Genomic DNA, 57,671 nt, shown 5'->3' on the forward strand with positions numbered 1-57,671 from the left:
ATTTTAGTCACACTCAGATTAAATCCCTGCCATTGGCTGTGGACTACATGAAATTAAATTGTCAGTATTTTTCTTTTGATAAAAACAAACAAAATTCCGAAAGTATGGCAAACACCGTCAGTACATTCATCAGCGAAAGTATTGGTAGCGATTTAGGGTATGAAGCATCAAGCAAAGCCAAAGCCTCAGCTCAAACACAAATACACAGTCAGTATTCCCGACACGATATTTCGGGGACATTGGTCATGGCTATAAGCTGTACTCATAAAAACGCAAACATATTAGCTCCTTTAGTATTGGATGTAGACAAAACATTTACTGCATGGAATCAGCTGTATCCAGATGACCAAATATTGCCTGAAAGTACTTCGGAAATAAAACAGATAGCGAATCAGCATATTTTCCCCTCCGACCAAAATGTGTTGCATGTGCTGTCCGGGGCCACTTATGGCTCCTCTTTTATAGGGATGATACACATTTTAAATACCTCACAAACCAAATCGCATGAGCTGATGTTATCTATGGCAGCATCTATCCAGGAGCAAGCAAAAGTAGACGGTTGGCTGGCCAATGTTTCGGGAGGATTGGGGATTAACTCTACCTTATCAACCAATTTAAAAAACATGCTTAGCAGTCAACAAATTACGTCGCATTGTACATTATCGGTTATGGGTGTGATTCCTTCCATCAAAGCAAATGATGTGAAATTGGCTGTAAAAGGGTTTATAAATGACGACCCTGCAAAATCCATGCGGCAACTGGCACTGCTACAAAATGCTACTTCCGAAGAGTTTTCTACCATAGATTCGGCTGCTAAAAATGCGCGAACCGGAGGGCAGACGGTTGCTTTACAGCAATCCAAAATTAAAGGAGTATTAAGCGGGTTATCTGAAATTGATACCGGTAATAACAAGATTATTGATACTAATTCATTGATGACCGCTATGGAAGATTATATTTATAAGTGTAGTTCCGGCAGTATCGGAGTACCCATTAATTACTACGTAAAGCCTATAACCAAAATAGATATTGCCAAATTGTGGATGGCGGCATATTATCCTGATAGGTATATGCCTGTGTCCGATACTTCGAACAAAAACATAAAAAAATCTTCTAAAAAAAGGAATAAATGAACTCGTTTAGATTTAAGCGAAAATTAGAAGTTTTTAGTTCTGTTGAAGGTTTTTTTGAGTTGCATAGCACAGCGCTACGGAAGTAAAAAAAGACAAGAACAGAGCAGAAAACAGTAATTTTTTAGCAAATTGAAAAAGTTTAAACGAGTTCAATATTAAAATCTAAGTCTTTTGTACTTGTATTATGTCCTGTAAATTCAGAGAGTTGTATTTCAAAATTTAATCTAAAAATTGAAATATCATTTAAAAAAGGGTGCCACAATTCATTTGGTAAATTTATTGACTCACAAATAAGTTTTAATCTATCCTTTTCAGGAACTCTTAACCCTTGCTCCAAATGTGCAATATTAGATCGAGTAACAGACGGGCCGATCTTTTTGGCCAATTCATCTTGAGAAAAGCTTAAATGATCCCTATGGATTTTTACTTGATAAGCAAGATCATTCATTCCAATTAATTTTGAACTCATATCATTTTACTATTTTGTTTCTAGCGTTAAGCACAGCTTGTTTATGTATAATATTTTAAGAAAAGAGCGACAAATAAATTTTAAGTAGTCATCTCAAAATCTTTGGATTCAAAAATACTTGTATAGGTTTTGGCTTCGCAAATGATGATATGATCCAAAATTTCCATTTTTAAAACCTTTTCTCCTAACATAATCGCTTTTGTCAGTTCGTAATCAGTAATGCTAGATGCTGTGTTTCCTGAAGGATGATTATGACAAAGAATTATTTTTTTACACTTCTTAGCTACTGCAAAATTGAAAACTTCTACCGGGTCAACATTATTTTTATTCAAAGTTCCGATAGCAAGTAGTTCAATATACTCTATATCATTATTTGTATTTAAACCTATCGACCAAAAGTACTCTTTCTTTCTATGAAGCCGGGTTTGTCTTAAAAGAATCCTTCGCATTATCCTGACTATATCGCTGGAATTAGCAATTCTTATATTCTCATCTTTGGGTATACGTACGTTCATCAATTTTTCTTTAATCCAAAGATAGTATTTTCTTATCATGTTTTTGTTTGCTATCTTTAGTCTTTTAATAAGTAAAATGATAAGCTATAAAAAATCGCTTTGTCATATTTAGCATACAAATATCTGTTTTCTTAGTGATACGTTTTACGATTCATAGTACATTAGAAGTTTTGAGGCAAACCCCTCAAACATTAGGTTCGCTTTTAAAAAATTTACCGGAACAATGGGTTTTTTCCAATGAAGGAGAAAATACATGGAGCCCTTATGATATTGTCGGACATCTGCTCCACGGAGAGAAAACGGATTGGATCCCGAGGCTGAAGAAAATTTTATACGATAACAATAAATTATTTAATCCTTTTAACCGGTTTGCACAATTCAAACATTCAAGAGAAATACCGGTATCGGATCTTTTAAGTGAATTTAAAAATATACGTCAAAAAAATTTAGAATACGTACAAAAGTTACAACTCTCTGAAAAGGATTTGCTTTTAACCGGGATACATCCTGAATTTGGAAAGGTCACCGCAAAGGAACTCCTGGCAACCTGGGCGACACACGATTTAAGTCATATTGCTCAAATTTCAAGAGTCCTTGCAAAACAATATAAAAATGAAGTGGGTCCGTGGGCTGCCTATATTTCAATTTTAAATACCTAGGCTATGGAAGCAAAAAAATGTTTGGAATGTGATGAAATTGTAAAGGGAAGAGTAGATAAAAAGTTCTGCTCGGACTATTGCCGTAACGCATACAATAATAAGGTAAATAAAGACAGTAAAAATCTCATTCGGAATATTAACAATCGCCTGAGAAAAAATCATAAAATACTTTCGGAATTAAATACAAAAGGGAAAACAAAAGTTTCCAGAACCAGATTATACGATAAAGGTTTCGATTTTCAGTTATGTACATCTATTTATACAACCAAAACAGGAAACACCTATTTCTACGTATATAACGAAGGATATTTGGCACTTGAAAATGAGGTTTTTTTATTGATTAAAAAAGATATTTAAATAATAAAACCGGGCTACCCATTTAGTTCTCAAATAACTGATAATAAGTTGTAAGTTTAGTTTTCAAAATTTTGATCATTTAAACTCTAGACCAATACTCATAAGACTTCCAATGAAATGGAAAATGAGTTAACGCGACTTAACTGGGTAGCTCTATAATAAAAAATGTTATTTCCACGTATTGCCTTTCATTTTTACTGCCGCTTTCAAAATATCTTTTTGGCTTATCTGTCCAATTAATTTTCCATTTTCTACAATGGGAAAACGCCTGCGTTTGGAATTCATAAATTTTGCCGCCGCATCAAAAATATTCATATTTTTATCAATGGTTTCCACACTGGAAACCATGTTGTTTTTTACGGTGTTCTTATTATCCATAGGCATATTGTAGTACTTGCTTTCTGAAATATGCTTGATACAATCTCCTTCCGAAATGATTCCGATCAATTCATTTTGGTCATTTACAACGGGCCCGCCTGAGATTCTATTTTTGACCAGTTTTTCTATTACTTCCTGAACAGATTGGTCGGGTTTAAATGTAATTAGCTTAGTTGTCATATAGTCAGAAACTAAAATGTTTTCCGGGGTTTTTGACATTGCTTTATTTCTTTTTCCTTGGAAATTAATAATGCCCATAGTAGTCGTTTTATGTCTTTTTAAAATTACTGATTTTTAATTTATGAGCCTATTTTTTGCTGTTTTTTATTTAAACGAGTTCTTTTACTATATTTACGTAAACAGAAGAATCATGAAAAAATATGCATCTTTATTAGCTGTATTTATTATTGCCCTAACCGCTTATTGGAGCTTTCGAGATCAGATGCCAAATTCTGCGAATGTGGCCATTAAAAGCGAGTTCTCTATTCAAAATGCGCGCGCTCATGTACAAGCTATTTCACAAAAACCACATTATGTAGGTACCGAAGAACACGAAAAAGTTCGGAATTATATCATGGCAGCATTAAAAAAATTAGAGATCCCTGTTGAGGTTCAAACACAGACAGTAGTTAATGAAAAATGGGCAGCAGGCACAACTGTGCAAAACATAATAGGTCGAATTAAAGGAACGGAAAACAAAAAAGCACTCATGTTGCTTTCTCATTATGATTCCAGTCCGCATTCGGCTTTAGGGGCAAGTGATGCGGGTTCGGGAGTAGCTGTCATACTGGAAGGGATAAGAGCTTTTTTATTGACAAATAAGAAACCTAAAAATGATATCATTATTCTTATTTCCGATGCCGAAGAATTAGATTTGCTTGGTGCAAAAGCATTTGTAAATCATCATCCCTGGTCTAAAGATGTTGGGTTGGTGTTGAATTTTGAGGCGAGAGGTAGCGGTGGGCCAAGTTATATGTTACTGGAAACAAATGGTAAAAACAGTAAACTTATTAGTGAATTTTTAAGAGCAAACCCTACCTATCCGGTGGCGAACTCTTTAATGTACAGTATCTATAAAAAATTACCGAATGATACGGATTTAACTATTTTTAGAGAAGATGGTAATATAAATGGTTTTAATTTTGCATTTATCGGCGATCATTTTGATTATCATACCGTCCAAGATTCTTATGAAAGATTAGATCGGGAAACATTGGCACATCAAGCGGACTATTTGATGAACACCCTACATTATTTTTCAAATATTGATTTAAGTAACCTGAATAGTGATAGAGACTATGTTTATGTAAATTTCCCTTTTCTCAAATTAATTCTCTTTCCTTTTTCCCGGGTAATCCCTTTAGTGATGATTGCAACTATTTTGTTTTCAATACTCTTGTTTTTTGGGTTTTTTTTGAACCGCCTGGAGTTAAAAGAAGTTTTAAAAGGGTTTGCTGCTTTTACAATTTCAATAATTGTATGTGGTGGCCTTTCTTTGCTCTTATGGAAGGCCTTCCTTTTTATACACCCGCAATATGAAGATATATTACACGGGTTTACCTATAACGGCTATACTTATATTGCTGCGTTTTCTTTTTTAACTATTTGGTTGTTGTATGTGATTTATAAAAAATTTATAACAGCCGGAAATATGATGAACTTATTCATTGCCCCTGTTACTTTTTGGCTTATCCTGAACTTCCTGATTCTTGAAGAATTTAAGGGAGCTGCATTTTTGATTATCCCCGTATATATTGCGCTCCTTATTTTGGCTATTTTCATTTTTATAAATTCTAAAAAAAAGAATACCCTTCTTTTTGCTGTTTTATCTATCCCTACAATTTATATCGTGGTTCCCATGATAAAATCATTTCCCGTAGGTTTGGGTCTTAAAAATGTATTTATAAGCGGAGTCGTTATATGTCTCCTTTTCGGGCTTTTATTGCCTGTATTAGTATCGGAGAAAACAAGAAAAGGACTTTCTAAAATTTCCTTTATTTTAATGCTGTTCTTATTTATAAAAGCGAGTTTCAATACCGGTTTTTCCGAAGAAAACAAAAAACCTAACAGCCTGGTATATATAAAAAACATCGATTCAAATACTGCTTACTGGGGATCTTATAACAAAACATTAGATGCATATACCAAACCGTTTTTTGAAAATACTCCAGATGCAACACAAATTCCGGATGCTGATACCAAAAGCAAGTATAATACTCCTTTTAACTATTATGCTGCTGCGGAAAATAAAGATATTCCTGCTGCAGCTATTCATATTACAAAAGATACGGTTATTGAAAATAACAGGTATATAAACTTTGTAGTACATCCGCAAAGAAAGCTACACAAAGTAGTGTTTATGATTAATGATACATTTAGATTCAACTCTCTGTCCGTAAATAATGCAGCGGTAAATAACGGAAAGTCTTTTGCTCAAGAGCCCGGAACATTTTTAACCTATTATTTGTCCGGCGTTGATAAGCATATTAAAGTTGCGATGTCTTTTGAAAAAAGCACGCTTCCTGAAATAATTATGGAAGAAGTTTCTAACGATTTATTAACCAATTCTTTATTTGATATAACGCCTCGAACAAAAGAAATGATGCCTATGCCTTTTGTAACCAATGATGCTATTATTTGTATGCAAACATTGAAGTTTTAAATCACTTAATTTCCGAAACTCTCAGCGTGTTTACCATTCCTCTACTTTTAGCAGGCATAGCGGTTAGGTTAATCATTAAATTTCCTGCTTTAACGAATCCTTTTTCTTTGGCCATTTTATTAATGTCTTCTATCGTGTCATCGGTGTTTAAGTCCGAATCGTAGTAAAAAGCTTCTACTCCCCACAACAGGTTAAGCTTTCCCAATATTCTCTTGTTCGTAGAAAAAGCCAAGACATATGTTTGTGGCCTCCATGCAGATATTTGAAATGCCGTATATCCGCTATTTGTTAATGTGGATATTGCAGAAGCTTTTGTATCATCTGCCATTAAAGCAGCATGATAACATACGGATTTGGTAATAAATCTGTTTGTTCTGATATGTGGAGGCTCATGTGGTACCTTAATCAATGTTGAGTTTTCTACGCTTTTTATAATCTCACTCATTTTTTTAATAACCCGTACCGGATGTTTCCCTACGGAGGTTTCACCGGATAACATAACAGCATCTGCTCCGTCCATAATAGAGTTGGCAACATCATTTACTTCTGCTCTGGTAGGCACTGAGTTCGTAATCATGGTTTCCATCATTTGAGTAGCAATAATAATGGGAATCCTGGCTAATTTTGCTCGTTGTACGAGTCCTTTTTGAATTAACGGAACTTCCTGCATGGGAATCTCTACGCCTAAATCTCCTCTGGCAACCATTAGCCCGTCACAATATGGAATGAGCGTATCTATATTTTCAACGGCTTCGGGTTTTTCGATCTTCGCAATAACCGGAACTCTGTATTCCGAATGTTGTGTGATTAAATCTCGTAACATTCTCAAATCTTCCGGGGTTCTTACAAACGATAGTGCAATCCAGTCTACTTCCAGTCCTAATGCAAAAATAGCATCCTTTTTATCTTTATCTGTTAATGCAGGTAGCGAGATATTTGTATTGGGTAAGTTGACCCCTTTTTTGGAAGATAATTCGCCTCCTACAATAACCTTAGTTTTAACGCTGTTTTTTTTATTCGTTTCAAGCACTTCAAAAAGCAATTTACCATCATCGACCATGATCTGCTCTCCTTTTTTCACATCTTTTGGGAAGTGTTTATAGGTCATAAACACTTTTTGTTTAGTCCCTACACATTCTTCGGTTGTGAATACAAACTCATCACCCTCATGTAAAACAACTCCTTCTTCCATAATACCGACACGTAGTTTAGGGCCTTGTAAATCCGCCAGTATTGCCACATTAAATTCGTTTTCCGCATTGATCTCTCTTATCTGCTGTACCCTGGTTTTAACTACATCATAATCTGCGTGAGAAAAATTAATTCTAAAAACATTTATGCCGGATACCGCCAAATCGGTTAAAATCTCTTTAGTATTTGTTGCAGGACCAAGTGTTGCTACTATCTTGGTTTTCTTATTGTGATAAGGCATATTAAAAAGTTAAAAAGTCCTTGGATTTTAATGTGTTTATATCAATACTATAGGAGGTTACTACTTCTTGAATTGTATTTATTTTATCAACGGTTTTGGAAATAAACGGTTGATTCGTTTCTCCTGTGATTTTGATAAAAAAATCAATATTCTTTTTCTCGTTGATCAGGTATGTTTTCTTTTCTGTGCTTTGCAATAGTTCGTTGTTATTTAATACCGTTTCCTGAGTGCAGCTATTCGATATTAAATGCCATTCAAAATCATACTCCCGATCTATATAATGATAGGTAGAAAATGAAGTATTTTGTTTTTTATCAGCAACACTTACATCATTTTTTGTCTTATGAAAATGTATCTTTAACTGCTTATTTAATAGAAAGGCTAACTTGTAATCTTCTAACGTGGTGTGAATACATAGTAAGGTATAAATATCTTCACAAAAATCTTTTAAAATTAAAGAGTGCATTAACATTTTATAAAATTCATTTCTGTTTTCATTCCTCTTTTGAGCTAAATTACTGATTGTTTTAGTAATTCTGGGCAAAAAACAACGAAAACGTTGTAGTGTTCTTTTTGGTATTAAGGGTTTGTGATTTGTTTCTGAAGCGCAAAGTAAGCTCTTTTAGAAGCCAGCTCTTCTGCTTTCTTTTTTGATGTAGATCTTCCTTTGGCTATATAAACCTGATCAATACTAATTTTAACACTAAAATGCTTGACCTCTTCATTACCTGTATCTTCGTAGGTTTCTATGGTATATTTCTTCTTTTGTTTTTGACACCATTCTATCATTAATCCTTTATAGCTGGTAATTTTCCCTTCCAGTTTTGCAATATCTACATAAGGGGTTATTACTTTTTCATAAACAAATTTTTTACAATAATTATATCCTTTGTCTAAATAGATAGCGCCTATTAAGGCTTCGAAAATATTTCCGTGAATATTATCCCCGATTTTCTCTTTTGCAATATTGCTTTTCACAAATTGGATGAGATTCAGATCTTTTCCCAGTTCATTTAAATGCTCTCTGCTTACAATTTTAGAGCGCATTTGAGTTAAGTACCCTTCAGTCTCATTAGGAACTTTTTTATATAAATAAGATGCTATTACGGAGCCAAGCATGGCATCTCCCAAAAACTCTAATCTTTCATAATTAAATGCATTTCCTTTGGCATCTGACACCTTTAAAGATCTGTGTGTGAATGCTTTTTGATAATATTCAATATTTTTTGGAGAGAAATTTAGTAGTAATTTTATTGTAAAATGCATCCCCTTTTTTAGAAGGCGACAGGGCTATTTTACGAATAAATTTCATTATGGATTAATCTGGTTTTCTGAAGGCTAGGCATGCATTGTGGCCCCCAAAGCCAAACGTATTGCTCATGACCACTTTTATTGATCTTTTTTGAGCTTTATTGAGTGTTAGATTTAGTTGGGGGTTAATATTTTCATCTACCTTTGAGTGATTGATCGTCGGAGGTATGATTCCATGTTTTATAGCAAGTATGGATGCAATTGCTTCTACAGTTCCCGCGGCTCCCAATAAATGCCCTGTCATGGATTTGGTAGAGTTGATGTTGATATTTTTTGCATGTTCTCCGAAAACCTCCGAAATTGCTTTTAATTCTGCAACATCTCCCAAAGGTGTTGAGGTACCATGCGTATTGATATGATCTACATCCTCCGGATTGATTCCGGAATTTTCCAGGCAATTTTTCATCACTGCAACAACACCCACTCCTTCAGGGTGCGGCGCTGTCATATGATATGCGTCCGAAGACATTCCCCCTCCAATAACTTCTGCGTAAATGTTAGCTCCTCTGGCTTTTGCATGTTCATATTCTTCGAGAATAATTGCTCCTGCTCCTTCACCCAGAACAAAACCATCTCGCTCGGCATCAAATGGTCTTGAAGCTGTCTGTGGGTCGTCATTTCTGGTAGAAAGCGCATGCATCGCATTAAAACCGCCTATTCCGGCAATGGTTACGGCAGCTTCACTTCCTCCGGTAACAATGACATCACAATGACCTAACCGAATATAATTTAAAGCATCTATCATCGCATTTGCCGATGAAGCACAAGCAGATACTGTGGTGTAATTAGGTCCCATAAATCCATTTTTGATGGAAATATTTCCCGGTGCTATATCAGCAATCATTTTAGGGATAAAGAAAGGGTTAAATTTTGGAGTGCCATCACCGGCGGCATAGTCTAGCATTTCATTCTGAAATGTTTCCAAACCTCCTATACCTGCTCCCCAAATAACACCGACTCGCATTTTATCTATGGTGCCCAAGTTTAGCTTTGCATCGGCAATAGCCTCGTCAGAAGCCACCATTGCATATTGCGTAAACTTATCCATCCTGCGAGCGTCTTTTCGATCTATAAAATCTCTAACCTCAAAATTTTTAACTTCACATGCAAAACGAGTTTTGGACTTGGTAGCATCAAAATGAGTCATAGGGGCAGCTCCGCTAACTCCGTTAACTAAGCCATTCCAATATTCTTGAATGTTGTTCCCTATCGGTGTCAATGCACCCAGTCCAGTAACTACAACTCGTTTTAATTGCATAAAAATTAATTTTTTGCTTCTTCTATATAGCTTACAGCCTGACCAACAGTACTAATGTTTTCTGCCTGATCATCCGGAATCTGAATATCAAATTCTTTTTCGAATTCCATGATTAACTCAACAGTATCTAAAGAATCCGCTCCCAAATCATTTGTGAAGCTTGCTTCCAGTGTTACTTCGTTATCGTCTACTCCTAGCTTGTCAACGATAATCGCTTTTACTCTTGATGCAATGTCTGACATAATTTTCTAAGTTTTAAAATTTAATCAGAGGCAAAAATACAAATCTTATTAGTTATACCTAATTTTTGCTCTAAATAATGGGTTCTAAAATAAATAATTTGATTTAATAATGGTTTAATTCGGGATGATTCTTTTTTTTTGTAAGAGACCTTTGCAGCATTGATTTGGCAAAAAAGTTCGATGCCCGAAGAAAATTTTAAACCGGAATAACCTATTGGTTTTGAGGATTTAAAATTTTCGGAAAGGAAGAAATTTGAAATCAAATCAATTTCAATACAGAATATATCACTATTTTGCAAAGGTCATCTGTAATGAAGAAAAAAACGTATGCCGCACCTTATTATTTTTGCTTCCGGATCCGGAAGTAATGCCGAAAATATTATCAACTATTTTAAAAATAGTAAAAAAGGACAGGTTGTCTGTGTGCTTTCCAATAACAGAAAAGCGGGTGTTTTTGCTAGGTGTAAACGGTTAGGAGTGCCCTGCTATTATTATCCTAAAGAAGATTTTATAACAGGAAAAATGCTTACCTACCTCAAAACAACAGCTGACTATATTATTTTAGCCGGATTTTTATTAAAAATCCCTCCCGTTATAGTTGCTGCTTTTCCAAATCGTATTCTCAATATTCATCCTGCTATGTTACCAAAGTACGGAGGAAAAGGAATGTATGGAATGCACGTACATAAAGCCGTAAAAGAAAACAATGAACAAAAGACAGGAATTACCATTCATTTTGTTAATGAGCATTACGACGAAGGGAACATTATTTTCCAGTCGTCAATCCAAATAGCACCTACTGATTCTCCCGAAGATATTGCACAAAAAGTCCGGGCATTAGAACATGAGCATTTTCCGGGCGTAATCGAAGAAATAATTGCGAACTAATTAAAGTACAAATCAGAAAAAAGAAAATATATGGACAAAAAGAAATACTATGTGGTTTGGAAAGGAAAAGAAACAGGTATTTTTTCTTCCTGGGCTGTTGTCAAAAAATTAGTACACGGTTTCGAGGGTGCTCAATATAAATTATTTACAGACAAAACAGCAGCAGAAAAAGCCTTCAAAAAAAGCTATAAAGACTATAAGGGAAAAAACACAAAAAAACCTTCTTTATCTACCAAAGAAATCGTCAAACACGGTTTGCCAATTGAAAATAGCCTGGCGGTAGATGCTGCCTGTAGCGGAAATCCTGGATTGTTAGAATATCGAGGGGTTTTAACTCATAATCAGCAGGAGGTTTTTAAAAAGGGCCCTTTTAAGAATGGAACCAACAATATAGGTGAGTTTTTGGCTTTGGTTCACGGGATTGCTTTTCTTAAAAGTAAAGGATATCATAAAATGCCTGTGTATTCCGATTCTAAAACTGCCATGTCTTGGCTAAAAAAGAAGAAATGCAGAACGAATATTGTTTTGGATGCTACAAATAGTGAAATTTCGGAATTAATACACTGTGCTGAAAAATGGTTGAAAACAAACTCTTATAACAATCCGATTCTTAAATGGGAAACCAAAGCATGGGGTGAAATTCCTGCGGATTTTGGGAGAAAGTAAGGGAAAGCTTTGGACACAACAAGAACAACAATTATTAGAACAACGATTTGCCAAAGGTTGGGCAATAGCACAACTGACAAAAGAACACCAAAGAACCAGAGGGCCATAAAATCCAGATTAGCAAAACTACAGCTTATAGAACCCTACCAATGATGACTTCTTATGATAAGTAAGCCACAATTATTTTTTTATAACTATGGCCTACTTTTTTTAGTTAATTTATTGTCAATAGTAAATCTATTAAAATGATAAAAGTGTTTTTACTATACTACCAAAACTCAGGAGGTACTTCTATTATATCGTCCGGTTCTCCTAATTCTAAGATATCTTTTATTTCGGCTTTGTATGCATCTTTATCTTTATTACTTACTATCTCGAGAGCATATTTGTAATCAGGCTTTCTAATATCATAAATTTCTTCATATATATTCACTATATAATCGTTGGAAAAAATTATATAAAACCCTACTCCTTCAAAACAATATATTCTTTCTATATAATCTACTTCGATTTCGATTTTTTTAAATGAATACTTCTTTTTAAAATCTTTGACATCAAAATAATGCATCCACAAAGAATTAAAATAAATTACTTTATCATTATCCAGAACTATTATCATTTTAAAGCCATTAACTCCTTTCCCGTCATGAACAAGGATTTCTTTAACTTTTGATTTACTTATTTTTGAATCTGGTAACATAACTCTAATTATTGTGGTACAGGATTATTAAAACTTTTTAATCCCTTTAAAAAAGTTTTCCATGCATTTGATTTAATTGCTCTTGTTATAGGTGTCTTTTGCCCGAACTGATGATAGTTAAATTGCTCGGCAATTCCTAATCCTTTATAACTTGGATCCCAGGTTAGTGCATCGTTTATAGCATGATATTCTAATATCATTAAAGGCAGTTCTAATGGTTCAAAAATTTCAAACCCTTTAAAACTGAAGATAGATTTTAACTTAGGACCTGCTCTCAAAAACCTTGTAATCTTATTAGCTGTATTAATTCTTTCATCAGCATAACAACTCTTGATGATTAAGTAAGCCACAATTAGCTAACTATGGCTTACTTTGCTTTTTAATTAGTTCCTGATTTGAAATATGTCTAAATTTAATTGCAATTCTCTTTTACTATTTCTAAAACAACTTTCTTTGGATCATCAAAATAATAAATATCATGGTATAAAAACGGATACCTTTTACTGAATCCATCAAAAATATTCTTGACTATTGCATCTATTTCCTTTTGTTCTTCTATACTAAACATTTTTTAATTGATTACCCACTTTTATACCAGTATTGATGAGTGACAGCTACTACCAGTCTATCAAATAGTCTTTCAGCGAAATAGCGTCTGTTGAGTTTATAGCAGAACTCGTCAAGATAATTCTGCAAATATTTTCCTTTAATTTTATGGTAAATACCTAACAGAGTGCGTTTTGCATTACTTATGGCTATATGCACCGATTTTAGTGTGGTAATAGTGGTTTCTTTATTTGATTTTTCAGTAATGTGTACTTCCACATAATCACCTATGTCTACATAAGACGTGCTTTTGTCGCTAAAAACAATGCATGTATCATCAAAATTACTATCAATAAGCGTGTTGACTTCTTCTTTTTTATGAGTATCCAAAACTTTCATTTTAAAATAACGACATTGTTTGGATTGTTTCCCAGTCTTTAAATCTTCTAAAGGTACAGACTCTGCCATTACCGCTACGTTAGATTGTTTTTGACTGCCTCTCCTCTTTTAAGCTTTTGTCTGTCGGATTCTTTTGTTGCCACAGTAAAGTAAGCTTGATCAAACTCAATCATATCTTCAAGGTCGTATAAATTATCTCGTTTTCCCATAGCCGAATGGACTTGCTACATTTAGAGTGACAAAGAGTTAAGCTAATTTTATCTAAAATAACTTAACCATATGAAACGAAGAAAATACAGTAAAGAGTTTAAAATTAAAGCAGTAGAATTAAGCAATGTACGAGGTAACACAAAGCAGATTGCCATGGAATTGGGAATCAGTGCAGATCTTATTTACAGATGGCGTAGAGAATTAGAACAGCGTCCTGATTTAGCTTTTAGCGGTAATGGCGTCAAACAACTCACAGAAGATCAGAAAGAGTTAGAGCGATTACGTAAACAGCTCAAGGATGTTACCATGGAGCGGGATATCTTAAAAAAGGCCGTGAGCATCTTCTCCAAGAGCGATCGGAAGTATTGAAATTTATCAAAGATTACAGTAGAGAATATCCGGTTGGGAAGATGTGTAAAATTTTTAAAATTAGTAGAAACAGTTATTACAGGAGTAAGAATTATGTTCCATCAGATAGAGATGGAAAAAATCGTATGCTACTCTCTGAGATTCACCGTATCTGTGAGCGAAGTAAATCTACTTATGGAAGTCCTAGAATTACAGAGGAACTCAAAGCTAAAGGGTTTAAAGTATCTAGGTCTAGGGTAGCACGATTGATGAAAAAACACGGGATTAAAGCAGTTCGTAAAAAGAAATTTGTTGTCACGACAGATTCTAAGCATCAATATCCAGTAGCTGATAATGTATTGGATAGAGATTTTAAAGCTACCGCTGCTGCACAGAAATGGGTTTCTGATATTACCTATTTAAAGACTGCACAAGGATGGCTGTACTTAACGGTAATTATTGACCTGTTTGATCGTAAAGTCATTGGTTGGTCTTTGAGCAATGGACTCAAAGCAAGACAAACTATCATTGCTGCATGGAGAATGGCTGTAAACAACAGAATGCCTTGTGAAGGTATGATTTTTCATTCTGATCGAGGTGTACAATACGCATCTCATGCGTTTGTTAATATCCTTAAAAGTTATCATGTAACACCCAGTATGAGTAGAAAAGGAAACTGTTGGGATAATGCATAGCTGAATCTTTTTTTAAAACAATCAAAACAGAACTAATGATAGACAATAAGTTTATATCCAACAAAAGTCTTCAAATTAAAGTCTTTGAATACATAGAAACTTGGTACAACAGATACAGAAGACATTCTGCTCTTGGTTACAAAAATATCATCGAATTTGAAAAATTATATCAAATCAAAAATGTAGCTTAACTTTTTGTACCATTTTTTGTTGCATATCCAGAACGTATTCTGTGCATAAGAGACCATATAGTGGTATAACGTGTATGGTTGAGCTGACGTTGTAATTCGGCAGCAGAAATACCTTTTTTACTAAAAGTCATAAATGCCATAGCGAGATACCAAGTACGAATAGGTAAATTGGAGTTCTCCATCATAGTACCGCTGCGTAGAGTAGTTCTAAAACCACAATAAGAACATTGCCACATCCATTTAGACTTTAACCAATAGTGCTTTTTTGATTGACATTTTTTGCAAATGACTCCTTCTTTTGAACGAGCCAACTTCATATGTGATTTACAGGAAAACTCATCTGGAAATTGTTCAATAAAATGTAGTAAATTCATAATTCTAAACTTTATATTAAGATACGAATTTTTAAATTAGTGGCATAATTAAGTGTAATCAAATTTTTTTATTCTTATAATAATGCTCAATAGCTGTTAATTGAGATGCAGGATTTATACTGGTAAACAAAACAAACAGGTTTTCTTTATTAATTTTAGATGCTATTTTTTTATAATGACATCTATTTCCTAAAATTAAATTTCCAAAGCCTCCTCTACACCCATACTGAATGCCTGAATACGGGCTCATATAAAAAAGAATATCAGAATCTATATTCTTAATAGTTTGATAACTTGAAGCTTCTTTTAAGTTATAGTAAAAAGTATACGAGTCTACATAACTTTTCTTGAAAAATTTCTCAATGTTTATATTAAGGTATTTTAATAAAAGGTAATCTTGTTTTTTTAATACCAATTTATAACTAATCAACTCCCTTCCTTTATATATAGATTCATAAAAAAGAGCGGTGTAACCTCTACCATATGATCCCTCCAAAAGAAAATGATTTTTTCCTAGTGATATTTTTTTCTGATTTATCAATGATAGTTTCTTCAATTTTTCTTGGATTGTTAGTTAGAATTTTTAAAAGTTTTTTTACAAAAATCGTATCCTTTTTCACCCACTCTTGATTTAAATTTTCATAATCATATTCAGAAAGAATGACTTGGCGGTTAGGATTACACGGATCCTGAACTATCTGGCTTTTACAGGCAAACGTCAACAAAAAAAGCAATACTATAAATGGTCTCATAAGAGTTTATTTTATATGGTTTTGTATATTTATCCAAGTATTTTTTCTCTCCACAAAATCTTGCAAGCTCCAACTTGTTCTATAGCTAAACCATCCGTAAGTACCTGACACTTTTTTTGTGAAAAGTGAAATTGGCATGAGCCATGTATCGCTTGTTTGATGCCAACGAGCTATTCTTCGATATGTTAATCTGGGTTTATTAAAACCAGGTATATTAAGAGTAGCTGCAATATAATGGCTCAAGTAAATTTTATGGGTATTAAGCGAATAATTTTTCAAGTCTAAAGAGGAAAAATTGTGTATCTCTTACGCCTCTTTGATTGGCTCTAAAGAGTTTTATTTTTGAATTAAAAGACTCTGCATTTGCATTTGTATTCCTATTGTCAAAAAAGTTTAAGATGGTATTAAAATGATGTTTAATACTGTTCATTGCTGTATTGAAATTTTTAAATTCCAATTTTTCTGTATCCTCAAACCAATGTTCAAATCGTTGTTTGGCTTTTACTTTACATTTTTCTTGATAAATGCTTCTAAATTCTAAAGTGTGTTTATAGGCTTGTTGGATGTTTGGATAAAGATTACATAATAATTCTGCTCTTTGTTTTTGATTAGGTGTCCAATCGTTTGTCTTTTTAGCTAAAATATATCTACTTCTAGCCAAAAGTTGCTTTTTTGTATCACCATTAGATAGCACTATGGGTTTGTGTTTCTTCCTTGCTTTTTTAGCAGCTTCAATCGCTTTGTTTTCATCTTCTATTGCTTTCCACCGATGCTGTACTCTAACATGCTGTAAAGCTTCTGTTACCAGTTTTACCACATGAAATCTATCGGTAACAATTTTAGCATTTGGAAAACAAATCTTAGCTGTTAAATTCATATTATTTGCCATATCTAAAGTTACTTCTTTGACTTGTTTGCGTTGTTCTAAGGGTATTCTTTCAATAGCAGTAATAATATCATCACTTTTAATTCCTTTTACACAAGCCACTAAAGTTCCTTGTTTACTTCGTGCGTTCTTGTTGGTCAAATAGGTATAAAGTTCACCTTTAGATAGACTTACTTCATCAAGACTTAAATACTCTCCTATATTCTTCGGATAAATAAGATAATCTTCACAATGGGGCTTTTGATTCCAACTATCAAACCCACTTATCTGTTTCTTATAATGGCGTTGTAAAGTTCGTGGGTAAATACCGTAATAACTCGCTATATTACTGATCGTATCTTCTCGGGCCTCTACCTGTAGCTTTTAAAAAATCAGAAAGTTCTGACGTTAATTTAGAACCTTCTGCAATGAATGAATAATCATTTTTAATCGCTCCCTTTTTAGTCTTCTTATCTCGCCATCGTCTTGTTTTTATATGTAGATAAACTGCTTTACCGCGTATGGGAAAATCTTGAATCTGTTTACTGCTAATAAAACCTTTGGACTCATAATTACCCTTTGAGTAACCCTCTGGTAGAATATTCTTCTCTTCTAAATAAATGTGAAAAGCATCCTTTTTAACTGAAATATCTCCTAATTCTTCAAAAAATACAATATCAAAATGAAGTAATAAATCTTGAGGGAGGATAGATGCTAATAATTCTAAATGCATCGTCTTTTTTTATGCATCTAAAATAATCAATCCCCATAAATTGTCGTTGACCCATTTTTACTATTACTTTTTGCGCTTAAAAATTGGCGATTTTCTATACTAAAGCAACAAGCTAAACGCTTCTCTTAATTTCTTATGTCTGCTACAAATCCAAAAAGTTTAAATGAGTTCAATATAAAGATTTGATTTTATGAATGATTTAAGGGTATTTAAAACAAAGCTCATCCCGGGTTTTTATTTTTAACCGAATGAAAAGCCAGGATGAGTTTACAGGAAAACGGTTTAATGACTATTATACTGAGTTAAATAAATAGGCTTTAAACTTCCTTACCTGATTCATCCGTGAATTTATAATCAACAGCATAGACAAACTTAAAGGGGATTACTGATTATTTTTTAATTTAAGTTTCCTACAGGTAATTCATTTCTAAAACAGTATTGTACCTTTGTCATATAAAATTTTGATAGCACGTTGAACATCATTCATTCTGTTTCCTCTTTTCGTTCTTCAAACAGTACTATGGTTACGATTGGTACTTTTGACGGAGTACATATCGGCCATCAAAAAATACTGGAGCGCTTGATTTCCGATGCAAAAAAGCAAAAAAAAGAATCGGTGCTGTTAACTTTTTTTCCGCACCCGAGAATGGTGCTGCAAAAAAACCCCCATATAGAACTGATCAACACCATTGATGAAAAAATAACACTGTTAGAAAAAACAGGGTTGGATTATTTAATCATTCATCCTTTCAATAAAGATTTTTCCAGATTAACAGCATTAGACTTTGTCAGAAATATTTTAGTAAATCAATTAAAAACAGCTAAACTGGTTATCGGTTACGATCATCATTTTGGAAAAAACAGAGAAGGAAATATTGATCAGCTGAGAGAATATAATGTTTTATATGATTTCGGAATAGAGGAAATTCCTGCCCAGGATATCAACGATGTTTCTATTAGTTCTACTAAAATCAGAAATGCGCTGCATGAAGGTAACATAGAAACGGCCAATCGATTTTTAGGATACCGTTTTATGATTAGTGGAAATGTGGTGAATGGAAAACAACTCGGTGGTAAAATGGGTTTTCCCACAGCTAATATTCATGTTAAAGAGCCCTGTAAATTGATTCCAAAAGCAGGTGTTTATATTGTTAGGTCGACTATCAACGGCAAGGTAGTTAATGGAATGATGAATATCGGGTATAGGCCTACCGTAGGGGGAAAACACCGAACCATTGAAGTTCATTTTTTTGATTTTGATCAGGATTTATATCGTCGGGAACTGACCATTGAATTCATTCATTTTCTAAGAGCGGAGCAAAAATTTGAATCGATAGATGAGCTAATGATGCAGCTTAAAAAAGACAAAATGGCTTCCTTAGATTATTTGGAAAACAATCTGTGATTTCAAATTGTTCATTTCTTTTAGTTCGTATATCTTTACGAGCATAAATTTTGAAGCATGTTACAGGTTCCATTCATTAGAAATAACAAGCAAAAAATACTAGACGGACTGACTAAAAGAAATTTTCAAAGCAGCCGGAAACTAATAGAAGATGTACTATCTTTAGATAAAAAAAGAAGAGCTACTCAAGTTTCTTTAGATGCCGTATTGGCCGAATCTAATAAGCTATCTAAAGAAATTGGTGTTTTGTTTAAAAAAGGTGAGGCCCAAAAAGCAAACTTAGTCAAAGAAAAAACGAGTCAACTAAAAGAACAGTCCAAAGCTTTGTCTGAAGAATTAAATGCTATTGCAAAGGAGCTTCGAGAAATTCTTTTTCAAATTCCAAATGTTCCTCATGCTTCTGTTCCTGTTGGCAACTCCGAAGAACATAATGAAGTGGTTTTTGAAGAAGGAGACATTCCGAAACTGTCGAAAAATGCACTCCCTCACTGGGAATTAGCCAAGAAATATGACATCATAGATTTTGAACTTGGAACAAAGATATCAGGCGCAGGGTTTCCCGTTTATAAAGGAAAAGGAGCACAGCTGCAACGAGCTTTGATCAGTTATTTTTTAGCTAAAAATACAGCTGCCGGATATACCGAATATCAGGTTCCTCATATGGTAAATGAAGCTTCCGGTTTTGGAACAGGCCAACTGCCTGACAAAGAAGGACAGATGTATCATATAACCGAAGATGATTTATATTTGATTCCTACGGCGGAAGTTCCTATCACCAATATGTTTAGAGGAGATCTGTTTTTGGAAAGCGATTTTCCGATCATGTGTACGGGTTACTCTCCTTGTTTTAGGCGCGAAGCCGGTTCTTACGGAGCACATGTAAGAGGTTTAAACAGGTTACACCAATTTGATAAGGTAGAAATTGTACGTATAGAACATCCTGATGCTTCTTATAAGGCTTTGGACAATATGGTAGCGCATATTAAAACCATTTTAGGCGAACTAAAACTCCCATATCGAATGCTCCGTTTATGTGGCGGAGATATTGGTTTTACAGCTGCATTAACCTTTGATTTTGAGCTTTTTTCTACGGCTCAGGATCGATGGCTGGAAATTAGCTCCGTATCTAATTTCGAAACGTTTCAAGCAAACAGGTTAAAATTGAGATTTAAAAATAAAGAAGGTAAGAGTCAGTTGGCGCACACCTTAAACGGAAGTGCATTGGCTTTGCCAAGGGTACTGGCCGGGATATTAGAAAATTACCAAACGGATGCAGGAATTAACATCCCGGAAGTATTGGTTCCTTATACCGGTTTTCATGTAATTGACTAATTGGCAATAACAGCAGTCATTAGCCTCTTGTACTTATTCATTTCTAACAGTGCATTAAAATAAGCACTTATCTGACCGTTTTTCATGAACTTTATCGAGTTCATCTTTGCACTCTCGTATTGTTTGGTTAAATCTTTCATTTTTTTATTGATTGGTTACTGTACTACTAAAGACAAATTCTATGCCAAAATGTTACATGAAGTCCCCCAAATCCTATTCGGTTTAATATAATTTTAACACTAATCTTGATTATCTTTGACTTCTTATGAGGTTTTATTTTTTTATTATTTTTCTGCTTATCAACGGTTTGTGTTATTCGCAAAACGATTTTTATCTGGCTGAAAATTATTTTAGGGAAAGCGAATATGAAAAAGCAATTCAGATTTATAAAAAACTGGCACAAAAAAATAAGTATAGTCCTGTTTATTTAAAAAGGCTAGTTACCTGCTATCAGGAAATCGAAAAATTTGATTTGGCCGAAAAAGCATTGCATGAAGAACTGCGCAATAATCCATCATTGTATTACCTGCATGTAGAAATTGGTTACAATTTAGAACGCCAACAAAAAAAAGAAGCCGCAAAAAAACACTATTCACTGGCCTTGTCAGGGATAGAAAAGAATCCTGTTTTTGGTGAGCTTACCGGACGTTTATATCAAGAGAACAACTTGCTCGATCTGGCCATTGAAGCGTACAAAAAAACAATGACATTTAATACTGCTTCTAATTTTAATTTTCAGATTGCACAAATTTATGGCGAAAAAGGAGATTTTGAAAAAATGTTCAATTGCTATTTTGATTTAATAGATAGTAAAAAAAGTTATATATCCCTTGCAAAACAGTATATCAGTAAGTACATATCTGAAAATCCTTTAGATAAAAATAATGTGTTGTTTAAAAGAACCTTATTAAAAAGGTCTGTCAGCAATCCAAAAAATACATGGAATGAGTTACTAAGTTGGTTGTTTACAAAGCAAAAGGAATACCGCAAAGCACTCATTCAGGAAAAAGCGCTTTTTAAGAGGAATCCGGATTACTTATCTAATATTAACACTTTGGGTACAACAGCCTTTGAGAATAAAGATTATGATGCTGCAAAAGAATGTTTTCAATACATCTTGTCGAATACACAGAATATAGATGAAAAATTATTCGCCCATTTATATGATTTAAAATCTGCCGTAGCGCTGAATAATAAAAATGCTGAGTTTCTTTTTGATAAGGTTTTAAATACCTATGGACGTACTTCCCTGACACTCCCTATCCAGGTAGCGTATGCTGATTATCTCACATTTAAAAAAAATGAACCTGTAAGGGCTCAAAAAATTTTAGAAAAAGCACTTACTTTAAGTAGCTCAAAATTCGAAAAGGCCAGCATGCAATTGAAGCTTGGTGATGTACTGGTTTTTATGGGGAAGTACAATAAAGCATTAATCTGTTTTTCTCAAATTCAAACACGATTAAAAAACCACCCGTTAGCTCAGGATGCCAGGTTTAAAGTAGCACAAACTTCTTATTTTAAAGGGGATTTTACATGGGCAATGGCACAATTAAAAGTTTTAAAAGGATCAACCTCACAGCTTATTGCCAACGATGCGGTTCATTTATTTTTAACCATTTCGGATAACGAACCTAAAGATTCTATTCCAGCAGGTTTAAAATCGTATGCGAATGCTGATTTACTGGCATTTCAAAATAAAAATACGGAAGCCTTAGCTATGCTTTCGGATATCATAAAAAAGTACAAAGGGCAACCCATTGAAGACGATGCGCTATTTAAACAAGCAGCCATTTATACAAAAGAGAGGCAATTTGAGAATGCCATTGCAAACTATCTTAAAATAATTGAGTTGGACAAACAAGGGGTTTTGGTTGATGATGCCCTTTATGAGCTTGCTGAAGTTTATCATTATAACCTAAACGACCCAAAAAAAGCTTCGGAATACTATCAAAAAATTATTTTTGATTTTGGCTCAAGCATCTATTTAGTCGATGCCAGAAAGAAATACAGAATGCTTAGGGGAGATATTGTGAATTAATTTACCAATGTACTAATTTACCAGTTTTTCAATGAACCAATTTACTAGTGTACCAATGTACCGGTTTACTAATTTACCAATGCACTAATGAAACAATGATACGGTATGAATTAACCCGTTGTGCATTTTAAATAATGCTGATTTTAATGTTGTTGATATTTCTATTAAAGATAAATTTGTTGATGTATTGAATTACAGTTAAAGCAGTTATCTTAGATATTATTCTTGTTTTAAATCCTTCAAAAGTTTTAGCATAGTTTCTTCGAATCATAAACTGGTCATATAATTGTGAGAACAAAGTTTCTATACGTTTTCTAGATTTTCTAAAAATATAAGCTTGTTTCTTATACTGATTTTGATTATTTCTCATTGGTGTATTTAATTTAATATCATAGGTTTCAAATAAATTAAGTTGAACTTCTGCGGATAAATATCCTCTATCACCAATTAAAGTAGCGCTTTTAATCTGCATTTTAACCGCTTTAAGATAATTGATATCATCTACAGATGCTGGACTAAAATCGATACTCTGAAAAACACCGCTCACAGAACAAATTGCGTGCAACTTATACCCGTAATAATTAGTACCTTGAGATGCACAATAACCTTTGTCTGGAAAGGTATGCATTGTTTCTTTGCAGATTTTAGAACGATAACTTCTTGATAATTTGCAAACTTCCAAAGGCATACTGTCAACGATAAAATAATTCTCAAATTCATTAAAGTAGGAAGCTAATTTTAATCGAATACTGTCCAAATGATCTAATAATCTACGCCTTCTTTTGTTATAAACACTTCGTTCTATTTTCTGGTAAATTGCAATTGGGAGTTTCCTAAACAAATCATTCTCGCTATCAATTCCCATAAATTCTACCGTTAAACTTAAACTGATGAGTTCTAAATCACTAAGTTTAGGTTCACGCCTTTGATAAATTAAAAGTTGTTCTTTTGATATTTTTCTTAATACTTCCAATATTCTTTCGTAATTTGCATTTAAGTTGTTCATTATAAATGATTTGTGATTAAATCAATTTACTGATTTTCAGTAAGATGAACAACCTTTTTTGTCCTAAATCATAATGCACAACGGGTGTATATATATAACGTAACCATAAATATCGATGAAACGATACATCAAGAATGGCTGGTTTGGATAGAAAACCATATCCGGGAAATGCTGGCAACAGGTCGGTTTTTATCTGCAAGGCTAATACAGGTATTGGTAGAAGAAGAGACGGGAGGAGTAACGTATTCTATACAATACACTGCTGATAGCAGAAAATCTTTTTAATGTATGATAGAATTGAATTAGTTGCTTTTAGAAATCATATCAGACAGAATTTGAGCTTAAGAGGAACAGGGGTTAATGCATTTCAGCTACCGGCTCCAGGGGCTTGGAAACAAGCAAAAACATTTGGAAACCCAAATAAAACAACGTGCAGACATTAACGAATAAAACCATATGGTTGATTTTATCTATAAAAATTTCAATCATGAAATATTCAATGTATCTATTATTTTTACTGTTGACAAATTGTTCTTCACAGAAAGAAATACAGGAAAATGCATTTCTTTATTACGGTAAAACAGCATGTTTGGGGACATGTCCTGTTTATGATTTATATATTTATGATAGCGGAAAAATAATTTATGAAGGCATTAAAAATGTAAAAAGAAAAGGAAAATATGTTTTAAAAATTTCAAAATATAAGATTAAAAACGACCTAAAACCCGTCAGAGATTTGCCAAGTACAGTTATAAGCTACAGGGGCAAAAGAATTCGTTCCTCATATTTAGTTAGTCTTTCATTTTTGGTTGATTTTAAAAGCTCTTACATTTTTTGTTTGAGCTTTTATTTTTATATTATGAGACCTTTGCAGCATTGATTTGGCAAAAAAGTTCGACACCCGAAGAAAATTATGAACCGGAATAACCTGTTGATTTTGAGGGTTTAAAATTTTCGAGAAGGAAGAAATTTGAAGCCAAATCAATTCATATACGGAATATATCACTATTTTGCAAAGGTCTCATTATATTTGAAAAACGATAGCCTTATGAATTTTCTTTTAGATTACCTCGTTGAAGTTTTAATCTTATTCTTTTTAATTGTTACTTTCTCACAATCCGGGATCGATAAAATAATGGATTGGAAAGGGAATTTAAATTTTATAAAAGATCATTTTAAAAACTCTCCCATAAAAAATACTGTTCCTTTTTTGCTTGGTGTTATTTTGGTTTTAGAAATTGTTGCCAGTGTATTTATGATTTTTGGAATCTATCAAATCATTATAAGTGGAGCTAAGGAAGCTGCTTTATACGGAATAGCATTATCCGCTTTGACATTAATTTTTTTGTTAATCGGTCAAAGACTTGCCAAAGATTATCCGGGAGCTATGACTTTGGCGGTCTATTTTATCATTACCATTTTAGGGGTATTTTTACTGTCTAACTAAAAAATAGGTTTTTATTATTATAAATGGGTTTTTTATAATAAAACCTTATTGAAGTTTGCTTTGTAATTTGGTTTTTAAACTCTAAAAAAACCTTAGCAGGGGAATATAAACACCTCTTTCATTTAAAAGTGCCTTAAAACACATTATAATCGATTTGGTTTAAAATAGCTGTAATAAAACACTCTTTTTACTTCTACCGGGGCGGTATATTAGAAAATCCTTTACAGTTGGAAAAATTTCAAGTTGAAAATTTGTTTGAAAGGTTCTAAGTAATTTCATATAAGCTTTTACACTTTCCTGCTTTCAAACTTTTCAACTTTAAACACCATTATTGTTTTTTTATCACATATATAATAGAAGAATATTCAGAATTCTTTCTAGCTTTTCTATTTGATTTCCAACCATTCAAAAGTGCTTTAAACAGGTTTTGTTTATTTGTTTTATTTTTCTCACTCAGAAGCGAAACATAATAAGAATCAAATTTTAAAGGATATGTTTTAACAATTTTCATCTTTACTTTTTTAAAAAGTTGTTCAATTCCTTTTTGAGAAAAATGCCACAAATGCCTGGGTACATCATATGCTGCCCAATATTCTTTATAATAATGGGCATCATAACTTTTAAAGTTAGGTACAGCAATGAATAAAATCCCTTCATTTGAAACTATTTGAGAAAGGGTTTCAATGTACTCACTAAGGTTAGGAACGTGCTCTAGAACATGCCACATAGTAACCACGTCAAAGATCTCTTTTTGACACGAATGAATGGTTTCTTTCAGATAAACTCCTTTTTTTTCAGCTAATTTTCTCGCTTCAAAATTAGGTTCAATACCAAAGACATTCCAGCCTTTCGACTTAAAAAAATGTAAAAAATCTCCTGTCCCGGCTCCGATATCCAATATCTTGTTTTGGGTATGAAATCCTTTTATGAGATTGTATTTTTTCTTAATAGAGATTTTTTTTATGATTTGATAAAGATAATCAATCAGTTTTTTTTTAGAATCCGTATGAGAAGTATATGCTTTGCTATTATAGTACTTGTTAAGATTCAAAGGAACCGGTGAAGTGACTAATATATCATATTTATTAGAGATCATTACTTCATAGGTTTCGTTAGAAACCAAATAATCTTTACAATTTAAGTATGGGGTTAAGCCATAGTGAAATTCACTTTTTTTTGTCATATTTTTCTAAATGAACTACTCCGACACAGAGCGATCGAGGTGTCAAAATAGTGTTAGTTGATTTGTGTGTATTTTTTTGTACTCTGTCTTTCTTTGTTACTTGATTCTTTACGTAAGCCTTTATGACTTCCTCATGAGCGTATTGACCAACTGTGTTGGCATAAAACCCTCTTGTCCGGAACTTGCCTCCCCACAATTTTGCTTTTATCTCTGGAAACTTCTTAAACAATTCTTTTGCTGTTATACTTTTCAACATGTTTATCATTTTTGAAACTGAATAATTTGGAACACTCTGAACTAAAAATGAACTTCATAACGCTCGGAAATATCCAAACATATCTGCTTTAATCCTTCTCCTATCTCCTCTGTTATAACTGACTCCCTGTATTTTAAAGGAAAAACCAAATGATACATCAGTAACGTTTTATTATGTCTCTTGAAAATGTGCTCTCCCATTTATCGAAAGTACACTTTTTCAAAGTGTTATGAAAAACTCTCTGTTTTTCAAACTTTTCAGCTTGACCTCGACGCTCTGTGTCGAGGAATTTTTAGATTAAAAGAAATGTTCCATGTGGAACATCTAAAAATTTATCTACCCATATAAACTAATAAAACTGAAATATCACTGGGTGAAACACCACTTATTCGACTAGCTTGAGAGATGGTTGTTGGTCTGATTTTATTTAATTTTTCAACAGCTTCATAGGATAATGATTTTACTTTATGATAATTAAATGTTACAGGAATAGCTATATTTTCTAACCTGTTTAACTTGTTTGCATTGTTCTTTTCTTTTTCTATATAACCGGCATATTTTAAATGGATTTCTACCTGTTCAATAATTTCCTTGTCAATAGTATGTTCTTCTACAAATTCTGACAGCTCTTCTATGTGCATATAGTCTGAAAATGTCAATTGAGGTCTCGAAGCAATTTTGATCAATTTCATAGATTGATTTACCAGTGCTAAGTTTTTTGATGCTAACACAGGGTTAATCGTTTCTTTTGTCACACTAAAATTTTTTAAAAATTCAATCAATAATTTTGTTTTCGCAATTTTCGTTTTGACTCTTGCCAATCTCTCATTTGATGCTAAACTGATAGCATTAGATATCGGTGTTAGTCTTATATCTGCATTGTCTTGTCTTAATAATGTCCTGTATTCGGCCCTGGAAGTAAACATTCTATAGGGTTCTTCCGTTCCTTTTGTAATCAAATCATCAATCAAAACACCAATATACGCCTCATTTCTTTTTAAAATAAAGGCTTCTTTACTTTTCACTTTTAATGCCGCATTGATCCCCGCTATTAGTCCTTGTGCAGCTGCTTCTTCATAACCGGTGGTTCCGTTGATTTGTCCTGCAAAAAACAAGTTTTCTATTCGTTTGGTTTCTAAGGTATGCTTCAATTGAGTCGGAGGAAAATAATCATATTCAATTGCATAACCATATCTGAAGAATTTGACATGCTCAAACCCCGGAATGAATCTGATCGCTTTATCCTGAATATCATCCGGCAAAGAAGTAGAGAATCCGTTTACATATATTTCAACTGTATTCCACCCTTCCGGTTCAACAAAAATTTGATGTCGCTCCTTGCTTGCAAAACGGTCTATCTTATCTTCAATAGAAGGGCAATATCTCGGTCCTGTTGACTGTATTTTTCCATTAAACATAGGAGATCTATCAAACCCCTCTTTTAATACATCATGAACGGCTTTATTGGTATATGACAAATAACACAATCGCTGGTTTGTCAATGGTTTTGTTGATGGTAAAAAAGAAAATTTTTCCGGATATTCATCTCCCGGTTGTGCTATCATTTTAGAAAAATCTAACGAACGGCCATCTACTCTGGGAGGTGTTCCGGTTTTCATTCTTCCCGATTCAAACCCCTTACGAATCAAATCTTCGGTAATTCCGGTTGCTGCTTTTTCGCCGGCTCTGCCTCCTCCAAATGTTTTTTCTCCTATATGAATCAAACCATTTAAAAAAGTGCCTGCTGTTACAACAACTGTTTTTGCATATATGGTAAGTCCCAAGCTCGTTTTGACTCCAGCAACCGTATGATTCTCAAAAAGCAATCCGGTAACCGAATCCTGATAAAAATCCATTTTTTTTGTTTGCTCTAACATGGTTCTCCACGTCTCGGCAAACAGCATTCTGTCAGATTGAGCTCTGGGGCTCCACATAGCAGGGCCTTTTGATTTATTCAGCATTTTAAACTGTATCGCTGATTTGTCCGTAACTATGGCACTATAGCCTCCCAAAGCATCAATTTCCCGTAAAATTTGACCCTTTGCAATTCCTCCCATAGCAGGGTTGCAGCTCATTTGAGCTATATGTTGTAAGTTCATTGTAATCAACAACGTTTTCATCCCTAAATTGGCAGCAGCAGCAGCAGCCTCGCTTCCTGCGTGTCCTCCTCCTACAATAATAACATCATATGTTGTGCTAGATAAACTCATAATATGTGTTTCACGTGAAACATTATATTAAATTACTGATTATCAGTAGGTAATGATTTCAATGCTTCGTTTTCTTTTCCTCTCATTGCTTGAATATCTTTATCCTCTTTGTCGTTATACCTCATAAAGTGTAACATTCCATGTATCAATACTCGTTGTAGCTCTTCTTCAAAAGAAATCCGGTATGTTCGGGCATTTTCAGCAACTCTTTCAGTCGATATAAAAATATCTCCCGAAATAATACGGCCTTCCGTGTTGTCAAAACTAATAATATCTGTTAGCGTATCGTGCTTCAAATATTGAATATTTAGTTTATGCAGGTAATCATCATCGCAAAAAATATAATTGACATACTCAACTTCAAACCCATCATTTCGTGCTACAGAAAGAATCCAATCAAAAATAACTTCTTCATTATCCAGTAAAAAATCATTTATATAATTAAATATAATCATTGTTGTTCAGTACCAATATATCATATACTTTGTATAATAGCAATACACTATTCATTAAATAGTTCGTATATTAAACAAAACCTTGCTGCTATTTTAATTTTTTTTAAAATACGTATGTACTTTCTCTTTATATTTCTGTCGCAAAGGTAATGATTGTCTGTTTAATATTTCTGTTTGGTTATAAAACTCTTTTTTTAGGATAAGCTCTCTTATTCTTTTTTTGGTTGCGTCATTTTTATTTGCCCCGGATGTCCTCTTTTTTTCAAAGCCTTGTTCCGCTAATGCTTTTTCTAATTTCAATAATTGATATTCGAGTTTTTTCATTTTTCTCAAAGTAGCGGCATTAAACCCCTTTTCCAAAATTTCATTTTCTAATGCTTCCATCGTTTTTAATAGGGCTTTAGCCGCCTCGCTCTTATTTCCTCCTTCTTTTAATGCATTTTGTAATTGTTCTCTAAGTTGAGATTGTTCCTTGTATATTTGATATAATTCTTCATGTATTTGTTCATCACCATTTCCCCTTCCCTTTTGTTTTCCTTTTTCTCCTTTTTTGTCAGGTTTTTCTCCTCCTTTCTTTTCACCTTTCTTTGTTCCTTTTTCCATCTTTTTTGATAATCCCTGTTGTTTTTGAATAAGATCCGGTAAACTAAAAGATGTTCCGCTTTTTCCTTTACCCGGAAATGAAATACTATTTTGCATACTGTTTAAAAGGTTACTCAAAAAATCTGCAAGATTATTTGCGGCAGTCATTACATAACGTTGATTGGAAAGACCTTTAGTAAATTTTCGCTCCGTAAAATTTTCCAAAGACTGAGCCAAATTATAATGTGCCGCAGATAAATCATCCTGAATTTTAGTCGATATCCTCGGCATACGCATACTTAACGCATATAGACTATCGTCAATATGCTCAAAATAAGTTTTTATTTCATTTTGCTTTCTTAGATTTTTACCAAATTCAGGGTGATCGGAAGAGATATTACCAAACGTATTCATTAAGTTTTCCTGTTCAAAAGAAAAAACAATTACATTTTCTAAAATTTTTCTTAAATCTTCTATATTTTCATCTATCATTTGAGACTGCATATCTAACAAAGATTGTTGCATTTTACGACTCATTTCTTTCATTTTTTTAGCCGCCTTTTTCTGGCTTCTTTTGGCTGCTTTATTTCTTTTTCCCGCTAAGTTGTCTGATGCTTTATTGATCTCTTTATCAATCTCCTCCTGTTCTTCTCCTGTTTCAGGTATGGCCATAGGATTTTTTAATTTCTCATTTTCTTTAGAGAGTTCTTCTAATTCTCTTTCCAATTCTTTAAAATCATTACTGATGCCTTTTTGTTGCTGATTTGCATTCGGGCCTTTATTTTGAATGGTGTCTTGTTTTATAGAAAGTTTGTCTAACTTATTTGCAATTTGCATTATTTTTTGTTCCACATAAAACCTTTTCGTAAGTTCTACTATTCGTTCCAGACTCTTTTCCTGCTGTTTGTTTTGCTGTGTAAGTTCTTTTACTTTATTAATCAACTCTTCTTTGTTGAGTTTTTTGGCCAGCTGTTCCAATTCGTCTAACAGTTTTTGTTGTTTCTCTAATTTTCTCAGTTCCTCTATTCGTTTTTTAAGTGCGTCCTTTTTATCTTGTAACAATTCATTGTTTTCCGGTTTCTCCTCTAAATTTTTCTCCATTCTGTCCGTTAAGCGCTCCATCATTTCTCTGTAATTTCCTTGTCTTTTGATGTAATTGTCAATTGTTTTTTTATCATTCCAATTAAGTCCTTTTTGATTTTTTAATTTCTTTTCAATGGCATCTAATTCTTTCTGATCTTCTTTCCGTTTTCGAATAGATTGCTCAATGATTTTGATATGATCTTTCTGTTCTTCCAACAGTTCTTCTTCCTCTTCAATGGTTGTTTTCTTCCTAAAAAAAAACGTCTTACTTCTGGTTTTTTTAGAGCCGTTTACACCGTCATTGTCAAACACTTCAAAATAAAGCTCATAAGCAATTCCTTTATCTGTCATAGAGTTATCCGGCAATTCATAAAAAAAAGTTTGGAGTGTATTTTTGTCAATAGAAATGTCATGAATAAATTTATTTTCCGGATCAGATTGTTTATAAAAAACCATTTGCAGACACTCTAATCCATAATCATCTGAAATTTGTCCGGCAAAAAAACGTTGATTCTCGGAAATGGAATCCGATACGGGCGCTACTGTAATTTGTGGAAACTGATCTTTTATAACATCAATGGAAAATCCTAATTTCTCATACTCCGAAAGATTATTATTTGAGGATACTATTTGATAATGTAATGGTTTTTTAATTTGCTTTTTATACCTGAATTGTTGATCGCTTACTTTTGTAAAAGTATCTTTTTTTGAGCCCGTAATAAAAGTCAATTCCTCAGTTTCAGTTGTTTCAATTTTCCAAATTAAATGTGTTCCTTCGGGCACAGCAATATTTGTAATATTTTGAGTTGTATTGTTTTTCTTCCGAATATATTTCGGGTACAAAAAACCCATTTCAATATTTCGGATAACCGGAACTTTGATTACATGAACCTTATATTCTCCGGACTGAATTGTTTGAGAGGAAACATAAAAAGTAAACGATTCCTGCAAATTGGAAAAAGTAAACGAAAAATTGCCCTGACCATTTGTATCTAAAAAATAGTCTTGATTAGAAAAGTAAATTTTTGCTTCGAGGGGAACAACAGATCCGACGGTATTGAAATTTACGGTTATTGACTTTCCTTGTATTACATTCAGGTGGGTATTTACTAACTGAAAAGAAAAAGGTGCAGGAGGTAAATATTCCGTATTAAAATTAACTACTCTGGAAAAACTATCCGACAAGCCCTTGTGAGTTCCTGAAAAAAAGGAAATAACCCAAATCAATAAGGGAATTAAAATATACACAAGATATTTTCTATTCTTACGAAAGTTAACAGCATTAGAAAAAGGAATCGGTCTTAGCTCCTTTGACTTCTGATCAATACCAGCGACTAATAAATCTGTCTGGTCATTGTGCTCCTTTAACTGTAAAATATTCAACAATTTATCTTGCACTTCAGGAAAATGATTTCCTATAATTTTAGAAGATTCTTCATAAGAAATTCCGCTTTGTATTCCCGTTAACTTAAATAGAGAGAGCAAAATGAATCTGAATAATAAAAACAATTCAATAGCCACAAAACTCCAAAACAAAACAACTCTTGAAGAGGGGGTTAACCAAAGAAAATATTCGAGATAAAGGACACAAAAAACAAAAATAAACCCGAGAACCAAAAATAAAATAGATCCTTTTACCAATTGATTTATATAAAACTTCCGATAAAAACCTCTTAACTTTGCTTCTATGGTATATTCCTTTTTTTCCATCAATTATAAAAATAAATATTCTACATACTCAATATAGTAACAATCTGTTAAAAATTATGTAAAAGGTTTTGTTTTTGTTAAGTTTGTAAGACTCTTTATAAAAATGTTATTAACTTATTGAGACCTTTGCAAAATAATGATAAATGTAAAGAATATTTGAAGAACATATTATTTCTACCTCTGCAAAAGTATTTACAGACAAATGGCGTGGCTATACCTCTATAAAAAGATTATGGCATTACACAAATAGAAAGTAATCATGGAAACAACTTTAAAAAACTTCATATCATCATTCATCAGGTAAAATATTGGTTAATAACAGTACCAAAACATGTCAGTAAAAAACATATTCAAAAATACTTTGATGAATTTGCTTATCGTATATCGATCGCAATCTAAAAGTTTCAATATGGCATAACTCTATTGTAAGAATGATAAATTATGAACCAATAACATGGAATCAAATTAAACAGAAACTAAATTAATTACTCAAATAATTTTAATAATATGAAAAATTTTGTCGCTATTTCTTTATTGCTGTGTTTATCTCAAACCTATGGTCAAAGCCCTTGGCCCCAAAAAAAAGGAAAAGCATATACACAATTGTCTTTTACTTTAATTTCCGGGTATGAGGAATTATATGGAAATCCTGACTACACAACAGAGAGGGTTGTTACTGATAATACATTACAGTTTTACGGAGAATATGGTCTGACAGATAAAACTTCTTTGGTTTTAAGTCTTCCTTTCAAATTCATAAAAACAGGAAACCTGACAAATACTAACCTTATTGCTCCTTCGGCACAAGAAGGCTCTAAATCTACTTTGGGAAATATTGAAGCTGGATTAAAACATGTGTTTTTTCAAAAAAAATGGATCATATCAGGACAGTTTAATGTAGAAGCAAATACCGGCAGCTTTGATGGTGTTTCCGGAATACGAACCGGTTATGATGCGTGGAATTTTACCCCATTAATTTTGGCAGGAAGGAGCTATGGAAATACGTATCTGCAAGGTCATTTTGGAGCAAATATCAGAACAAATAACCATAGCAGCAACATAAGAATTGGAGGAGAAATCGGAACTAAAGCTCTTAAAAATATTTGGGTAATTGGCTTTATAGGTATTTCATCTTCTTTAAAAAATGGCGATGTCGTGTTACCTGCCAGTAATCTGGTAAACGGTTTATACGTAAATGATCAGGAATTTGGGGTTCTAGGATTTAAAGCCATCGCCGAATTTTCAAAAAGTTTCGGTGCTAATTTTAGTCTTGGAGGTGCTTTTTTTGGGAATAATGTAGCAAAAACAGCTGCGCTTACATTTGGCTTATATCATAAATTTTAATTTTCCCTAAAAAATCAATTAACACAAAATAATCACTATTAAATGTCACTCTATTTTTAAAGTGTTTTTTATGTTATTTTCAATAAAATACCATTCATCTAAAAAAATAGTGTTTGACCTAAAAAAGAGGTGATGTTGGTCTAAAAGTTGCTTTTCTTACTGTATATCGGGTGTAGGTTTGTTTTCTCAAAATAACAATCAATGAGAACAATTATCATATACACACTGGCAATATTATTAGTTCAACTGGGACGGTCTCAATCGTTTTATGTAGGTTCGGGAGGTATTATCTCGATAAATTCAGGCAATGTACTATATATTGACAACAATGCCACTATCGATGCTTCGGGAACGATTACTGTTAAATCAAGTGCTACTACCAGTGCTTCTTTACTGGTAACCGGTAGTGCAACAGGAAATATTGCCTACAAAAGACATATTAAAGATACAGACTGGCATTTGGTAGCTGCTCCGGTAAGCTCTCAAAGCATCAATGACTTTGTAACCGATACCAGTAATAGTATCAACACAAGCGGTGCCATGTATGCTGTCGCTACCTATAACAATTCAAATACCAGCTCCAATCGTTGGGAGTATTATACTAATGCTCCAGGTGCAGGTAACTTTGTAAACGGAAAAGGTTATTCTACCAACAGAACAGCTATAGGAGACTATACCTTTGAAGGAGCAATGCCCAACTCGGATGTATCGGTATCATTAACCACTTCCAGTGGTAGTTTTTATTGGAGTGCACTGGGAAATCCTTTTCCTTCTTTTTTACCGGCTAACAGCGGTGCAAAAGCAAACAATATCCTTGACCAGAACAGTAGCGTTTTAGACCCGTCTTATACGGCCTTATACTTTTGGAACGGAGTAACCCCTATCAACCTGTTAACAATGCAAGTCCTGCATTACAGATTGCTCCCGGACAGGGTTTTATGGTAAAAGCAAAAGATGATAGTGAAACATTTATTTTTACAAAAGCAATACAAAACCACCAAAGCGGAACAGCTACCTTCTACAGAACAGCAAATACAACTCCAAGTATCGTTGTCAATTTAACGGTACCTTAAATAAACAAACCTCCGTTAAGTATCTTCAAAATGCAACCACCGGACTGAACCCAGGATACGATGCAGGAGCCTATGATAGCGGAAGTACAAACTTCTTTATAAACACACACCTGGTCAGTGATAGCAACGGAGTAGACTTTACCAGGCAATGTTTACCTGACAGTAATTACCAGGCAATGGTAATCCCATTGTCAATCAAGGCCAATGCCAACCAAACGCTTACTTTCAGTACCTCCACTGACAACTTACCACAAGATATAGATGTATATCTGCAAGATGTAACCAATAACACCTTTACAAAAATAAATGGAGAATCCCATCAAATTACCATTAATGAAACACTCTCAGGTATTGGAAGGTTCTATATACATACCTCTGCAGGAGAGGTTCTCAACGTAGAAGATAATACTGTAGTGTCCAATCAGGTAAGTATATATATGTCAGCTACCAATAGATTAACAATTACCGGACTGAGTCAAGGTACTGCTAAACTTAACATGTATTCAATCTTAGGAAAAAAGGTCTTACAAACTTCTTTTGAACAAAGTCCTACTCAACATATAACCATCCCCGAAACTATCAAAACAGGAGTATACCTGATTGATTTAAAAACATCATCAGGGAATCTACGAAAGAAAATAATCCTCGAATAAACAGATTTAAAATAAATAATAACACATAAAATAGATCATCATGAAAAAAATAATCGTAACTTTTACAGGAATTGCTCTCAATATTGCAACTCACGCACAGATTGGGGTACGAACAATGTCTCCGGCTTCTGCTGCTATGGATATAAGCAGTACCTCTAAAGGCTTCTTACTACCAAGAATGACAAAAACTCAAATAGATGCCATTGCATCTCCTGCCGAAGGACTTATTGTATATTGTACGAATTGCAATGCAAAAGGACTTTACCTTAACAATGGAAGTGAGTTTATAAATCTAATAAATGGTGCAAATATTTCTGCTCACAGTGTGGCTTCTATTGTCGCTGCATCTGATAATCCTGCAAATGGCAATCCGAGTATAGCTGATCTGACCAGTGTGGGTTTAACAAACCTGATAGCAACAAACCTCTCGGGTTATGAAGTAGCTATTGATGCACCTACTCCTGCTCCTACAACACTTGCGGAGCTACAAACCATTATTAATAATATAAACGCAAGTGATGCTGTTTTAGCTCAAATCGGTAGTGATGCGGATAGCGCTACTCAAAACTCAACAGTAACCATAGCACAACTAAATCAGATTATACCTGCTTTGACAGCAATAAATGATGCCAATGAAACAGCATATAGAAATTATATTGATGCCAATCCCAACAGCTTCTCCAGTCCTGCAACACAGGCAGAAGTACAGGCAATGATATTTTTAGTGAACACTCCAACAGTTGTCGGAGCCGGAGGTGCCATTTTTATGGACCGAAATTTAGGGGCTACTCAGGTTGCTACAAGTTCCGATGACAGTAATGCTTACGGAGATTTGTATCAGTGGGGTAGAAATACCGACGGACATCAGTTCAGAACGAGTAGTATAACTGCCGGACCTGTAGCCAGCGGTAATGAAGGTTCTGTTTTTATACTAAATGGTTCATATCCTTACGACTGGTTAAGTACACGTGATGATACACGTTGGAATGGCGCTACCAAAGGATCACATGACCCGTGTCCCGACGGTTTTAGAGTTCCTACCGAAGCAGAATGGCAAACAGAATTTGCGGCGTGGACTACCAATAATGCTGCAGGTGCTTTTAACAGCCCCTTAAAATTAACTACCGCAGGAGATCGTCATCACTGGCATCCTGGTATTGGAGTTGAAAATCTTCATTATGGTTTCTATTGGTCAAGTACAGCTAGTTTTAACTCAGGTGCAACTGCTAGTCTATTACAGTTCAATTCAAGTAGTGTAGTCATTAATAGTAATTACCGAAGAAGCTATGGTATGTCCGTACGGTGTATCTATGATCCAAATTAAGAAGATATATCTTGGCATCTAAAGTGTGCATTAGCATACTCCAAAAACTCAAATCGAGTAGGAAGATAGGGATTATTTCCCTATCTGTCCTCTCACACCACCCGGTATACGGTTCCGTACTGGTCGATTCCTTAAGTTTTAACTCTGACCTTTTGGTAATAATCCAGCATAAATAGGTAGCCTGCTTGTCTAAGTCGGTCTGTGGTAATAGTAGTGGCAAGTATAAAGCTGTTAGCTGTATGCCAATAACTCTTCCTTGTGTGTGTTTTTAAATCTTTTCGTCATGAACATATATTTAAGGAAAATAATGGTCAAACTTCAATGATAGATATCTTTGATTATAAATCCCCTTATGGAATACTAGGAAAATTTATTGATGCAATATTTTTAAAAGATACATGAAAGTATTTTTAATCAAACGAAACGGAGCAATAAAAATAAAGGCTGAGGCAAATCAATGAAACATGTATCTTTTATTACGTATCTAATTGCTCTGATTTGGCTTGCCAATGGATTACTATACAAAGTTTTAAACCTTGTTCCAAGACATCAGGAAATTGTCAGCAGAATTTTAGGTGATGAACATGCCGTGCTGTTCACAAAATTAATAGGCTTTTCTGAAATCATTATGGCAGTTTGGATTGTAAGCCGTTTTTGTTCAAGAATAAATGCAATAGTACAGATTATCATAATAGTAACTATGAATATTTTAGAATTCATTATTGTTCCAGATTTATTGTTATGGGGTAAATGGAATTCAGTTTTTGCATTATTATTTATTTTGTTGATTTATTACAACGAGTTTATTTTCAAGTCAAAACCTGATAAATCATAATGCTTTCATTTTTTAAAAATCATCCTTTTGCTGTAGAAGCATTTTTTGAAAGTTCTTTAGTGCTGACATTTGCTATCCAAAAAAATGACTTACAACATCTTATTCCTGAATGCTTACAGTTGGAAACATTTAAAGATAAATGGGCATTTATAGCTGTAGCGATGGTTCAAACAAAAAACCTTCGTCCAAAAGGCTTTCCAAAATTTATAGGGAATGATTTTTTCTTAATTGGTTATCGTGCTTTTGTAAACTTTACGAATACCAAAGGCAAAAAATATCGGGGGCTATATATTTTAAAATCTGAAACTGATAAAAAGAAGATGGAGTTCCTAGGAAACATATTCACTCATTATAATTATGGCACAACTGACATTAAGATTACTTCCATTGATAATCATAAACAGATAGAGTCCAACAAGTCAGATTTTAGGATTGTGGTAAGTGAAAATTCTGAAAATATCCCATTGCCAGAAGAATCACCTTTTGCAGACTGGAAGGAAGCTAGAAAGTTTGCTGGCCCATTACCTTTTAATTTACTCATAATGAAGAAAATAAAAAGGTTCTCATTATTCAAGGCGTTAGACAAAACTGGAAACCAAAACCAATAAAGGTAATAGACTACAAAATTTCATTTTTGAAAACTCTTAATCTTAATAGTCCGATATTAGCAAACGCATTTATCATTAATGACATCTCTTATTATTGGAAAAAAGGGAGGTATGAATTATGGGAAAATTAAGAAAACCATTTCAAGGTGTTTGGAATATTATACGCTTTAACTGGCATTTTTATATTATAGCTTTTGTTATAATTTTTGGTTCTTTTTTAGCTATTCCCATTTTAGGTGAGAATTTGCAATTCGTGGGAAAGATATTCATCTTTATTGCATTAATCACAATTCTTGTTTCATTAATTGTATCTTGGTGCATATATGATCTTTCAGGCTTTTATAGATTAGAGTGGTTAAATACTCTTGATATTGAGAAAGAGTCTAAACTTATTAATATTCATGCTGGATTTGATGAAACAAGTAAATTGCTAAAGGAGAAATATCCGAATTGCGAACTACATATTTTTGATTTTTATAATCCTGAAGTTCATACCGAAGTATCGATAAAACGAGCCAGAAAAGCATATCCTTCACTTCCTGAAACTAAATCAATAAAAACCGACAGTTTAGACTTGGCAGATAATTCTGTGGATGTGGTATTTCTTATTTTTTCTGCTCATGAAATTAGAGATTTTAATGAACGATTATTATTTTTCAAGGAATTAAAACGGATATTAAAACCGCCAGGGAAAATGATCGTTACGGAACATTTGAGGGATGTTCCTAATTTCATAGCTTACTCAGCGAGCTTTTTTCACTTTTTCACTTTAAAAAGTTGGTTGAAAATCTTTAATCAGTCAGATTTCAAAATTGAAAAGCAAATTAAGTTCACTCCGTTTGTCAATACTTTTATTTTGAAATAATATGGAACTCCATCTTAAAATAGCAGGTATCTTATTGATTATTTTAGCATTAGTACATGTCATCTTTCCAAGATATTTCAATTGGGGGAAAGAGTTTCGTTCTTTGAGTTTGATAAACAGGCAGATGGTTTATGTGAACTTACTACATTAGCCTGGACATAAAGGAGCGAGATTTAGAGTTAACGTAATTAACTTTGAATTATGAAAAAACAAAAACGTAATTACAGTCCCACATTTAAACAAAAAGCTGTAGAATTAAGTTATGCCCGCGGCAATGTAAAACAGGTTTGCCAGGAATTAGATATTCCTTATTTGGTTCTATTTCGTTGGCGTAGAGAAGAAAAAAAGTATGGCAAAAATAGTTTTCCGGGAAAGGGTAATCCCAAGCAAACAGACGAGGAAAAAGAAATAGCTCGTTTAAAGAAACAATTACCAGATATGGAATTAGAGTGTGATATTCTAAAAAAGGCGATCAGCATCTTTTCAACGAGCGACAGGAAAAATTTAGATTTATAAAAAAGCATAAAATGAAATTTCCTGTTGAAAAGATGTGTCAAATCTTAGGTGTAAGTAAAAGCGGTTATTATAATTGGTTAAGCTCAGGTACTAGTAAATTATGGTTAGAGAACCAAAAGCTGTCCATCGAAATACATGCTATATTTGAAATGAGTCATCACAGTTATCGGTCTCCAAGAATAAAAACAGAATTAGAAGCTTTAGACTATAACGTATCAAAACCACCTGTAGCCCATATTATGAAAGCAAATCATTTGCATGCTGTAAGGACACGTAAATTTAAGGCTACCTCAGATTCAAAACACAATTACCTCATATCGCCTAATTTACTAAATCAAAATTTTAAAGTTAAACGCAAAAATCAAGTATGGGTAAGTGATATTACTTATATCCATACCAAACAGGGCTGGTTGTACTTAACCGTTATTATTGATTTATACCGTCGTAAAATAGTAGGATGGTCTTTAAGCGATAACGTAATCAAAGAAGACACCTTTGTAAAAGCTTGGAATATGGCTGTAGCCAATAATCCTATAACTAAAAAACTCATATTTCACTTTGACAGAGGTAGTCAGTAACCCAGTGAATGTTTTAGAAATATTCTAAAAAACTATAATGGATGAGTTCAGCAATCTATGAGCAGAAAAGGAAATTGCCGGGATAATGCAGGAACAGAATCTTTCTTTAAGTCTTTAAAAGTAGAATGGGTATACAAGCACAATTATCAACAAAAATCTCAAACAGAACTCTCCATTTTTGAATGGATAGAAACTTGGTACAACAAAAAAAGAAGACATTCCTATTTAAACTATAAAACTATTAACGAATTTGAATTAAATATGTATAACCAAAAGTTAGCAGCATAGTCTCTTAAATAATTGCCCTCTTTTTTGTTGCAAATTCAATATCCTTAGCGTATTTTACTGCAGGCACACCGTAAGGATAGGGATGTACTCGTTCAGTATTAATATGTAGCTTGGTAATATACGGCATATTAGTGTCTTGAAAATTCTAATAACTCTTTAAAATCTGCTTTTCTTAGGGCTTTGATATAATCATCTCTTGCATCACTTTTATATACCAAATCCCTTATGTCCCCATGTAAATATCGGTCTACCAAAAATATGTTTGACGACAATATCGCCCATCAATCTTGAATGCCGTCCATTACCATTAGGGAAGATATGAATGGCTACTAATTCATGCTTGAAACGAATTGCAATTTCATCTTCTGAAAAGGTGTTGTTTTCAATCCAATATCTACAATTACCAATCAATTGGTTTAATAATGTTGAAATTTATCAACCCCAATATTTTTGTTGGTCTTTCTAACGGTTCCTGCCCAATCCCAAACCTCGCCAAACATTTTTTTGTGGACATCAAATACAAACTTTTCGGTAAGAATAGTATCTAACTTAAACTTCCGTCTGAGCAGATAAAATTCCACAGCTTTTTCAATATTAAGCTGTTCAAACTCCTCCAGTTCCTCTCGTGTGGTTATGGTCGGAATACGCAACCCCTCTTTCTTATCTTCATCAATGGGAGTTTGTCCGTTATTGTAATCTAAATCTAATCCCATAAGTGTCGTGGCATTTCATAGACCAATTGCCTGGCTTTATCTTCTACTGCTTTCTTCAAACGTTTACTGGTGTTCTCTTGATCTTCCAGAGCCATGGTATTGGAAGTTGTCTTTACTATTTCCAATGCAATTTCTCTGGCACGTTTTTCAATGGTCTTTTCAATAGAACCGTCCATAGGTACAAACCCGTAAACCAATTTCATATTTAAAGCTCGACCTGCTTCTTCTAAACTTCTTAGGGTAATACTTCCGTCTTTTTCTCTTTTCTCTATACCTTCTGCACCTTGTGGGGTAACCTTTATTCGATTTCCAAATTGACGAAAGGACATCTTAAGCAATGTTCTTATGGCATTAAGCCACCCACTTTCCGGGGGTTGGTTTTTTAACAAAGGTGTAAACTCCTTGAGCTTGGCATCCATCTGCTCGATCATTAATTTTTGTTTCAAATCTTTCATAATTCCGAAATAATATCAACACTTGAATTGATAATTAAAATGCAAACATAAGCATATATGTTGATAAACAGTAATACTATATCAGTATATACTTTGAAGAAATAAATGTCAACAATGAACAATCTATTTAAAAAATTAGGTCAATCGACCACATTTTTTTAGCTTTGGATTTACCGTGGGATGCTTAAAACTACATATCGACACTGAGCCAACTTTATAAACCTCTCGAAATGCGAAATGGAAAAGTTTGGAAGGGCAACAAAAATATCATATCGTTCTGGAAACACTTGACATCAAAGAAGCTACTTATGTCTGGCATATTTCAAAAGACACACCACTTTTTAAAAATGAATTAGAACAAATTAATCAAAAATTAAATTGGATTCGAAGCCATGGTCACCAATCCTTTTTAGAAAGTAAAAGTAAAAACTTTAGCAAAATTATCCATGACTACAGTGATGACAAAAAGGGATTTTATAGATGGAAAAATGCTTTGGAAAAACGTATGTATTAGCCTTAACCTTATTGTTAATATAAAGTGATAAAAATCATTCTTTTCACCTTATATAATTTCAGGATAAATCATAAATTTCTACACCCAAAAATACAGACTTTCTATGTTAGATATCATCCGCAAAACTATAGAAAAGATAGAGAATGCTACTATCTTGACTAAAGCCGAAATAGCAAAAGCAAGAACTATTTTTGAAACCTTCAATCACGTAATTTTATCTCAGGGTAAACAAATGGTAGCCTTAAAAATAGAAGATAAAGATAAAGAGGTTTTTGCACAAGTATTATCCGTTGAAGACGAAGAGACACTAGATTTAAAACTAGAAGGCTCTTATGAAAGTTGGAATAATAAATATGGTCTAGTTGCACTCTATACCATTGAAAAAGAATTTAAAGGCAAGACCCTTTCCGAAGGCAAAAAGTACACCCGAGAAGGTATGATAAAACGTGTGCTTGACGAACGCATGGATAAAGCCAAAAAAGCGGACTATAAGGTTATTTTGGCCAATAATCTTTATGGTGAACACACTTTGATTAATGAAAAAGGTAAATCATATCGTGTTACGCTTAAAGATTTTGAAAAGAAGACAGGTTATATAAATAATATTGACTGGAAAACCAATAAACTAGGCACTACAAAACACATTTTATTTCTTTACAATTATTTAGAAGATCACCCCAATAAAGCTAAAAAATTAAAGAAAGAATTTCCATTTATTGAGGTTTACACAGACCCTCTAAATGATTATAAAATATCTTGGTATTTTCCCGAAGATTTACAAGTAGCGGAACAAGCAGTGTTAGATTCCTATTTTGGAAAAAAAACCTATATTGAAAATGCTCAAATCGCCTCATTTTTTTCTTTCTTTCAGCTGTCAAGAGATTTAGACCGCATCAAGATACGAGAAGAAGTTTATGAAAAAATTGAAACCTATTTTGAAGATACCGAGTTAGTAAAACTTCAAGAACAAATCACCTTTGATTTTTCATCAATTAATGCCACACTATACCCCTATCAAAAAGAAGGCGTAGAATTTTCAGCATTTAAAAAAGGAGTCATTATCGCAGATGAGATGGGGCTTGGAAAAACGCTACAAGCCATCTCTACCGCAATTCTTAAAAAGGATGTTTTTGATTTCAAAAAAACCTTGGTTATCTGTCCAGCCTCGGTAAAACATCAATGGAAAAATGAAGTTTTAAAATTTAGCAACGAGGGTGCTACCGTTGTAGAAGGCTTACCAGAAGAAAGATTCGAAATTTATGCTAGTAATACGGATTATTTCCATATCATTAACTATGAAACTGTACTGAGAGATCTATCTGAAATCAATAAACAAGGTTACGATTTTGTGATTTTAGATGAAGCGCAAAAAATAAAAAATTACGAAACTAAAACCGCCATTGCTATTAAAAGTATTCAAAAAAAGCATGCCTTAGTTATTACGGGGACACCTCTAGAAAATAAGCTTTTAGATATTTATTCCATCGTTCAGTTTTTAGACCAGAAATTATTAGCACCGCAATGGGAATTCTCATACCAACATTGCATTTTTGACAATCAGTATAAAAATAAAATTCACGGCTACTATAACCTTCAAAACTTAAAAAAACGATTAAGCTCTATTCTAATACGAAGAGAAAAGCGGGAAGTTTTTGATCAGTTACCCAATGTGATTCAAAAAGATATTTATGTAAAGCTTTCTGATGAACAGGCGGGAATGCATGCCAGTTTTACTCACGGTATTGCAAAAATTTTACATAAAAAGTTCAAGACGACTTATGATTGGCAAAAGCTCATGCTATTACTTACCAACATGCGTATGGTCTGTGACTCAAGTTATTTGATTGATAAGCAATCCCACCATTCGCCAAAGTTAATAGAGCTACGTCATATTTTGATAGAACGATTAGATATCAAAAATAATAACAGAAAAATTATTATTTTTTCAGAATGGGTAACCATGCTCAATCTTATTGGCGATATGTTAAAAGAAGAAGGGCTAACTTTTACTATGCTTACAGGAAAAGTACCTGTGAAAAAGCGGCATTTATTGATAAAAGAATTTGAAGATAATGACGATTGTCAAATCTTCTTATCTACTGAATCCGGTGGGGCAGGGCTTAACTTGCAGGTAGCTGATACAGTTATTAACTTTGAGTTGCCTTGGAATCCCGCCAAGAAAAATCAACGTATTGGGCGTATTGATAGAATTGGACAGAAAAAACAGAAACTACACGTCTTTAATTTGCTGTCTTATGATTCTATTGAAATGAAAATTGCCACTGGACTCTTTTTGAAGCAAAATCTTTTTGAAGGCGTATTAAACGAAGACAGTTTAACAGACGAGGTTGATTTTTCAGAAAAAGGGAAATCTCAGTTCATTAAACAACTTGAAGAAGTTATCAATCAAAGTACTACTATGCCTGTTGAGTCTGATATTGAAGAAGAATCTGAATTGGTACTAGAAGAAATTTTAGAAGCCCAAACTGAACTTAATTTTGAGGCGAATGATGATGATGATTCCGAAAGTTTATCATCGAAAGAACCACAAACAAATACACCAGATTTTGAAGAAATGGAAGCTGTAATGACTAAAGGTATGGAGTTTTTAACTGGCTTATTTCAAATGAGTACAGGTAAGAGTCTTGAGAATAATAGCAAACCTAAAGTCAATGTGAATAAGGAAACAGGTGAGGTGTCTATATCGTTTAAGATGGAACAGTTGGTAAATAAAACTTAGGTCGATCTTTTCTTAAATGCATAACAGATAAATTCATCTTCATCTTTTTGGTCATAACGTGTTATATCACACATTGGTTTCTCTTTTGGATTGTCATCATTAACACAAAGGACGCATAACGAAAGTTTTTCAATAAGCTCTGTATTAACTTCATAACCTTTATCATCAAAAAAACCATTTAATTTTGATGGATGAATTTTAGAAATATGCTTTCTACCTTCTATATCTTGATGTTTATAGATTGCAGCATCAATTTTAAAATAGTCTTCATTTGGATATTCCTCGCCTGTAATACAAGTGAAACATTGTTTTTTTTAATAATACAGCAGAACCTATAACCCAGATATCATTTCCGCATTTACATTGTTTCCCATCTTTGTAAGATTGCAACATTGTAGTTAGCGACTCTTGCAGTTCAATTTTATTTTTTGAAGGGTTATTTTTTAAATGGATTTCAATGTAAGCTTCTATTGAAACAGGATTAAAATTTGATTTCCTTGCACTCATCCCAGTTACTATTTTATGCTATTAAGCTGAATACACTATACTCAATCGTAAAATTACAAATCTTAAATGAATTGAACGTTAAATAGGTTTTACCATACTGTGCTCGAACCAAATTTATAACTCTAAAAATCAAATAGTTATAAATATAGAAGGCTCTAGTTTAAAATTGCGTTGATATTAATTTTTGATACTTCAATCCAATATTTTGATATTTTTGATACGCATTAATATCTTATGACGCCAGTCAAAAGCCGTTTTCTTGTTTATCGATAAGGCTACTTTTATCTTATCTAAGCTCTTTTCTTCTAGCATTAATTCAAGGTAGTCATCAATCTTGTCCTTATGTTGCAAACCTGCCATCCAAGTACCTGTGTATTCTGTAAAACTGCGTTTGCAGGATTTACACTTATAGCGCTGAGAGCCTTTGTCAATACCAAATTTTACATACTTTGGATGCCAGCAATGGGCGCAACAACCTAGCTTATTGTCTAATAAAAAACGCCTAGATTCTTGGCTTCTTACCGTTGGAACTGAATCTTTTGGTGATGTTGACAATTCTTTTAACAATTCCTGCCTTTCAGATTGGGAAAGCTTGGAAATTCCTCGCTTTATTTCTTGTAAATTCATGTATTAAATATACAAATAATAGCTGTTATAAACTAGAGCCATATAGAACTTAAAAAATAAAGAAAAATAGAGTTTTTTAATAAAAAAACAAGAATATCTATCGAACCACTTTTTTGAATTTTAATGACGTTGTAAACCTCAATAAAAATAAGCGTTTCAAGAGAGTAGAATCGAGTAGGAAGATAGGGATTATTTCCCTATCTGTCCTCTCACACCACCTAGCATACGATTCCGTACTGGGCGATTCCTTAAGTTTTAACTCTGACCTTTTGGTAATAATCCAGCATAAATATGTAGCCTGCTTGTCTAAGTCGATCTGTGGTAATGGTAGTGGCAAGTATAAAGCTGTTAGCTGTATGCCAATAACGGATCAGTCACAAAAGTTGTGTGTGAGTTCAGATGAAGATTAATTGTTAATTGAAGATTGAATGAAGTGTGTCTTTGCGAGTGAAACGAAGCAATTAGGGATCAGGGTCAAAAGTTTTGTGTGGATTGAATTAAAGTTTTGATCTTTGTAAAAAAAAACAGAGATTGGAATTATCCTTAGACCTTTTAAAATTCATCTTACCTGAGATGCTCGTAGAACATTTTGATTTGGTAAGACACACTCATCGAAATGAGGAACTTCATTTGTATTTTGAAGAGCGTAATGTTGTTCCTAAAGAAGTCATAAATCCTAATGTAATTGCTCATGGTTTCCACAAAGAGATTACTATTGAAGACTTTCCTTTGCGTGGAAACACTGTGTATCTTCACGTAAGGCGACGTAGATGGTTAGATAAAGAGACTAGGCAAATCATTCAAAGAGATTGGAATCTAGTAGCTCAGGGAACTCGCATGACAGGTGAGTTTGCTGCTTTTTTAAAAGAGATTAGTCGATACTGAGAAGAGTGATTGCAAAACCATTGCAAGAATCTATGGCGTGAATGGGAAGAAGTTCCAAAGGCAGTATCGAGATTATTTGAGTGAGTTTAAACAGTGGAAGGAAAAGTCTCATGCCAAAGAGTGGTTGATCTTCCCTGAGAATATAGGAACTCGATTATCTATCGACGAAGTAGCCTTATCAAAAGGAGAACTCTACACCATCGTTACCAATAAAAAAGCTAAAGGAAAGAAAGGAAGTATTGTGGCGATCATAGCTACTACCAAAGCAGAACCTATTATCAAACACCTATTTAAAATCTCATCTGCGAAAAGAAACAAGGTCAGAGAAATTACCCTAGATATGGCGAACTCCATGAAGCTGATTGCCAAACGGTGTTTCCCCAAAGCCATACAAGTAACCGATAGATTCCATGTACAGAAACTAGCTCTAGAAGCACTTCAAGAAATTAGGATCAAACATCGATGGGAAGCCATAGATACAGAAAATGAACGGATCAAACTTGCCAAAACCAATAACAAAGAATATTACCCTGAAATATTAGAAAATGGAGATACCATAAAGCAACTCTTGGCTAGAAGCAGATACTTACTCTACAAAGCACCAAGTAATTGGACAGAAGATCAAAGAGTAAGAGCTAACATCCTCTTTAAAAGATATCCTGATATCAAAACAGCTTTTAAGCTCGTACAAGGACTTAGAAATATCTTCAACACAGCAAACTCAATACAAGTCGCTTATACAAAACTAGCGCATTGGTATAAAGATGTAGAACAAACAGCATACAAGGCTTTTAATACCATAGCAAACTCTATCAGGCTTAACTATAGATCAATATTGAATTACTTCATTAATAGAAGTACTAATGCAGCGGCAGAATCTTTCAATGCCAAAATCAAAGCCTTTAGATTACAATTTAGAGGGGTCAAAAACACAGAATTCTTCCTCTATAGATTAACTACAATTTTTGCATAAACACAACAATTAGTCTTGATCCCCAATAACTCTTCCTTATGTTTGCCCATTGCCAAGCTTTAGATTTGTTTAATCCCAATTTGGTGAGATGCCTTAGTTTGGTCTTTATCTGTTTCCATTGTTTCCAAATAACCATTCTAAGCCAATTTTGTATAGCGTTTATGCTTGGGCTTGGTGGTTGCGTTTCAGCCGTAGATTTTCGAGGGCGGACGAGTAAAATTTACCCACGCCCCGACCATTTTTAGTTCCGTTTTTAAATATTTTTAGATTTTTTTATATCTCTGTACCTACACCCGTAGAAGATTCTAACCTCTTTTAGACATTGGTTGCTGACATCTAAAAACGCTTAAAAAGTATATCATTTGGTACATATATAGGGGTAGGCAATTTTTAAAAACATAAACACCCGTTTAACAGCAACTTATGTTTTAATAAAATTACTGCTTGTCTTTTAGTTTTCCGAAATTATTAACTGTCAGACAATATTTTGATAATATATTATACAAATGATTCCAGTTAATGCAGGAAAAGAGTTTAGAAAAGGGTTTCTAACTTTATTTGAAACTTTTAAAAGTACAGTCTTGATTCATCAAAACTATAAATGTAATAATGCCGAGATAATTGAAGTACAGGGAATGAAAAACGCTGATAAAAAAGATTCCTCAAAAATTATGTTTCAATTCCCTGAAAAATTTGAAGTCAACAAAGGAGATGTAATTCAACAAAAAGGCTCTACCGTAATATGGAAAATATATGAAATTGAAGATAGAGTTGTAAACGATGCATTTATTTGCTTTGTACTTCACGTAAAAAAATAAACCCTCAAAAAATAATGTGCCTAATGACCAGTAACGAACAAATAGTTAGAAACGAAGCAAAAGACTTTTATAGTGGTGTCCTGATGAACTCTGATAATGGGTTGCCAATAGACGATTTTAAAGAAATTAAGCATAGGCTACACGATTTTTATACTGCCGAGAGTAAGGCTATTTTTCTCGATGAAATACAGGTGTTAATGCTCAAAGACCTTCAAGTACACAGAGATAGAAGCCACGAAGGAAAAGCAGATCCTAATTGCCAATTAGAAAAGGATGCGGAGACATTAATTTACTACATAAAGCAGGAAATAGACACTTTCCCAAAAATAGCCCACCAAAAATTTAATACCTCATCAGGGAACGTTAGAAATAAAGTTTTTGTTAGTTATAGTCATTTGGATAAGGAGTATTTAAAAGACATTCAAAGGCATTTTAGACCGTTTCTTAGCCAAATTGACTTTTGGGATGATACTAAAATAGAAGCAGGACAAAAATGGAAGAAAGAAATTAGAAAGGCTATTGATAAAACTAAAGTTGCTATATTATTGGTCAGTACGGATTTTCTTGGTTCAGAGTTCATCGCCGAAAATGAATTACCACCTTTATTAGAAGCAGCAGAAAAAGACGGTGCAGTCATACTAATTGTAATTCTTAAACCCTGTCTCTTTGAGGAATTTCCTAAGTTAAACCAATATCAGGCTATGAACCCACCATCAAAAACGGTTTTAAGTATGGATTATAGGGAAAAAGAAGAGCTATACGTTAATCTCGTTAGGCAAACAAAGAAGATTTTAAATAAGGGCGATTAAACACAATAATCCATTTTATATGCAAATGAAAAGACTTTGAAAGAATGAAATCTCTCAAAGCCTTTCTCTGTCTGCTGCTCCTCTTGGGCTCGAACCAAGGACCCTCTGATTAACAGAAATAGGATTTTTGATTTATTTTAATCTTAAAAATAATTATTTTATTGGTTTTCAATGTTTTAAAAAATAAATGAGAACAGATGATTTCATTTAGAATCACAATCTGAGTGCAAATTGAGTGCAAATTTTTTAGTACCTTTATGGTATGAAAACCAATCTGACGCTTACATTAGACACACGAAGAAAGAAAAAAAATGCCACATTTCCAATCATTTTACGGCTCAGCCATAAACGGAAAACGACCTCCATTTCTTTAGGATATTCTATTTTGGAGAGTGATTGGGATAAACGAAATCATCAGGTTAAAAAATCATACAAGGGGGTTTCTTCCATTCATCGACTCAATAATTTTTTGCTAAAACAAAAAACTGATGCCATGGATATAATAAATATTTTGGCTGATAAGGGAGAACTCGATTTTTTATCCATTAATCAACTCAAAGCCAAACTGACGAATCAGGCTTCTTATGAGTCATTCTTCGACTTTGGATATAGTTTGGTAGAAGAAATGAAGCAATCACAGCGATTTGGGAATGCTCGGTCATATTATGGAGTGTTGGGAACACTCAAAAAATACAATCACAATCGAGATCTACGATTTGATGAACTCAATTACGATTACCTCAAAAAATTTGAAATTCACTACTTATCAAAAGAGGGGAATTCTCTCAATGGTTTAGCCGCTTATATGCGCACGATTCGAGCAGTTTATAACAAAGGTATCAAAGCAGGACTGATAGAAAAAGAAGCCTATCCGTTTGCTGATTATAAGATTCGAATGACACCCACCGAGAAAAGAGCGATTGCACTTGAGCATGTCAAAAGCATTGTGGGATTGCAACTCAAACTGGATCATGAGTTATTTCATGTTCGCAATTATTTTTTAGCCTCTTATTTGCTCTATGGAATTTCGTTTATTGATATGGCTTTTCTGAAATTAGAAAATATCGTTGACGGGAGAATCAAATTCCAACGGAGAAAGACCTCTAAGGTATACGACATCAAAATTACCACCCAACTCAACGAGATTTTAAAATTCTATACCGAAGACAAACAAGTGGAGGACTTTATTTTCCCGATTATCAAACGAGAATCATTAGAAATGCAATACAGAGATATAGATTGGGCAAGAAAACGCTATAACAAAGGACTCAAAAAACTGGCACTGCTTTGCGGGATTGACCAACGGTTGACCTCTTACGTCTCTCGTCATAGTTTTGCTACTCAAGCGATGTTCCAGAATGTTCCGCTGGAAGCTATTTCGGCAATGCTTGGTCACAGTAGATTAACGACGACTCAGATTTACCTGAAATCACTCCCAAGTAATGTCTTGGACGATTATAATGAGCAGCTTAGTATTCTTTGAATTTTTGTACCTTTGATTATAATAAAGCTACTATGACAACAATAACCATAAAAAAAGGGAAAAAATTATCTCAATCGGTCTTTGAGACTTTTGAGGAATTTATTGATGCCTACTACCAGTCTACAGGCAAAGTTATTCTTCGAAATATAGACCTTGATGATTTGTCCGAAGCGGAACTTGCTGCCTACAAGAAGCATCAGGAAGAGGGTTATGACGATTTTGAAGATTTTCGCGGATGAATGTCATCGAAAAAAAGGGAGTGATTGCTTCTTTGAAAAAACGGAATCTTGTCGCCCAATACCTCAAAGCCAAAGACAATATTTTGGCAGGAAATTATACTGTCGTTGATCTGAAAAAACGAAAACCCAAATCAGCCAATGTTTGGTATTTCCGAATTACACGCAAATACCGTGCTTTAGCCGAGAAAAAAGAAAACACGCTGTACGTGTTTTATATTTCTGATCATCAAGAATAGCGAAGTAGAAAAATGAACTCAATCTTAAAAACTTCCTTGAGCTGAGATGCGGTTCTGGGGTAAACCGCCCTTCGCTTTATCGCCAAAAGAAATTACGAGTTCTCTGACACATCAGAGGGCTTTTTTTGTACGTGGTTTTTCCAAACGCAAAAACAAATACCTAAACCAATTTGAAACTCATTGCGAGACAGAAATCACTCTTTTTTGGTGAAAAGTGTTTTTAATCCTTTTTTCCATGAAAAACCCACATCGGTTTGTCGTCAAAACGCTCAAACCTATTTATGATACGCAGAACTCAATTTACTTAGATAAAGGCGTAACGGTCGTGTTGAGTATGACCTCTCGTCCTGTGATTCTTGCTCTTAGAAAAGCATATTTACGAAACAAGAAGTCGCTCAAACTCTCCAAACGAAGCAAACGCTACCTGTTTACCTTTCCTGGCTTCCTCAACCTAGAAGAATCCTTTTATTAAATCTCTCCTTATTTCTTTTCTCTCTTATTCATGAAATCCGATCTCGAATCGAACTCATTACCTCAATCTGCATCTAACCTAAAACTACACGCTCACATCAGTCAGTACAAATCCAAACTATTGAAACAAATTCCTGTATCAACCATACAACTTTCTTACCATCCCGAAATCCCACCAGAAAAACGCCTCAAAATTTTGGATAGTAGGCAAGCAGTTCAAATTCTCCGTTCTTTATGGAACCCTGACACTCTGGAACTCCAAGAAGCGTTCAAAATCTTGTTTCTTAATAACAGCAATCAAATCATCGGATTATACCCTCATAGTTCTGGAACAATAACAGCGACCATCACCGATATACGCCTGATTCTTATAGCAGCATTAAGTTGTGGAGCCGTCGCTATGATTCTTTGTCATAATCATCCCAGTTCTAATTCAACTCCTTCTCTAGCAGATAAAAAAATTACAGAAAAACTCTCAAAAGCAGCAAAAACCATAGATATCAAATTACTCGACCATATTATTATCACCAAAGACAGTCATTATTCTTTTGCAGACAATGGAGAAATTGATTTTTGAAACCAAGCTAATTTCTCAAACTCAGCCTGAACTCACCTTTACACATTTCAAACAGGAATTACTCGATCATTGTGGAAAAAATCTGCAAAAGTTCAACTTTTCTGATGAAGAGTTAGAGTCTTTTCTCTTGCTAACGTATCTGCTTGGTGATATTGTTTCCGAACACGTTCTTCATCCCTCTTTCCATGAATAAAACCATTTACAAAGCTTGGATCGACTGCCGTGTTTCCTCCTCTGGACAAGGACAAGGAGATAGTTTGGAGATTCAGGAACGGAAAGCCAAACAATTCTTATTTGATACGTTTGGGATTACAGCAGATCAGATCAAAGTATTTCGAGAAAAATATTCAGGGAGAAAAAGTACTCGCCCTACCTTTGATGCCATTTTGGAATTTTCTAAACTCCATCAATCCACTCTCCAATATGGTTGCTTTACTAATATTGATCGCTTTACCAGAGCAGGTGGGGCTTTTTACTCCTATGCCAAAGAAGAACTGAAAAGTTTGGGAATTCAGCTCGTCGATGTCGAGGGGATCATCCAACCCGAACGAAATATGCTTAAAGGCAGTGGCGGTAAATTTGGTGATGATTTTCAATATGATTGGAGTACTTATAGCCCCAGTCAGGAAAACGAAATTCAACGAGCGGAACGTTCTTTAAGTGAAGTCAGACAAATCTTACAGCGGTTTGTAGAGAAACAAATAGAATACGTCCAACAAGGTTTCCAAAACCGCTCCGCTCCCTACGGCTTTGAGAACACCAAGTTTTTTAACCCCAACACAGGTAAAAAACGAACCATTCTCAAAATTTTGCTCAACGAAGCCCAATATATTAGACTAATGTATCAACTCGCCAGTCAGGTACACCAAGGCATCATTACCACTCGTACTGCTTGCGACAAACTCAATGCACAGGGCTACCGCTCTCGAATCCGCCAAGTCTGGAATACCGACCGAAGCAGAATCATCGGCACTTCAGGGCAAAAACCAATTACGCCTAAACAATTCTGGAATTATGTTCGTCGTCCCATCTATGCAGGCTTTGTTTGTGAAAAATGGACTCATTACCACCTTGTACCATCGCAATCTCCCAAACTCATCGATATCGAACTCTGGAACGCTGCCAATCAAGACAGATATACTATTGTCAAAGACAATAATAATTCAACAGGTTGGAAATTATTTGATAAGCGATCACACCAAAAACGAACTTATCGTACCAATAACCCTGATTTTCCTTACAAGGGACTGATTCGATGCTCTCACTGTAATAAGCCTCTAAAAGCTGGAGCTTCTACTGGACGATCAGGCAAACGATTTCCTCTTTATTTCTGTAATCGAGGACACAAACAAATCTCTGTTAATCCAAACCAATTACAGCAAATCCTTATGAATTTGTTCACGACTATTGATTTTGACCCTGCTGCTATCAAAGTGTTCCTGAAAAGTGCCAAACTTCATTTATTTCATAAAATTAATACCACAGAGCAACTCCAACAGGAACAAAACTCACAAAGAGAACAACTCCGACAAAAAGCCGAAGCGATTCTCAAAAAATTGGAATATTTGACTCACCCTGATTTGATTCTTAAATGTCAGCAAGACTATGAAACGATTCAAGACCAGATCACACTCCTAAAATCAAGCACTAGAAAAAAAGCCTATTCCAAAGCTGAAATTGATCAAAAAATAACGGACATCGAAAAAACAATTGAACACCTAGATGATACTCTGATAAACCCACATCAAATGGAGCTTTTGTCTGCTTTTTGGCGATGCGCTTTTACTGAAATACCAACCTTAGAAGAATTAGAGAATCGAACCCCTAAAATGTCACCTATAGTAAGGACTAAAGGGAATTCAGAAGTACAAAAGGAGGAGTGGTGGAACACCGAAGACTCCAGTCGAACACTTCTAGACGAGATTGTCCGTTGGGGAGAAATCCTCAAAGGAATATTTGATACCTCTACTACATACCACCTGATGGGAACTCTCCATCATAATTACGGGAATTGTTGCCAAAAAGAACAGCCAAAGTATCCTATAAAAACGCTTCAATCTGTCAAACACAGTTTTTCAAGATTTTTTGAGACCGAAGAATAGCTCATTAAAAATGGGAACAGAAATTCGCACTTGTTAGGAAGTACCAGTCCTCTCTCAAAGTCAAAGATTTGCCTCCGCTCTGCGGAGTTCCTCTTTTGACTTTTCGCTTTTAGGACTGGTTGGAGAGAAAAGTGCTCTTATTTCTTAACCCATTTTTATAATGAGCACACTTCAATATCGGTCTCGGCAATCAGGCAAACGTGCCTACCTGGAATTTTATCCCACGCCACCGGAAGCAGTTCGGGCGTTACTCTCAGTAGAATCTTTTGATGGTTCTATTTGGGAGCCTGCTTGTGGCAAAGGGGCTATTTCTATGGAACTGGAAAAAGCAGGTCATAAGGTAGTTTCTACTGATTTAGGTAATTGGGGTTATGGTATTTCGGGTATGGATTTTCTAAAATCTGACAAACCACTTGCCAAGCATATTATTACCAACCCTCCGTATGGGAAACATGGATTGGGTGATGCTTTTATTCGGAAAGCTCTCATTCATACTAGAAAAACAGGTGGTTCGGTAGCTATGTTGTTAAATCTGCGGTCTCTTTGTAATCCGAATCGGTATCACAAATTTACCAAAACACCTCCGGCAGCTATCTATGCGTTGGATGAATTGACCTGCTGGCCGTATGGAGTCAAGACGAGTAATTACGCTCGTATTGCCAAACAACAGTATTGTTGGGCAGTCTGGAAACCAAATCATACTGGTGCACCCAAATTCTGGTGGTTGTCGCCAAGGCAGTTTTTAGTTTGACCTATTAAGTTGCTTTTTCTCCTCATCGCACCAGTCATAAAGAAACGCAATCAAGCGTTGCATTAACACTTGTTTTTTTGATTTCCTATGATGAGTGAAAATATTATCTATATCATAGATTAGTTTAATCACTTTGCCTAAATCTTTTGGAGTCATTGGTGGTAAACCCATTGATTTCACTGTATCAATTTTTTCAATTGCTCAACTGTTTTTGGAATGTTTTTGACCTATCATTATGGGTATGGACAGGCCAAAGCTCCTCGGCTATACGGATGCTGCTAATTTCTTGGGAATTTCTCACCAACGCTTCAATTACATTATTTCTCGTTATAATATTCCATTTCAAAAAACTTCGTCAGGGCGTATATTTTTTGAAGAAGATATTGTGGCTTTTCAGCAGGCGAGAAAGGATAAACTCAAACATCGAAGAAAATAGGTTCATTATTCTTGGTGGTCAGAAATTTCTAATACAACAAATGTACCTTTGTCATTATATCTCCCAATAGCCCGATACTTATTGTTAATTTTGAAATAATACCGTTCATATTTATACGGTCGTCGCTTTCTAAAATCAATTTGGTTTAACCGGTCTGCTTCGGCGTGCATTTTGGCAATTAAATATTGCTTGAGGATATTTCGTTTTCGCAAGTATTTCTCAATACTTTCATCAATTTCAACTACTTTCATAACCTATCTGAGGTCAACAAAATCTTTTTCATCCATTGTGTTTACTTTTTCCCATTGCTTTTTTTGGTTAGAATTTAACTCATAATTATTCAATGGCAGAATAATTCCCGGACGGTTATGCAAGAAATACTCCAGCATGTCATCAATAGCCTCAAATTCCGTTTGGGTTAGTTTTTCGTTATTTTTTATCGTTATCGTAGTCATTACCAATTGATTTTATGTCAAAGATAACAAAAATCAAACCATTTGCTCAATTCGAAGGGAAATATCAGGCTCTTTTGGGCTGATTTTAAAGCTGTTTCTTCTCCTCATCACACCAATCATAGAGCAAAGCAACCAAACGTTGGATAAATTCATAGTGTTTTGACTTTTCCCGATGGTCAAAAACATTATCCGCATCACAAAGGTGTTTGATAACTTCATCAAAATCATTTGCAGTAAAAGGCGGTAAAGGCATTTGGTTTTATCATACCAAGCTATTTCATTCCATGCAACTATTTCTTGGTAGTTTTTCGAATACCATTAAAATTATGGATAGACCAAAAATATTGGCTTTTGGCGATGTGGCAGATTTTCTTAGAATTTCTAAACAACGTTTGGGTGTTTTAATCAAACACTACTCAATTCCACATCAAATGACTTCCGCTGGGCGAGTGTTTTTTGAAGAAGACATTTTATAGAAACACCATATAAGATTTTAGCATATTCTTTCTTGGTAATTTTATTATCAGTAAAGTTTTTCAATGCCAGAGACAATAACTTATCTAAGTGTTTTTTAAGTTCGTTTTCTGGTATGAAGCTAGACATTTCTCCACCTAACGAGCTACCTAATAAAGTTTTTATCGGAATCAAAAAACTTAAAGATTTTATTTTTGTTGAGTCTAATTTAACAGCTTCATAAAAATCATCTAAAGCTGATTTATAATTAATTTTTCGTAATCCAGTGACACCAAACCCTGAATAGACAAATTGATTCAGTTTTGCACGAGACCTTAATAAAAGGTTGTCACTATTATATTCCTTTTTCAATAACTGATCGCAGTATTTTATTTGATTCGTAATGTTGCATAGCCTTTTTAAAACATCTAAGTGATTTGGATTTAGATAGAGTGCCTTATTCAGAGCATCTATACGATAACGACTTGATAACGAAAGGTTCGATATTTCAAACCATTCTTCAGCTTGCTCTTCTCTAGAAAGACTAGAATCAACAAATAATAAATCAGGTTTTTCTTTCCCAAATCTTTCTGCTACGAGTAATCGTAACCAAACATCTAATTTTTTCCCTTTGATGCGAATTTCATCATTATGATCAATACGAAGATTATTTGGGATATAACTTGATTTTAAGGGGTTCATTTCTGCAAACCTCTTTTTTATAGGATTAATAAAATTTAGCAGACTATCTGACGGTGTACTCCTAAAACAAAGCTCTCCTGTACCGCAAGTCATTGATTTACCCAATCTACCCCAAAGTAATAAGTCCGCATTATGTTTACTTATTATTATT

Annotated in this window: 59 protein-coding genes and 7 pseudogenes (2 of these 66 cut by a window edge); 36 read left to right on the forward strand and 30 right to left on the reverse strand. The window is 34.0% G+C overall.

Annotated elements, in window-relative coordinates; all coding sequences use genetic code 11:
- A protein-coding gene (locus GKR88_01815; protein QMU63135.1) for a hypothetical protein crosses the window boundary here: on the forward strand, positions 1-1,133 show its 3' portion. 94 nt of this gene lie to the left of the window's left edge; only the last 1,133 of its 1,227 coding nucleotides appear in the window; its start codon lies beyond the left edge, outside the window; it ends in the stop codon at positions 1,131-1,133.
- A 139-nt stretch (positions 1,134-1,272) separates the two neighbouring features.
- Here the strand turns inward: GKR88_01815 and GKR88_01820 are convergent, their stop codons facing one another.
- The gene (locus tag GKR88_01820) at positions 1,273-1,602 is read right to left on the reverse strand and encodes a helix-turn-helix domain-containing protein (protein QMU63136.1); all 330 of its coding nucleotides are present in this window, start codon (positions 1,600-1,602) and stop codon (positions 1,273-1,275) included.
- An 80-nt stretch (positions 1,603-1,682) separates the two neighbouring features.
- Entirely contained in the window at positions 1,683-2,156 is a 474-nt protein-coding gene (locus tag GKR88_01825; GenBank protein QMU63137.1) for a hypothetical protein, read from the reverse strand.
- Between the two features lie 98 nt (positions 2,157-2,254).
- Here GKR88_01825 and GKR88_01830 point away from each other — a divergent pair, with 98 nt between their 5' ends.
- The gene (locus GKR88_01830; GenBank protein ID QMU66612.1) at positions 2,255-2,776 is read left to right on the forward strand and encodes a DinB family protein; all 522 of its coding nucleotides are present in this window, start codon (positions 2,255-2,257) and stop codon (positions 2,774-2,776) included.
- Between the two features lie 3 nt (positions 2,777-2,779).
- On the forward strand, positions 2,780-3,133 hold the full coding sequence (locus tag GKR88_01835; protein ID QMU63138.1) for a hypothetical protein: 354 nt from the start codon (positions 2,780-2,782) through the stop codon (positions 3,131-3,133).
- A 168-nt stretch (positions 3,134-3,301) separates the two neighbouring features.
- Here GKR88_01835 and GKR88_01840 read toward each other — a convergent pair whose 3' ends face one another.
- The gene (locus GKR88_01840) at positions 3,302-3,769 is read right to left on the reverse strand and encodes a CBS domain-containing protein (GenBank protein QMU63139.1); all 468 of its coding nucleotides are present in this window, start codon (positions 3,767-3,769) and stop codon (positions 3,302-3,304) included.
- Between the two features lie 43 nt (positions 3,770-3,812).
- Here GKR88_01840 and GKR88_01845 point away from each other — a divergent pair, with 43 nt between their 5' ends.
- Positions 3,813-6,173: a M28 family peptidase gene (locus GKR88_01845; GenBank protein QMU63140.1), complete on the forward strand. Its 2,361-nt coding sequence runs from the start codon at positions 3,813-3,815 to the stop codon at positions 6,171-6,173.
- A gap of 1 nt (position 6,174) precedes the next feature.
- On the opposite strand, the gene pyk is transcribed toward GKR88_01845, so the two are convergent.
- From pyk to GKR88_01870, 5 genes and pseudogenes are all read right to left on the reverse strand, one after another.
- Positions 6,175-7,605: a pyruvate kinase gene (pyk, locus tag GKR88_01850; protein ID QMU63141.1), complete on the reverse strand. Its 1,431-nt coding sequence runs from the start codon at positions 7,603-7,605 to the stop codon at positions 6,175-6,177.
- Between the two features lies 1 nt (position 7,606).
- Positions 7,607-8,077, reverse strand: a complete 471-nt coding sequence (locus tag GKR88_01855; protein ID QMU66613.1) for an IPExxxVDY family protein — start codon at positions 8,075-8,077, stop codon at positions 7,607-7,609.
- Between the two features lie 107 nt (positions 8,078-8,184).
- Positions 8,185-8,917: pseudogene (gene rnc / locus GKR88_01860) on the reverse strand (ribonuclease III).
- Between the two features lie 6 nt (positions 8,918-8,923).
- Positions 8,924-10,174, reverse strand: a complete 1,251-nt coding sequence (fabF, locus tag GKR88_01865) for a beta-ketoacyl-ACP synthase II (GenBank protein ID QMU63142.1) — start codon at positions 10,172-10,174, stop codon at positions 8,924-8,926.
- Positions 10,175-10,179: 5 nt separating this feature from the next.
- On the reverse strand, positions 10,180-10,416 hold the full coding sequence (locus tag GKR88_01870) for an acyl carrier protein (protein ID QMU63143.1): 237 nt from the start codon (positions 10,414-10,416) through the stop codon (positions 10,180-10,182).
- Positions 10,417-10,743: 327 nt separating this feature from the next.
- Between GKR88_01870 and GKR88_01875 the strand changes: the two genes are divergently transcribed.
- The gene (locus GKR88_01875) at positions 10,744-11,304 is read left to right on the forward strand and encodes a phosphoribosylglycinamide formyltransferase (protein QMU63144.1); all 561 of its coding nucleotides are present in this window, start codon (positions 10,744-10,746) and stop codon (positions 11,302-11,304) included.
- 30 nt (positions 11,305-11,334) lie between these two features.
- Positions 11,335-11,970 (forward strand): reverse transcriptase-like protein, encoded by a 636-nt coding sequence (locus GKR88_01880; protein ID QMU63145.1) that lies wholly within the window; start codon positions 11,335-11,337, stop codon positions 11,968-11,970.
- A gap of 268 nt (positions 11,971-12,238) precedes the next feature.
- Here GKR88_01880 and GKR88_01885 read toward each other — a convergent pair whose 3' ends face one another.
- The 3 genes from GKR88_01885 to GKR88_01895 form a co-directional block, all read right to left on the reverse strand.
- Entirely contained in the window at positions 12,239-12,670 is a 432-nt protein-coding gene (locus GKR88_01885; protein QMU63146.1) for a hypothetical protein, read from the reverse strand.
- Positions 12,671-12,678: 8 nt separating this feature from the next.
- The gene (locus GKR88_01890) at positions 12,679-13,020 is read right to left on the reverse strand and encodes a hypothetical protein (protein QMU63147.1); all 342 of its coding nucleotides are present in this window, start codon (positions 13,018-13,020) and stop codon (positions 12,679-12,681) included.
- Positions 13,021-13,249: 229 nt separating this feature from the next.
- Positions 13,250-13,684, reverse strand: coding sequence for an IS1595 family transposase (locus tag GKR88_01895; GenBank protein ID QMU63148.1), 435 nt, complete (start codon positions 13,682-13,684; stop codon positions 13,250-13,252).
- Between the two features lie 210 nt (positions 13,685-13,894).
- Between GKR88_01895 and GKR88_01900 the strand changes: the two are divergent.
- Positions 13,895-15,059, forward strand: a pseudogene (locus GKR88_01900) (IS3 family transposase).
- Here GKR88_01900 and GKR88_01905 read toward each other — a convergent pair.
- From GKR88_01905 to GKR88_01925, 5 genes are all read right to left on the reverse strand, one after another.
- Positions 15,056-15,433, reverse strand: a complete 378-nt coding sequence (locus GKR88_01905; GenBank protein QMU63149.1) for a hypothetical protein — start codon at positions 15,431-15,433, stop codon at positions 15,056-15,058. The pseudogene GKR88_01900 and the gene GKR88_01905 sit on opposite strands and share 4 nt — an antisense overlap.
- Before the next feature lie 58 nt (positions 15,434-15,491).
- Positions 15,492-15,863: a hypothetical protein gene (locus GKR88_01910; protein ID QMU63150.1), complete on the reverse strand. Its 372-nt coding sequence runs from the start codon at positions 15,861-15,863 to the stop codon at positions 15,492-15,494.
- A gap of 46 nt (positions 15,864-15,909) precedes the next feature.
- Positions 15,910-16,185, reverse strand: coding sequence for a hypothetical protein (locus tag GKR88_01915; GenBank protein QMU63151.1), 276 nt, complete (start codon positions 16,183-16,185; stop codon positions 15,910-15,912).
- A gap of 259 nt (positions 16,186-16,444) precedes the next feature.
- The gene (locus tag GKR88_01920) at positions 16,445-17,338 is read right to left on the reverse strand and encodes a DDE transposase (GenBank protein QMU63152.1); all 894 of its coding nucleotides are present in this window, start codon (positions 17,336-17,338) and stop codon (positions 16,445-16,447) included.
- Positions 17,339-17,396: 58 nt separating this feature from the next.
- On the reverse strand, positions 17,397-17,783 hold the full coding sequence (locus GKR88_01925) for a hypothetical protein (protein QMU63153.1): 387 nt from the start codon (positions 17,781-17,783) through the stop codon (positions 17,397-17,399).
- 520 nt (positions 17,784-18,303) lie between these two features.
- Here GKR88_01925 and GKR88_01930 point away from each other — a divergent pair.
- From GKR88_01930 to GKR88_01940, 3 genes are all read left to right on the forward strand, one after another.
- Positions 18,304-19,188, forward strand: a complete 885-nt coding sequence (locus GKR88_01930; GenBank protein ID QMU66614.1) for a bifunctional riboflavin kinase/FAD synthetase — start codon at positions 18,304-18,306, stop codon at positions 19,186-19,188.
- 57 nt (positions 19,189-19,245) lie between these two features.
- Entirely contained in the window at positions 19,246-20,520 is a 1,275-nt protein-coding gene (gene serS, locus GKR88_01935) for a serine--tRNA ligase (protein QMU63154.1), read from the forward strand.
- Between the two features lie 265 nt (positions 20,521-20,785).
- Positions 20,786-22,558: a tetratricopeptide repeat protein gene (locus GKR88_01940; GenBank protein QMU63155.1), complete on the forward strand. Its 1,773-nt coding sequence runs from the start codon at positions 20,786-20,788 to the stop codon at positions 22,556-22,558.
- A gap of 127 nt (positions 22,559-22,685) precedes the next feature.
- Here GKR88_01940 and GKR88_01945 read toward each other — a convergent pair whose 3' ends face one another.
- On the reverse strand, positions 22,686-23,564 hold the full coding sequence (locus GKR88_01945; protein ID QMU63156.1) for an IS982 family transposase: 879 nt from the start codon (positions 23,562-23,564) through the stop codon (positions 22,686-22,688).
- Positions 23,565-23,648: 84 nt separating this feature from the next.
- Between GKR88_01945 and GKR88_01950 the strand changes: the two genes are divergently transcribed.
- The 4 genes from GKR88_01950 (at position 23,649) to GKR88_01965 (ending at position 25,011) form a co-directional block, all read left to right on the forward strand.
- Positions 23,649-23,849 carry a DUF4286 family protein gene (locus GKR88_01950; GenBank protein ID QMU63157.1) on the forward strand — a complete coding sequence of 67 codons (201 nt, stop codon included), beginning with the start codon at positions 23,649-23,651 and terminating at the stop codon, positions 23,847-23,849.
- Positions 23,849-24,007, forward strand: a complete 159-nt coding sequence (locus GKR88_01955) for a hypothetical protein (GenBank protein QMU63158.1) — start codon at positions 23,849-23,851, stop codon at positions 24,005-24,007. Before GKR88_01950 ends, GKR88_01955 begins: the two co-directional genes overlap by 1 nt.
- Before the next feature lie 44 nt (positions 24,008-24,051).
- On the forward strand, positions 24,052-24,444 hold the full coding sequence (locus tag GKR88_01960) for a hypothetical protein (protein QMU63159.1): 393 nt from the start codon (positions 24,052-24,054) through the stop codon (positions 24,442-24,444).
- A gap of 168 nt (positions 24,445-24,612) precedes the next feature.
- Positions 24,613-25,011, forward strand: coding sequence for a DoxX family protein (locus GKR88_01965; GenBank protein QMU63160.1), 399 nt, complete (start codon positions 24,613-24,615; stop codon positions 25,009-25,011).
- Positions 25,012-25,339: 328 nt separating this feature from the next.
- Here GKR88_01965 and GKR88_01970 read toward each other — a convergent pair whose 3' ends face one another.
- From GKR88_01970 to GKR88_01990, 5 genes and pseudogenes are all read right to left on the reverse strand, one after another.
- Positions 25,340-26,194: a methyltransferase domain-containing protein gene (locus tag GKR88_01970; GenBank protein ID QMU63161.1), complete on the reverse strand. Its 855-nt coding sequence runs from the start codon at positions 26,192-26,194 to the stop codon at positions 25,340-25,342.
- 42 nt (positions 26,195-26,236) lie between these two features.
- Positions 26,237-26,650: pseudogene (gene tnpA / locus GKR88_01975) on the reverse strand (IS200/IS605 family transposase).
- Positions 26,651-26,782: 132 nt separating this feature from the next.
- Positions 26,783-28,660, reverse strand: a complete 1,878-nt coding sequence (gene mnmG / locus GKR88_01980) for a tRNA uridine-5-carboxymethylaminomethyl(34) synthesis enzyme MnmG (protein ID QMU63162.1) — start codon at positions 28,658-28,660, stop codon at positions 26,783-26,785.
- A gap of 32 nt (positions 28,661-28,692) precedes the next feature.
- A complete protein-coding gene (ybeY, locus tag GKR88_01985) occupies positions 28,693-29,115 on the reverse strand; it encodes an rRNA maturation RNase YbeY (protein ID QMU63163.1) in 423 nt (140 codons plus the stop codon).
- A gap of 93 nt (positions 29,116-29,208) precedes the next feature.
- Positions 29,209-32,490 carry a hypothetical protein gene (locus GKR88_01990; protein QMU63164.1) on the reverse strand — a complete coding sequence of 1,094 codons (3,282 nt, stop codon included), beginning with the start codon at positions 32,488-32,490 and terminating at the stop codon, positions 29,209-29,211.
- A gap of 507 nt (positions 32,491-32,997) precedes the next feature.
- On the opposite strand from GKR88_01990, the gene GKR88_01995 reads away from it, so the two are divergent.
- From GKR88_01995 to GKR88_02030, 8 genes and pseudogenes are all read left to right on the forward strand, one after another.
- The gene (locus tag GKR88_01995; protein ID QMU63165.1) at positions 32,998-33,834 is read left to right on the forward strand and encodes a hypothetical protein; all 837 of its coding nucleotides are present in this window, start codon (positions 32,998-33,000) and stop codon (positions 33,832-33,834) included.
- Between the two features lie 201 nt (positions 33,835-34,035).
- Complete coding sequence (locus GKR88_02000) at positions 34,036-34,779, forward strand: hypothetical protein (protein ID QMU63166.1); 744 nt, start codon at positions 34,036-34,038, stop codon at positions 34,777-34,779.
- Between the two features lie 304 nt (positions 34,780-35,083).
- Positions 35,084-35,560 (forward strand): T9SS type A sorting domain-containing protein, encoded by a 477-nt coding sequence (locus GKR88_02005; GenBank protein QMU63167.1) that lies wholly within the window; start codon positions 35,084-35,086, stop codon positions 35,558-35,560.
- Positions 35,561-35,600: 40 nt separating this feature from the next.
- Positions 35,601-36,884 carry a hypothetical protein gene (locus GKR88_02010; GenBank protein ID QMU63168.1) on the forward strand — a complete coding sequence of 428 codons (1,284 nt, stop codon included), beginning with the start codon at positions 35,601-35,603 and terminating at the stop codon, positions 36,882-36,884.
- 457 nt (positions 36,885-37,341) lie between these two features.
- Positions 37,342-37,719: a hypothetical protein gene (locus GKR88_02015; GenBank protein ID QMU63169.1), complete on the forward strand. Its 378-nt coding sequence runs from the start codon at positions 37,342-37,344 to the stop codon at positions 37,717-37,719.
- Positions 37,719-38,458, forward strand: a pseudogene (locus GKR88_02020) (hypothetical protein). Before GKR88_02015 ends, GKR88_02020 begins: the two are co-directional and overlap by 1 nt.
- Positions 38,446-39,192 (forward strand): methyltransferase domain-containing protein, encoded by a 747-nt coding sequence (locus GKR88_02025; GenBank protein QMU63170.1) that lies wholly within the window; start codon positions 38,446-38,448, stop codon positions 39,190-39,192. The pseudogene GKR88_02020 and the gene GKR88_02025 overlap by 13 nt, the downstream one beginning before the upstream one ends.
- Positions 39,193-39,393: 201 nt before the next feature.
- A pseudogene (locus GKR88_02030) lies at positions 39,394-40,574 on the forward strand (IS3 family transposase).
- A gap of 128 nt (positions 40,575-40,702) precedes the next feature.
- Here the strand turns inward: GKR88_02030 and GKR88_02035 are convergent.
- Positions 40,703-41,287: pseudogene (locus GKR88_02035) on the reverse strand (mobile mystery protein B).
- A complete protein-coding gene (locus GKR88_02040) occupies positions 41,278-41,742 on the reverse strand; it encodes a mobile mystery protein A (GenBank protein ID QMU63171.1) in 465 nt (154 codons plus the stop codon). Before GKR88_02040 ends, GKR88_02035 begins: the two are co-directional and overlap by 10 nt.
- A 247-nt stretch (positions 41,743-41,989) precedes the next feature.
- Here GKR88_02040 and GKR88_02045 point away from each other — a divergent pair, with 247 nt between their 5' ends.
- Both GKR88_02045 and GKR88_02050 read left to right on the forward strand, forming a co-directional pair.
- The gene (locus GKR88_02045; GenBank protein QMU63172.1) at positions 41,990-42,256 is read left to right on the forward strand and encodes a hypothetical protein; all 267 of its coding nucleotides are present in this window, start codon (positions 41,990-41,992) and stop codon (positions 42,254-42,256) included.
- A 103-nt stretch (positions 42,257-42,359) separates the two neighbouring features.
- Positions 42,360-44,996, forward strand: a complete 2,637-nt coding sequence (locus GKR88_02050) for a helicase (protein QMU63173.1) — start codon at positions 42,360-42,362, stop codon at positions 44,994-44,996.
- Between the two features lie 267 nt (positions 44,997-45,263).
- On the opposite strand, the gene GKR88_02055 is transcribed toward GKR88_02050, so the two are convergent.
- Together GKR88_02055 and GKR88_02060 are read right to left on the reverse strand one after the other, a co-directional pair.
- The gene (locus GKR88_02055) at positions 45,264-45,503 is read right to left on the reverse strand and encodes a hypothetical protein (protein QMU63174.1); all 240 of its coding nucleotides are present in this window, start codon (positions 45,501-45,503) and stop codon (positions 45,264-45,266) included.
- Positions 45,504-45,695: 192 nt separating this feature from the next.
- Positions 45,696-46,130, reverse strand: a complete 435-nt coding sequence (locus tag GKR88_02060) for a hypothetical protein (protein ID QMU63175.1) — start codon at positions 46,128-46,130, stop codon at positions 45,696-45,698.
- 531 nt (positions 46,131-46,661) lie between these two features.
- Here GKR88_02060 and GKR88_02065 point away from each other — a divergent pair.
- From GKR88_02065 to GKR88_02120, 12 genes and pseudogenes are all read left to right on the forward strand, one after another.
- A complete protein-coding gene (locus GKR88_02065; GenBank protein ID QMU63176.1) occupies positions 46,662-47,015 on the forward strand; it encodes a transposase in 354 nt (117 codons plus the stop codon).
- Between the two features lie 19 nt (positions 47,016-47,034).
- Complete coding sequence (locus GKR88_02070; GenBank protein QMU63177.1) at positions 47,035-47,988, forward strand: DDE transposase; 954 nt, start codon at positions 47,035-47,037, stop codon at positions 47,986-47,988.
- A 506-nt stretch (positions 47,989-48,494) separates the two neighbouring features.
- Entirely contained in the window at positions 48,495-48,806 is a 312-nt protein-coding gene (locus tag GKR88_02075; GenBank protein ID QMU63178.1) for a hypothetical protein, read from the forward strand.
- Between the two features lie 14 nt (positions 48,807-48,820).
- Positions 48,821-49,615, forward strand: coding sequence for a TIR domain-containing protein (locus GKR88_02080; GenBank protein QMU63179.1), 795 nt, complete (start codon positions 48,821-48,823; stop codon positions 49,613-49,615).
- A 262-nt stretch (positions 49,616-49,877) separates the two neighbouring features.
- Positions 49,878-51,098 (forward strand): tyrosine-type recombinase/integrase, encoded by a 1,221-nt coding sequence (locus GKR88_02085; protein QMU63180.1) that lies wholly within the window; start codon positions 49,878-49,880, stop codon positions 51,096-51,098.
- A 32-nt stretch (positions 51,099-51,130) separates the two neighbouring features.
- Complete coding sequence (locus GKR88_02090; GenBank protein QMU63181.1) at positions 51,131-51,337, forward strand: hypothetical protein; 207 nt, start codon at positions 51,131-51,133, stop codon at positions 51,335-51,337.
- Positions 51,334-51,573: a hypothetical protein gene (locus GKR88_02095; protein QMU63182.1), complete on the forward strand. Its 240-nt coding sequence runs from the start codon at positions 51,334-51,336 to the stop codon at positions 51,571-51,573. The genes GKR88_02090 and GKR88_02095 overlap by 4 nt, the downstream gene beginning before the upstream one ends.
- Before the next feature lie 235 nt (positions 51,574-51,808).
- The gene (locus GKR88_02100; GenBank protein ID QMU63183.1) at positions 51,809-52,045 is read left to right on the forward strand and encodes a hypothetical protein; all 237 of its coding nucleotides are present in this window, start codon (positions 51,809-51,811) and stop codon (positions 52,043-52,045) included.
- Between the two features lie 129 nt (positions 52,046-52,174).
- Complete coding sequence (locus GKR88_02105) at positions 52,175-52,621, forward strand: DNA repair protein (protein QMU66615.1); 447 nt, start codon at positions 52,175-52,177, stop codon at positions 52,619-52,621.
- Positions 52,622-52,806: 185 nt separating this feature from the next.
- Positions 52,807-54,723, forward strand: coding sequence for a hypothetical protein (locus GKR88_02110; protein ID QMU63184.1), 1,917 nt, complete (start codon positions 52,807-52,809; stop codon positions 54,721-54,723).
- Between the two features lie 313 nt (positions 54,724-55,036).
- Positions 55,037-55,411: pseudogene (locus tag GKR88_02115) on the forward strand (hypothetical protein).
- A 304-nt stretch (positions 55,412-55,715) separates the two neighbouring features.
- Positions 55,716-55,910: a hypothetical protein gene (locus GKR88_02120; protein ID QMU63185.1), complete on the forward strand. Its 195-nt coding sequence runs from the start codon at positions 55,716-55,718 to the stop codon at positions 55,908-55,910.
- Between the two features lie 5 nt (positions 55,911-55,915).
- Here the strand turns inward: GKR88_02120 and GKR88_02125 are convergent, their stop codons facing one another.
- From GKR88_02125 to GKR88_02140, 4 genes are all read right to left on the reverse strand, one after another.
- Positions 55,916-56,161 carry a hypothetical protein gene (locus GKR88_02125; GenBank protein ID QMU63186.1) on the reverse strand — a complete coding sequence of 82 codons (246 nt, stop codon included), beginning with the start codon at positions 56,159-56,161 and terminating at the stop codon, positions 55,916-55,918.
- Positions 56,162-56,164: 3 nt separating this feature from the next.
- Entirely contained in the window at positions 56,165-56,365 is a 201-nt protein-coding gene (locus GKR88_02130) for a hypothetical protein (protein ID QMU63187.1), read from the reverse strand.
- An 85-nt stretch (positions 56,366-56,450) separates the two neighbouring features.
- Positions 56,451-56,618 carry a hypothetical protein gene (locus GKR88_02135; GenBank protein ID QMU63188.1) on the reverse strand — a complete coding sequence of 56 codons (168 nt, stop codon included), beginning with the start codon at positions 56,616-56,618 and terminating at the stop codon, positions 56,451-56,453.
- Between the two features lie 152 nt (positions 56,619-56,770).
- Positions 56,771-57,671, reverse strand: the 3' portion of a protein-coding gene (locus GKR88_02140; protein ID QMU63189.1) for a hypothetical protein. 890 nt of this gene lie beyond the right edge of the window; only the last 901 of its 1,791 coding nucleotides appear in the window; the start codon falls outside the window, past its right edge; it ends in the stop codon at positions 56,771-56,773.

The organism is Flavobacteriaceae bacterium (assembly GCA_014075215.1).
Lineage (GTDB): Bacteria > Bacteroidota > Bacteroidia > Flavobacteriales > Flavobacteriaceae > Polaribacter.

What these genes read in the sequence shown, in the direction of transcription:
- GKR88_01820 (QMU63136.1), bottom strand. Translation starts at nt 1,602, where the DNA reads ATGAGTTCAAAATTAATTGGAATGAATGATCTTGCTTATCAAGTAAAA.
- GKR88_01825 (QMU63137.1), bottom strand. Translation starts at nt 2,156, where the DNA reads ATGATAAGAAAATACTATCTTTGGATTAAAGAAAAATTGATGAACGTA.
- GKR88_01835 (QMU63138.1), top strand. Translation starts at nt 2,780, where the DNA reads ATGGAAGCAAAAAAATGTTTGGAATGTGATGAAATTGTAAAGGGAAGA.
- GKR88_01840 (QMU63139.1), bottom strand. Translation starts at nt 3,769, where the DNA reads ATGGGCATTATTAATTTCCAAGGAAAAAGAAATAAAGCAATGTCAAAA.
- GKR88_01845 (QMU63140.1), top strand. Translation starts at nt 3,813, where the DNA reads ATGAGCCTATTTTTTGCTGTTTTTTATTTAAACGAGTTCTTTTACTAT.
- pyk (QMU63141.1), bottom strand. Translation starts at nt 7,605, where the DNA reads ATGCCTTATCACAATAAGAAAACCAAGATAGTAGCAACACTTGGTCCT.
- GKR88_01855 (QMU66613.1), bottom strand. Translation starts at nt 8,077, where the DNA reads ATGTTAATGCACTCTTTAATTTTAAAAGATTTTTGTGAAGATATTTAT.
- fabF (QMU63142.1), bottom strand. Translation starts at nt 10,174, where the DNA reads ATGCAATTAAAACGAGTTGTAGTTACTGGACTGGGTGCATTGACACCG.
- GKR88_01870 (QMU63143.1), bottom strand. Translation starts at nt 10,416, where the DNA reads ATGTCAGACATTGCATCAAGAGTAAAAGCGATTATCGTTGACAAGCTA.
- GKR88_01875 (QMU63144.1), top strand. Translation starts at nt 10,744, where the DNA reads ATGCCGCACCTTATTATTTTTGCTTCCGGATCCGGAAGTAATGCCGAA.
- GKR88_01880 (QMU63145.1), top strand. Translation starts at nt 11,335, where the DNA reads ATGGACAAAAAGAAATACTATGTGGTTTGGAAAGGAAAAGAAACAGGT.
- GKR88_01885 (QMU63146.1), bottom strand. Translation starts at nt 12,670, where the DNA reads ATGTTACCAGATTCAAAAATAAGTAAATCAAAAGTTAAAGAAATCCTT.
- GKR88_01895 (QMU63148.1), bottom strand. Translation starts at nt 13,684, where the DNA reads ATGGCAGAGTCTGTACCTTTAGAAGATTTAAAGACTGGGAAACAATCC.
- GKR88_01905 (QMU63149.1), bottom strand. Translation starts at nt 15,433, where the DNA reads ATGAATTTACTACATTTTATTGAACAATTTCCAGATGAGTTTTCCTGT.
- GKR88_01915 (QMU63151.1), bottom strand. Translation starts at nt 16,185, where the DNA reads ATGAGACCATTTATAGTATTGCTTTTTTTGTTGACGTTTGCCTGTAAA.
- GKR88_01925 (QMU63153.1), bottom strand. Translation starts at nt 17,783, where the DNA reads ATGCATTTAGAATTATTAGCATCTATCCTCCCTCAAGATTTATTACTT.
- GKR88_01930 (QMU66614.1), top strand. Translation starts at nt 18,304, where the DNA reads ATGGTTACGATTGGTACTTTTGACGGAGTACATATCGGCCATCAAAAA.
- serS (QMU63154.1), top strand. Translation starts at nt 19,246, where the DNA reads ATGTTACAGGTTCCATTCATTAGAAATAACAAGCAAAAAATACTAGAC.
- GKR88_01940 (QMU63155.1), top strand. Translation starts at nt 20,786, where the DNA reads ATGAGGTTTTATTTTTTTATTATTTTTCTGCTTATCAACGGTTTGTGT.
- GKR88_01945 (QMU63156.1), bottom strand. Translation starts at nt 23,564, where the DNA reads ATGAACAACTTAAATGCAAATTACGAAAGAATATTGGAAGTATTAAGA.
- GKR88_01955 (QMU63158.1), top strand. Translation starts at nt 23,849, where the DNA reads ATGTATGATAGAATTGAATTAGTTGCTTTTAGAAATCATATCAGACAG.
- GKR88_01960 (QMU63159.1), top strand. Translation starts at nt 24,052, where the DNA reads ATGAAATATTCAATGTATCTATTATTTTTACTGTTGACAAATTGTTCT.
- GKR88_01965 (QMU63160.1), top strand. Translation starts at nt 24,613, where the DNA reads ATGAATTTTCTTTTAGATTACCTCGTTGAAGTTTTAATCTTATTCTTT.
- GKR88_01970 (QMU63161.1), bottom strand. Translation starts at nt 26,194, where the DNA reads ATGACAAAAAAAAGTGAATTTCACTATGGCTTAACCCCATACTTAAAT.
- mnmG (QMU63162.1), bottom strand. Translation starts at nt 28,660, where the DNA reads ATGAGTTTATCTAGCACAACATATGATGTTATTATTGTAGGAGGAGGA.
- ybeY (QMU63163.1), bottom strand. Translation starts at nt 29,115, where the DNA reads ATGATTATATTTAATTATATAAATGATTTTTTACTGGATAATGAAGAA.
- GKR88_01990 (QMU63164.1), bottom strand. Translation starts at nt 32,490, where the DNA reads ATGGAAAAAAAGGAATATACCATAGAAGCAAAGTTAAGAGGTTTTTAT.
- GKR88_01995 (QMU63165.1), top strand. Translation starts at nt 32,998, where the DNA reads ATGAAAAATTTTGTCGCTATTTCTTTATTGCTGTGTTTATCTCAAACC.
- GKR88_02000 (QMU63166.1), top strand. Translation starts at nt 34,036, where the DNA reads ATGAGAACAATTATCATATACACACTGGCAATATTATTAGTTCAACTG.
- GKR88_02005 (QMU63167.1), top strand. Translation starts at nt 35,084, where the DNA reads ATGGTAATCCCATTGTCAATCAAGGCCAATGCCAACCAAACGCTTACT.
- GKR88_02010 (QMU63168.1), top strand. Translation starts at nt 35,601, where the DNA reads ATGAAAAAAATAATCGTAACTTTTACAGGAATTGCTCTCAATATTGCA.
- GKR88_02015 (QMU63169.1), top strand. Translation starts at nt 37,342, where the DNA reads ATGAAACATGTATCTTTTATTACGTATCTAATTGCTCTGATTTGGCTT.
- GKR88_02025 (QMU63170.1), top strand. Translation starts at nt 38,446, where the DNA reads ATGGGAAAATTAAGAAAACCATTTCAAGGTGTTTGGAATATTATACGC.
- GKR88_02040 (QMU63171.1), bottom strand. Translation starts at nt 41,742, where the DNA reads ATGAAAGATTTGAAACAAAAATTAATGATCGAGCAGATGGATGCCAAG.
- GKR88_02050 (QMU63173.1), top strand. Translation starts at nt 42,360, where the DNA reads ATGTTAGATATCATCCGCAAAACTATAGAAAAGATAGAGAATGCTACT.
- GKR88_02055 (QMU63174.1), bottom strand. Translation starts at nt 45,503, where the DNA reads ATGAGTGCAAGGAAATCAAATTTTAATCCTGTTTCAATAGAAGCTTAC.
- GKR88_02060 (QMU63175.1), bottom strand. Translation starts at nt 46,130, where the DNA reads ATGAATTTACAAGAAATAAAGCGAGGAATTTCCAAGCTTTCCCAATCT.
- GKR88_02075 (QMU63178.1), top strand. Translation starts at nt 48,495, where the DNA reads ATGATTCCAGTTAATGCAGGAAAAGAGTTTAGAAAAGGGTTTCTAACT.
- GKR88_02080 (QMU63179.1), top strand. Translation starts at nt 48,821, where the DNA reads ATGTGCCTAATGACCAGTAACGAACAAATAGTTAGAAACGAAGCAAAA.
- GKR88_02085 (QMU63180.1), top strand. Translation starts at nt 49,878, where the DNA reads ATGAAAACCAATCTGACGCTTACATTAGACACACGAAGAAAGAAAAAA.
- GKR88_02090 (QMU63181.1), top strand. Translation starts at nt 51,131, where the DNA reads ATGACAACAATAACCATAAAAAAAGGGAAAAAATTATCTCAATCGGTC.
- GKR88_02095 (QMU63182.1), top strand. Translation starts at nt 51,334, where the DNA reads ATGAATGTCATCGAAAAAAAGGGAGTGATTGCTTCTTTGAAAAAACGG.
- GKR88_02100 (QMU63183.1), top strand. Translation starts at nt 51,809, where the DNA reads ATGAAAAACCCACATCGGTTTGTCGTCAAAACGCTCAAACCTATTTAT.
- GKR88_02110 (QMU63184.1), top strand. Translation starts at nt 52,807, where the DNA reads ATGAATAAAACCATTTACAAAGCTTGGATCGACTGCCGTGTTTCCTCC.
- GKR88_02120 (QMU63185.1), top strand. Translation starts at nt 55,716, where the DNA reads ATGGACAGGCCAAAGCTCCTCGGCTATACGGATGCTGCTAATTTCTTG.
- GKR88_02125 (QMU63186.1), bottom strand. Translation starts at nt 56,161, where the DNA reads ATGAAAGTAGTTGAAATTGATGAAAGTATTGAGAAATACTTGCGAAAA.
- GKR88_02130 (QMU63187.1), bottom strand. Translation starts at nt 56,365, where the DNA reads ATGACTACGATAACGATAAAAAATAACGAAAAACTAACCCAAACGGAA.
- GKR88_02135 (QMU63188.1), bottom strand. Translation starts at nt 56,618, where the DNA reads ATGCCTTTACCGCCTTTTACTGCAAATGATTTTGATGAAGTTATCAAA.